Below are 46,149 nucleotides of genomic sequence, written 5' to 3'. Positions count from 1 at the left end.
TCACTGAAAGCGCAGTTCGAACTCCTGGCTGCGTGAGCCGCGGCGCCAACACCTCTCTTCACGAACCCCGTTTGAGTTTGCGACAAAACCGTGAGAAGTTGTATCCTACGGCGGCGAGAATAGCGTTGTTGGCATCTCTGGAGGCATGGGTGAGGTAGTTTCGGCCCATGCGGTGCTCGTTCTTGGTGTGGTCAAATGACAGGCTCGACGGCTGCCCTTCGTCTGAAGAAGCGCTTGATGGTCTTGGTCAGGCCGCGCTTCATGCCGGCGACATAGACCTTGAAGTGGCTGTCCTTTGGGGCGTTGTGCCCGAGATAGCCGGCATCGGTGACGATCTTGTCGAGGGGAGCCCCCAGCTCTGCTCGATCTGGGGGATCACGGTGGCCAGGGTATGGCCGTCATAGGGATTACCGGGCATGGCCTTGGCATGCAGGACGAACTGCCCGCCCTTGCAGCGGTTGAGCGGGGTGGCGATGGAGACCTTGACGCCGAATTCATAGGGCTTGTGGGGTTTGCCCTTGCTAATGCATTCGACCTCGGGGGCGTGCAGAGAATAAACCTTCGGGGCCCGATCACCCCGGCGCTGCTCCATCACCCGCCGGGCCAGGGAGAGCGGATGGGCGAAGGCAGCGCGCAGGGCCTGCCGGACATCGCCCTCGCCGGCGATCTTGCGGAGGATGTCGCGCCGAACCCGGCCCAGCATGGTGCGCGCCGCATCCTTTCGTCTCCGAGTTCGAGCGAATTTTCGTGGTATTTCAGCAGGAACTTAAGACCCCATTTCTGATCGCCCATCCAGGCCCAGAACGGGTAGCCCGGGATGAACACCTCCGGGAATGCAATGAGCTGGGCGCCATTGCTCGCCGCTTCGTCCATAATCTTGATAGCTTTTTCGATCGTGGCATCCGCGTCCAGCCAAACTGGTTCTGCCTGCACGGCCGCTGCTTTGAAAGTCGAAGTATAAGAGACCATCTCCGTGTTCCCAATTTTGTTTCCGATAACGATGTCACCTGCGACCCTCGCGACTGCTTTCGCGCCTGGCGCTTGGCCATGCCTCCGGCGGCCGGCGGAAGCGCCGGCTTGAAAATTCTTCGGTGTTTCCTGCTAGCGTTCGTGCGCTGACGAATCTCGTTGCCGACGATGTCACTGTTTGCCCGCCTCGCGGGAACTGTGGCTCATCAATCAGATTGGTTTAAGCGAAACCTGGCTTAAAGTGCAGGTCCAGTTGACGCCAAACCGAGTGGGCCAGCTTCCCCAGCAAGCCAGTCGTTCATCGGGCTGCGCAGATTGAGGCGGTCAAGCATGAATCGGTGCATGCGCCTACAGACCGCGCTTTGCCAAGCTGTCAGCCGCCACCGGCCGGCCGATACCATTGATAGATATTTGGCCACGCATTCTTCGTCGCGAAGACGGTGGGCGGATCCGAGCGGAGCCTCCTGTCGCCCTGGCATATGTAGTCCGATCACGGTCTATCGGTAGATAGACGTTGACATTCCCGACTACCGAACTTAGTTTAACTCAAACGATCTATCGATAGATAGATTTAGTAATGAGGAATCCAGTTTCAAAGCGCGCAACACGCGTTTGGCTGCTAGTTCCGACAGGTTGAGATAGGAGACGACCAATGAGCCAAGCCGACAAAGCCAAGGCGTTCGCAGCCCTTCACGTCAAGGGCGCCCCGCTGATTCTGTTCAATGCATGGGACGCCGGTAGCGCGAAGGCGATTGCCGAAGCGGGAGCGAAGGCGATCGCGACGAGCAGCTGGTCTGTCGCGGCGGCGCAAGGATACCAGGATGGCGAGGATCTGCCGATCGCGATCGCTGAGCAGGTCGCGGGCAGGATCGCCGCCACCGTCGACGTCCCGGTCACCGTTGATTTCGAAGGCGGTTACAGCGACGACGATGACCAGCTCGCGTCCAATATCTCCAAGCTCCTCGAGCTCGGCGTGATCGGCATCAACTTCGAGGACCGCGTGGTCAAGGGGAAAGGGCTTTATGATCCCGAGCGGCAGGCAAAGCGTATCGCGACGATCCGCCGCGTCGCTGACCACAAGGGTGTCCCGTTCTTCATCAATGCCCGCAGCGATGTGTTTTTCGGAAACGGCTCCGACCCCGAAGATGCCCTGCGGCGCGAAAAGGCATATTCGGCGGCCGGCGCATCCGGCTTCTTCATTCCCGGCTTGACGGATGCAGGCCTGATCAAGCGGATCGCCAGCGAAGCGACGCTGCCTATCAATGTTATGGTAATGGGCGGGCTGCCTTCCAACGACGAGCTCGTAAAACTCGGCGTTGCCCGCATTAGCTATGGGCCGATCCCGTATATCGAAGCCATGGACGCGCTGAAGAAGAAGGCGGCGAAGCTTTTTTCGTAGGAGCGCCCCATTTGAGCGGCAGTCCTCGGCGGGCACGTCAAGCTCGCCAGGGCTCAATTAAGTGGTCGGAAAATGATTTCATTGCTCGACGCGAAGACGATTCGAGCAATTTATCAGTACGTCTGCCAAACGAACATGTCCGAAAACCGCCAGACGTGAGAGAGGTCTGCCGCCATAGTCGCGCTCATGGATATCGATCAAAATGCTTGTTATGAGGCCATCAGTTCCCGCGACCGCCGCTTTGACGGCCGTTTCTTTACTGCCGTCAAGACGACCGACATCTATTGCCGGCCGATCTGCCCGGCGACGACGCCCAGGCGGCAGAATGTAGTGTTCTATCCAACCGCCGCGGCGGCGGGCGAAGCTGGCTATCGCCCATGCCTGCGTTGTCGGCCGGAAGCGACGCCCGACATCGGCGCCTGGCGGGGATCGTTCAATATGGTCAACCGGGCGCTTGCCCTCATCGAGGATGGCGCCCTCGACGATAAGGGCGACGTGGGCATGCTCGCTGCTCGCCTCGGGGTCGGCGAGCGACACCTGCGCCGGCTGTTCCGCGAGCATCTTGGTGCCTTGCCGATTGCCGTCGCGCAGACCACGCGCGTTCATCTTGCGAAGCAGCTGCTACACGAAACACGCTTGCCGATGAGCGAAGTCGCGCTTGCATCAGGTTTCGGCAGCGTCTGTTTGGTCGCAGCCCAAGCTCGCTGCGCCGGGCAGGGCGAACCGACGTACCGGCGGCGGCAGGCGATGTGACGGTGCGACTACGCTACCGTGCGCCGTATGACTGGCCTGCAATGCTGAGCTTCCTTTCCGCGCGCGCTATCCCCGGAATGGAGCTGGTTGAGGAGGACGCCTACAGTCGCGTCATCGAACTGGGCGGAGCGATCGGCTCGGTCCAAGTCACGCAAGCGCGCAATGAGGACGCGCTGATCGCCCATATCAGGTTTCCGGTGCTTTCGCGGTTGCCTGTGATCATCTCGCGGCTCCGGCGTGTGTTCGACCTCACGGCAGATCCTGTGGCGATCAACGAGCACCTGATGCGAGACGCCAGGCTTGCGCCGATGGTTGCCGCCCGCCCGGGTCTGCGTGCACCTGGCGGATGGGACGGGTTTGAGCTCGCGGTCCGGGCGATTCTCGGCCAGCAGATCACGATCAAGGCCGCCATCGGACTTGCGGGAAAGCTGGTCGAATGCTACGGCGAACCGGCACTACCGTCGGCGACGGGCGACGCGCGTTTAACACACGCATTTCCGCGACCCGAGCGAATGGCGAGTGACGACCTCCAACTCGAAATGCCGCCTTCACGCGTGCGTTCGTTACGCAGTCTCGCATCCGCGGTGGCAGACGACCCCAATCTGCTCGGAATGGGGCGAAGCCTGGAAGAGGCAATTGAACGATTGAGGACTCTGCCCGGCGTCGGCGAGTGGACTGCGCAATACATCGCGCTGCGAGGAATGCGCGAGCCCGATGCCTTTCCTGCTGCGGACGTCGGGCTTATGCGCGCGCTCGCCGACGAGACAGGGCTGCGGCCGACCGCGGCTCAGCTACTGGAGCGCGCCGAGGCGTGGCGACCCTGGCGGGCTTACGCGGCCCAGCATCTCTGGGCTGCTTCTTCGACCGCGACTGGGAAGGCGGCCTGAGGCAGCGAGCCAGGTCGCGACGGCAATAATCACGTCGCGACGACACCGGCAAACTACGCGGCCTCGATTCCAAGGAGGCACTCCTTGGCAGCAAGACAACCGGCAAATCCCGTAAGCGAACCGTCCTTGCCGATTACGCGATGGCACGGCGCCACGATCGAGATCGGATTTTTCCCGTTTGCCGCTCCGACCGCCCGGAAAGCACGAGGCTTGCCGATCGCGTACGCGATGTCACTATAGGTTCGAGTCTGTCCGAACGGAATGTTCAGGAGTTCGGGCCAGACTCGCTTTTGAAACGCGGTCCCGACGAAGTCGAGAGGCAGATCGAATGTCTTGCGCGCGCCGGCGAAATATTCTCCCAGCTGGCGCTCGACGAGCAACAAAATGGGGTGGTCGACATTTTCGACGAGCGGTGCAAGGCGCACGCGCTTGGGGTCATCGTTCTCCCAGAGTATCGCTGCGAGTGCGACATCGGTTGCCACGATCTTGAGCAACCCGACCGGAGTTGCGACCGTCTTGAACGCAAAAGCCATGTACGTCCTCCAAATCGTTGTTCATCTGATAGCCGAGACGCGAAACCCTTTCGCGTCTCGGGGTGCAAAGGTCTCAGCGCCGGGCCTACTGCCGCCCAGCCATAATGCCGCCGTCAACGGACAGAACGACGCCTGTGATCCACTTCGCCTGATCCGAGGCCAGAAACAGCATGGCTTCCGCGGCGTCCTCGGGCTGGCCGTTGCGGCCGAGAGGGTGCATCGCGTTGAAGGTCGGAAGCACCTGCGCGACTTGCTCGTCGCTCAGGAAGGTGTTGAAAACCGGCGTCTCGATAATGCCCGGAGCGATCGCGTTGACCCGGATTTTGTCGGCTGCAAGCTCGATCGCAAGGTTCTTCGTCAATGCATGCACCCCGGCCTTCGCCGCCGAATACGCAGATGACGGCGTCGCACCGATCGCCTGGAGAGCCCACATCGAGCCAGTCTGAACGATTGCGCCGCCCCGGCCGGCAGCCTTCATTGCTTTCGCTGCGGCCTGCGCGGCGAAGAAGCTTCCCTTGAGGATGGCATTGGCGAAACGATCATATTCGGCTTCGTCTACCTCGAGGAACGGCTTAGGGGTGAAAATACCCGCGTTGTTGAAAAGCACGTCCAGCCGTCCAAAGTGGTCGAGAGCAGCCTTGACCGCAGCTTCACCGGTTGCGGGCGACGCGACATCCCCGACCTGGGCGATCGCAAGCTTCCCTGTCGGATCGATGTCCTTGGCCGCGGTCTCGGTCTTCGCCGCGTTTCGGCCATTGACGACAACGCGGCCGCCCTCCGCCACGAAGCGCCGCGCCACTTCCTTCCCCATTCCCGAATTGCCACCGGTGATGATCGCTACCTTATCCTGAAATCGCATAGCCCTTTTCCTTGCGTTAGTACCTATCGATAGATAGACAGTCTCTTGGATAACCGGCGGCGAACGCAGGTCAATACCTATCTATCGATAGACAGTCACCAAGATGGATTGTATGAAGGGGCATCCCCGAAAACTCCGTCATGACCACCAGGGATACGTTCGAACAGAGGGTCCGATGATGTATTATGAAGTTGTCTCGCAATGCACGCAGTCGCTGAAGTTGGTCGATGGCTGGCTCGACAAGGCTGAAGCATTCGCAAGAGCGAAGAATCTCGACATTGATTCATTGTTGAAGGGAAGCCTTGCACCGGACATGAAGCCATTGATCTATCAGGTGCAGAGCGCTTGCGACTATGTGAAGGCCGGAGCGGCTTGGCTGTCGGGGCAAAAGCCGCCGAGACACGAGGATAATGAGAGGACGGTCGAGGAGTTGCGCGTTCGCATACGCAAGACGGTCGATTTTGCGAACAGCGTCACTCAAGAGCAGTACCGAGACGCCGAAGGCCAGCATATCAGCCTGTCGTGGGCGCCCGGGAAAGTCCTCGGCGGCAAGGACTACCTTCTCCAGATGACCATCCCGAATGTCTATTTCCACATTGCGATGGTCTACGCGATCCTTCGCAACCACGGCGTCGACGTCGGTAAGATGGACTTCCTCGGGCCTGTCAATTTCGTCGACGCGTGAGCGTGTAAGCCGCTCGGCCCCAAACCGGCGGCCGGACCGTCATTCACGAGCCCCAGCTGAGGGCCTAGCGGGAATGGTGCGGCGCGCGTCAGCCTTCAATGGCCAGGCGACAGGTCGTATATGCGCGGACAAGCGCGTCGAGGCTGAAACCTCGATTGAGCCCGCTTGGATTGGGCAATACCCATGCGGGGACACTTCCAAAGTCGAGGGGCTGGCGACCCCAGGTCGTGTCGTTCACCTGCAGCATTTCCGCGAGCGCGCGTTTGCCGAGAAATGCAATCGCCCGTGGCGCAAGGTTGCAGATCCGCCCTTCCAGGCCTGCTCGGGCGTCTCGAAATTCTGCCGCCGTAATCTCGCTTGCTCGGCGCGTTGGGCGGCGGACGGCGGTTGTGAGGCCGCATCCGTAAACAAGCAGTCGGCGTTCATCGCTGGGCTCCAGGCGCACATCGGTAAAGCCGGCAAGGTGGAGCACGTTCCAGAACCGATTGCTCGGCGTCGAGAAGCTGTGACCGGACGATTCTGTGCTAAGGCCGGGATTGAGCCCGCAAAAGATGACCTTCAGCCCATTCTCGAGAATGTCGGGCTCATAACCGGCCATGCCGATCTGTCCTCAGTGTCGTCGCCCATTGAATAGCGGAAGGCAGCGAAGCGTACGGGCCGCGCCGCCAGGTGAGGCTGGCGGTCGGGACGGTCTACGCTGCTGCAAGCGCGGGAGTCATCAGGCTCGCGGTCGCATGATCGAAGGCGCTGATGTCGCCATATGCGCGTGCGAGAATCAGTCCACCTTCGAGCGTTGCCATGATCTGGAAAGCGCGCTCCGCGGCGTTCGGTCCGCCGATCCGGCTCGAAAGATCATCGATGCATCGGCGGAAATACGTCTCGATCTCTTCGAGAACCTCGGCGGGCAAGCCGCCGGCTTCGGCGCCGAGCATGCCGTTCAGACACATGCGGCCATCGCGTTCTATTTCGTTGCGGAAGATCGATCGATAGACCGCGATGACCTCATCAGCGGTTTCTCCAGGCCGTCGGCCGACGAGTTCGAAGAAGCGCTCGCCGTAGCGCCTGACGACGGCTGCGGCCATTCCGGCCTTGGTGGGAAAATGATGGTGGACGCTTGCGCTTTTGATCCCGATTTCCGCCGCAAGCTCGCGAAAGCTGAACCCCCGGTAGCCAGCGTCGCACATGCGAGCCTCGGCCAGGTCCAATAAACGGTTAGCAGTTTCAGTCATGTCAAAGTCTCCTGTCTATCGATAGATAGATGGAAACCGAGAAAATTACTAGGGGGTACCCGTATCTATCTATCGATAGAATGGAACGTGATCCATAGATGACAGGGGTTCAACCCTCTCGCGCGCGACGACGAGCTTGCATGGAAGTCTACGCGTGCGCGGCGGATCATGATCGCGATCGGCCTCCACGTCTTCAATCAACTCAAACGAGTCGGAATCGCCGGCACACTTCGGCGCTGAGCGAACCATTTGCGATGTCCCATGTGATACGGACAAGATCGGAGATCATCGCGGACGATCGTCTTACTACCAACGTGTGCTGATTTTGGACCAATTCTGTGAGGTGTAGCCGTGCCAGATACGACGACGTCGACCGCTGCAGTCGCGGGAACAGACACTATTCAGCGCCTTCAGTCGAGCGTTCCTGAGGCCCTTGCCCTGCTGGCGGCGATGGAGCTTGATCTCTTCTCGCATCTGACCACCGGCATACACGAGAGTGCTGCGCTTGCACAGCTTTGTCGGTAAGGGAGGATCGGCTGCTTCGATTGCTCTACGCATTGACGGCGATCGGGCTCGTCGAGCGGCGCGGTCGAGGTTTCGCAAACTCGGCGGAGGCTGCGACCTATCTGGACCGGAAGTCGCCTTCCTTTGTGGGCGATTTACATCGCTTTTGGCGCGAGATCTGGTCGGCCGACATGCACACGGCGGAGAGCATCCGGTCAGGCAAACCAGCTGCCAAACTGGACTTCGAAGCCGCATCAGGGGGGCGTCGCCTTAAGCTGGGACAGGGTGCGCGTCTGGCATCGTGTCAGCCTTCACGCGTTGATTAACATAGTGATCTGCCGTCATGCTGCGTTGGCGTTGGAGCGAAGCTGGCGGTGATCTGCTGCGGTCAGGTGTTTGCGGTGAAGAAGAAAGAGATTGGCGACTTGGCCGTGGGTTGAAATGAAACGCTGGCATTGCCGCGCCGACTTAAAGCGCATCATGCGCCGTTCCCGTCGTCGCACGGGAAGATGTGAATTCTCGGCGCGGTTGTTGATGCCCTTATGTGACCGATGCTCGACGCCCGGCATCAATTTGGACTTGGCGGCAGAATAGGACCGCAGCTTGTCGGTGATCATAACCCGTGGGGTGGTACCCTGACCCTTGAGCAGTTTGCGCATCAGCCGGAGGGCGGCTCGCTTGTTTCTCCGGCTTTGCAGCAGGGCGTCGAGGACGTAACCGTTTGCATCGACTGCCCGCCACAGCCAGAATTTCTTCCCCTTGATCGTCACCACCATTTCGTCGAGCTGCCATTTATCAGCAAATTGACCGCGGGACCGTCGAGGAAGCTGATGAGCGAATTTGAGGCCGAACTTCGCAGCCCATTCCGAGACGGTCTGAAACGAGACCTCAATGCCGCGCTCGGCCAGCAGATCTTCGACGTCTCGAAAGCTGAGTGGAAACCGGTAATAGAGCCAGACCGCATAGGCGATGATCTCGGCGGGAAAACGGTGGCGTCTGAAAGGAGCAGGAGAGATTTCGGTCATTGCCACCAATACTAACCCGTTCACCACAGAGACGTTAATCCGACGGTACCCCCGCAGGTTCTGGACTTGATGATTTCGAACCTCGACAGGCTGTCGATCGAAACGCAGATCAATTCGCTCGAAGTCAAAGCCATATGGGGACCGATACTCAACACCCAAATATCGCAGAGCGACATGATTGGCATCAACACATTGAATGGCGTTCTGAGGATGGTCCACGTTTCGTCCGGCGGAAACCCATCTCTCCTGACTGACATTCAGGCCGCCATCGAAGAAGCCGTAAGTGCCGATGAAGATATAAACCTACGGACTTAGAACGGCGCCGCTTTCGGTCGCCCGGCCGCGCGCCTGCATGTAATAACCCCACAGCAAGAGCGCGGCGATGCCACGATAAGGTTTCCAGGTCTCGGCGCGAGCGTAGAGCACCTTCTCGCTCGGGCGCGTGTCCCATCCAACGAGGAGCCGATAACCCTCCTGCAGCGCGATGTCGCCCGCAGGGAAGAAGTCGAGGCGTCCCTCCGAAAACATCAGGTAGGTTTCGGCGGTCCATCGGCCGACACCTTTGATGGCGACGAGCGCCGCGATCGCCTCCTCGTCCGACATCGAATCGAGCCGCTCGAAGAGTTCGGCGGCCTCGGCGATCGCGCGCACGTAGCGGATTTTCTGACCCGACAGTCCGTAGCCCCGCAGCTGAACGTCGTCTGCGGCAAGGATCGTTTCGGGCGTCAGCATGCCGAGACCATCAATCATTTTCCGCCGGATCGAATCGGCGGCCGCGACCGAAACCTGCTGGCCGATGATCTGGCGCACGAGGCCTTTGAATCCGCGCTCGCGAACGACCCAGGTGCTTGGCCGAACCTCGGCGTGAGCTTTCGCCATCAAGGGATCGAGGCTGGCGAGGGCGAGGCGACCTGCTTCAAGTTCAGCGTCGGTTGGGATCATGGTGTTGTAGACCTTCAGGTGTTGATTTCATTGAATTCCATCCTCGTCGAAAGGGATGTGTCGGATCGCGATAGTCTGGTCGCGCGTCAGCCCGCGAAACCGCCGCTATCGAGGAAGGCTTGCTCCTCCGGGGTCGTGTCGCGGCCCAACACGGGATTTCGGTGCGGGAACCGCCCGAAGCGCGCGATGATATCGTGGTGCATGCGCGCGTATAAGATGGCCCCCGCACCCAATGAGGCCTCGCAGAACCGAAGCGCGCGGACCTGATCTCCTAGATCCTCGGAATGGATGAGCGGGAGATAGAAGAATACGCGCAGGTCTTGTTCGACTTGCGCGTCGTGGCCGCGGTCGATCGCCATTCGCGCAAAGTGCCGCGCAAGCGGATCGGTGGCGCACATATGCGCGGTGCGATAGCTGTTGCGCGGGAATTGGTTGAGCAGCACCATGAGCGCCAGCGCACCTTCGGTAGTGTCGGCGCAATGGTCGAGTTGGCGAGCAGCGGCCGTGAAATGCAACGCTTCGAAGCGGGCATGAAAATCGGCGTCAAAGTACGGCTCTTTCGTCAACCATCTGTCTAGGCCGGAGCGTCGCCAGAAGTCGTTGACGGCTGCGATGCGCGGATCGACGTCGGGAGCGTGCCGTACGGTGTCGCTTTTGAGGGAATCCAGGATCATTTCGGTCATAACGGTTCGGCGCCTTTACGCCTTCAGGACGGGCTGTTTTCGGCGGTCCGGATCAGTCGCCAGCTCGCCAGGCTTGAAAGGACGGCGACGAACGCCGCGGCGAAAAGAGCCGCGCCGAACCCGGCGCCGACGCTCGCATGCAAGGGGCCCGCGAGGGCGCTCTGGATTGGCCCCGGCAGTGTGGCCAATGCGCCCTCGATGTCACCGCCGACGATGCGAAGACTGAGATCGTGCCAGTCGACCGCGCGGCCCGGCACGAGCGGTGTCCCGAGCTTGCGCAGGCTGGATTCGGTGACGGCAGCGAGGACCGCGCCGAGACCTGCGACGCCGGCGATGATGCCGATGAAACGCGTCGTGCTGGCGAGGCCCGAGGCCATCCCGGCGCGCTCGGGTGGGACCGAGCTGACCTGTGCCTTGGCGGTCTCGCTGTTGAGAAGACCGGCGCCCGAACCGGTGACGAACATGCCGATGGCGGCCGTCCAATAGGCAAAGCCGGCGAGAACCGCGCCCGCGGCCATCGCGTTACCGATAGCGACAAGGCTGAGGCCGAAGCAGAGAATGGCGCGGCTCGACAGCCGCGCCGCAAGCTTGCCGCCAATGCTCGGGCCGATCAGCAGCGGCAATGCGAACGGCGTCATCGCGATGCCAGCCATCGCCGGCGACAGAGTAAACGCATCCTGCAGATAGAGCGGCAGGATCGTCATCATCACCTGGGCTGAGGCAGCATAGCCGAGCATGGCGATCGCGGCGCCGACGACGGTCGGATCGCTGAAGATCGACAGGTCGATCACCGGACGCGGGTGGCGGCGTTCGGCGAAAACGAACGCGACGAGCAGGACCGCGCCGACAACGAGGCGCAGGATCGTGCGCGAGCTTTCCCAGCCGACCGCATTGGCGTCGATGAGCGCCCAGACGACGCTGAACAGCCCGGCGCCGAAGAGCACGATGCCCCGATAGTCGAGACCGGCGGCTTTGGGGTCGCGCGATTCATTGACCGAGGAGAGGGCGAGCGCGATCAGCCCGGCACCGAGCGGCAGGTTGATGTAGAACGCCCATCGCCACCCGAAATAGGATGTGACGAGACCTCCGACGATTGGCCCCAGTGACGGAGCAATCCCCATCACGGTGCCCCAGATGGCGTAAACGCGGGCGCGTTCGTGGGCCTCGAAACCGTCGGCGATCACCGCGAGTGACGATGTCAACTGCAGGGCGGCGCCCACCGCCTGCAAGGCGCGCGCGGCGTTGAGCGTCAGAAGATCGGGCGCCGCACCGCATAGGACCGATACCAAAGTGAAGATCGTGAGGCCGAGCAGCAGCATGCGCCGACGCCCGAGCCGATCGGCGAGGGCGCCGGCGGGCATCAGGAGTGCCGCAAAGGGGAGGATGTAGGCGCTGACGACCCACTCGACGTCGGTAAAACTCCCCTTGAGATCGCGCGCGATCGACGGCAGCGAGACGGCGACGATGTTGGTGTCGAGCATGATGAGGAATGGCGCGCCAGCGCAGCACAACAGCATGCGCAGCTTGCGTCCCGAAAGCGCCACGTCCGCCCGTGTCGGTTCAATGTCGTCGCGTCGCGCGGGCGTCACCGCGTCGACGCCATTGCCTGCTCCTGAAGACACTTTGCGCCCAATCTTAATCTATCTATCGATAGGTTCATATGAAGTAAGCGCGCCGGCTGGTTCAGTCAAGGAAAAGCCGATGTCAATATTCGGATTAAACGTGCACGCTCACGCGAAGGCAACGAACCCGGGACGGGAAACTCTGGTCATCAGAACCTTCAGATCTTCGTTCCAATCGTCGCTGCGGGGCCGCGGCCGAACGTAGCCGGCTCCGCTCTCGGCGGCGATCGCCTGGATGCGCTCGGCATAGATGTCGCCTTGGCGGTTGTTGTCGGTGGCGGCGACGAGACTGACGTTGCCTGCCATGGCGACGTGGCGAAGCGCCTCGTCGGTCGCAGGCGACCGGCCGCCGCCGGTGCTGACATAGAGCGTGTCGGACCGGAGGACTTCGATTGCCGCAAGGCTCATGGCGACGATCGCGGCCTCGGTCACGCAGATCCGAACGGCATCTCGAGCGCCAAAGCGGAAAAGCACCTTGTCCCCGTCGGTGGCAAAGCCGCGCCAGGCCGGCCCGCGCTCCTCCCATCCGGCGGGCTCGCCCGACACCGAGCGATGGACTGCCCACATGCTGCCGTGCGGTCCTTCCCGCAGGCAATCCTGCGATCGCGGTTTGAACGAGGTCATCGGGCAGGGCGCGCGCTGACGTCAGGTAGCGCCATGTCGCCGAACCCGGCCGCGGCTTGGATCGCCGCCGCCACCGCTCGGCGATCGCGACGGCCGGCGACGGGCGGGCCGATCGCGTCCAGACCGGCTCGCTCGAAACGACGCCGACCAGCGAGGCGAGGTGTTCGCACGCGGCGACGAAGCCGTCGGCGCCGAGATGCTCGGCGAGATCGAAGATGTCGCCTTTCTTCGTCGACAAGGGATCGAACTAGCCGCGTCCTTCATGAATCACAATGATGATTTCGCCATCACCGCGCCTGAACTTCACGGCGCGGCGGGTGCTCTCCTTCAGATCGACCTTCCAGCCGGCGGCTTCGAGGACGATCGCGCAGGTCACCTTCTCGCGCAGATTCTCGATTTCATGCTTCTCCATCCGTTCACTCGAGCCGCGCCTTCAGCGCGCTCGTCCTTTCCTCGGTTGATTATCCTCATCCCGCACCTTGCGGAACACAACCGGCACGTCGCGTAGCCTGCCGGATGCAAGGGCGCGCAGACACGAAATCGAGCATGGACGATGATCGGCGCGGCGAAGCCTCCCTTGCGTCCGGTAAGGCGCCAGCGGCACCATGCTTTGCTTTTGCGCTTCGCGCGTCAGGGATGGCTGCCCGGAAGAGGGAAGACCTTCGCGAGGGCTTCAGCGCAGCCGCCAGCGCGGCCCCGCCAGGGGGACGCCCGGCCTTTGCCCACAAAAACATCGGGAAGGGGGTTTGGCATCGTTCGAGTTTTATAAAGCATGTAGAACACAAACGATCGAGCGGTTATGAGTCGTGCGGGGCAGTACGCGCTGCCCTGGGGCTTGGAAAACCCCTGTTAGCGGTTGGCGCCGGCCGATACGGCGCCGCACTCCTTGACCTTATGGTCGGGGAGCCTGTGGCGTATGCAACAGGTTCTCCGAACTAAAGGCCACAGGGCCGTCTAACAGCGGTTTTCCAACTCCCCGATCACCAAGAGTCAGAGAGGGGTCGTTTGCTGGGGCGTACCGCAGGCTTGTACCCGGTGAGGGGGATCGAGTGGTCAGGGCCAGGGAACGAGGTCCAAAACGCTTGAACGGGAGACGGTGGCGGCTCACCGCGCCTATGTCGACGCTCTGGCCGCCTGGGACCATATCTTTCACCTCGCCTCCTGTCCGGTTTGCCGCCCTGAAGGGCTGAGCGACGAGGAGCACGGCATCCGTTGCGCGTCGGCCGAGATGGAGAAAGAGCGCCGCCGGGTCGTTTTCCGCGACCTTTGTGACGAGCTCGGATGCGTTCCGTCGGGACACGGCGTGAAACTGTCACCCACGCAAAAGTGCTGTCCGCGTCGAAGCGCTGATTCATGATAACCGCACCATTGACGGTTCGCCCGGCATTCGTAACGTTGAGGCGCCCCGCCGGCCAGTCGACCGGCAGGGCGAGCATGGTCAAGCCGCAGGAAGCGCGTCGGATCGGGACGCGTCATAAAACGGATAGTCGGTATAGCCGCGTTCGTCGAAGGCGTAGAACGTGCTGCGATCGTAGGGGTTGAGCGGCCATCCGTTCTCGATCCGCTTCGGCAGGTCGGGATTGGCGACGAAATGCCGACCGAAGGCGACCAGGTCGGCGACGCCGTTCGACACAGCAGCCTTGGCCGTCTCCGGGTTGAAGCCGCCCGCTGCAATGACAGGGCCCCGGAAAAGCTTGCCGAGCTCCTGTGCCGCGATCGGCGGCTGGCTTTCCGCGATCGTGTCGGCACCTTTGACCCGCGGCTCGATGAGATGAACGTAGGCGATGCCCAGAGCGTCCAGCTGCTGGATGACATAGCCGAACAGAGCGTGCGGGTCGCTATCGCCCATGCCATTGAAGCTGTTGCTGGGCGAGAGCCGCACGCCGACACGATCGGCGCGCCAGACCTCAACAAGTACGCCGACGACCTCCAGGAGGAGACGCGCCCTGTTTTCGATCGAGCCGCCATAACGGTCGGTACGCTTGTTCACGTTGTCCTGGAGGAACTGGTCGATCAGGTGGCCGTTGGCGGCCATGAGCTCGACGCCATCGAAACCGGCACGCTTGGCGTTCTGGGCGGCTTGGCGATACTGTTCAACAATGGTCGATATCTCGTCGGTATCGAGCGCACGGTGCGGAGATACCGGCTTGAAGCCGTCGGGGGCATCAATCACATTGTTCGCATCGGCCCAATAGGCAGGATCGACCGACGCGGTCACCGGCTGCGATCCGGTGATCTCAGCGTGCGATGTCCGACCCGCGTGCCAGAGCTGCGTGAAGAAGGTGCCGCCCCTGTCGTGGACGGCGTCGGTGATGCGCTTCCATCCAGCGACCTGTTCTTCCGAATAAAGGCCGGGCGCGTGGTAGTAGCCGCGCGCCGAGGATGCGATCGCCGTTGCCTCGGTGATGATCAGTCCGCCTTCTGATGCGCGTTGCGTGTAATATTCAAGCTGCAGATCGCTGGGGATACCCGTCCCCGGCTGCGCGCGCAGACGGCTCAACGGCGGCAGGACGATTCGGTGTTGCAATATATAGGGACCGATATGAACGGGCGTGAAGAGCGTTCTGGCGGTGGACTCGGCGGACTGTTGCAGGCTCATGTTGTGTCCTTAATCTATCTATCGATAGGTCGTTAGGTGATGGACAATATTCGCTGGCATTCCTCCTCGTCAAAGGCTATCTATCGATAGAGAGACGCGAGCCAGTAATTTGTTCGAATGGACGCGTCGGCGGACGATCGAGCGCCGGATAGACTCGAGAGGGCAAATGACGATGCAAATGTCCGAGAAACCCCAGTTGACCGTCGAGGCGGCGACCGAACTGCACAACCGCGTTGCAAAGCGCGTCGTTGCGGAAATCATCGAGGACACCCGCGCGGCGGGCGGTTCCTATTCGGACTTGCTTGTCATCACCGAGAGCGTGCTCGTCGGTGTCGTCGTGGAATGTTTCAGGCTCGGCCATGACAGCAAGGTGATCGACCTTGTTTTCACCGCGGCGAAGACACGCCTCGCCAACGTCCGGCTCAAGGACGTGCGGGCGGAGGGAACCGGTTGACCGTCTCGTCTCTGCGTCTCGCCCAGTTCAGTTTTCAGGACCTCAGCCCAGGGCACTGCGTGGGATGGCGGCATCGAGCTCGTCGCGAGATGGTCCTCCCGGGAGCTTGCGATGGCCCTTAAGAGCATGCCAACAGCGCCGGATGAGGCCCATAGTGGGCATCGATCGGTCCGAGGACGATCATCACGGTCGAATGAGACGGGCAGGTTTGAACCTTATCATCGCGAGAGTGTCGATGACGGGTGGTCGGTCGCGGATGTCGACGAGACGGAGCGCGTCGATTCCACCCTGACCTCCGAAAAAGCGAAGTCGATCATCTCCCGGAACGCGAGCCCGGATATCGGTTTTGATCGCTCGGTCAATCCCTATCGAGGCTGCGAGCATGGATGCATCTACTGCTTCGCCCGGCCTTCGCACGCTTATCTCGGATTGTCGCCGGGGCTCGATTTCGAGACGAAGCTATTTTTCAAGCCGCAGGCGGCGACATTGCTGAGGAGCGAGCTCTCCAAGGCGGGTTATGTCCCAGATCGCGTGCAACTCGGGGCGAACACAGACTGCTACCAGCCGGTTGAGAAGCGCCTACGCATCACGCGCAGCATCATCGAAGTGCTCGCCGAATTCCAGCATCCCCTCGGCATCACCACAAAAAATTACCTCGTCACGCGCGACATCGACTTGCTCGCTCCGATGGCCGAGCGGAATTTGAGCGTCGTCGTGATTTCGATCACGACGCTCGACCGTCAGCTCGGCCGGGCGATGGAGCCAAGGGCATCGACGCCGTCGCGGCGGCTCGATGCCATTCGCGCGCTCAGCGATGCCGGCATACCGGTCATCGTCAGCGTGGCGCCGATCATTCCGGGCCTCACCGACCATGAGATCGAGGCGATCCTCGAGGCTTCGGCCAACGCCGGTGCGCGGTACGCACACTATTCGATGCTGCGACTGCCCCATGAACTGAAGGATCTTTTCAAGGAGTGGCTCGCAGCGGAACGTCCCGAACGCGCTGAGCGCGTCATGTCGCTGGTTCGCCAGATGCGCGGTGGCAAGGAAAACGACGCACGCTTCGGCCACCGCATCGCGGGCGAGCGGCCCGTCGCGCAGATCCTTGTTGACCGTTTTCGGCTGGCGCGCCGGCGCTTCGCGCTCGATCGGAAAATCGCGCCGCTTCGAACCGATCTCTTCCGAATCCCGCCGAGGCCTGGCGACCAGCTCACGCTGCTATGAGCGACGCTAAGTCGTCGCAGGCCGAAATTCTCGAACCGAATGTCCACTATCGCCACAGGAGAATATGAATGCCAGAAATCATCGTCCGTCCGCTCGCACCAACTGACCATGCCGAATGGCAAAGGCTGTGGACTGCTTATCTGACGTTCTATGAGGCCAGCCTGCCCGACGAAGTGTTCGAAACGACGTGGCGTCGCCTTTTCACCGAAGGCGAGTTCGAACCCAAGGGTTTCCTCGCCACGATCGAGAACAAGCCCGTCGGCCTCGTCCACTACCTCTATCACCGCAGCTGCTGGTCGCTGAAGAACAACTGCTACCTTCAAGATCTCTTCGCCGATCCCGACGTCCGCGGCAAAGGCGTGGGCGCGGCGCTGATCAAGGCCGTCCAGACGGAAGCGCTCAAGATCGGCGTCACCAACGTTTATTGGATGACGCGCGAGACCAACGCAACGGCTCGCCGCCTCTATGATCGTGTCGCTCGGCGCACGGGTTTCATCGAGTACGATCTTCAATAACCGGCGCCAATAGCACGTGTATGATCGCGAGCGTTCTCGGAGCCGAATGACAAAATTGCATTCGGCGCCGAGGCGAAACATTGAAGGCGTCTCGCCCATTGCTGTAAGCGAAGGCGAAGTGGTCAGTCTAGTTTCGCGCCGCGGTCGAGAGGGCCTCCGCCAAACCGGCGACGTCTTGATGCTCGGTGCGCCACGATGACAGACTGATCCGAAGCGCAGGCCGGCCCTGCCAGACTGTCATTCCAAACCAGCCGGCGCCGGTGTCGATGACACTTTGGCGTATTTGCGCGGTCTGCTCATCGGTGCCATATCGCACCACCAGCTGATTGAGAACGACGCGATTGAGAACGTCGAACCCGCTTTCACGGAGCCGATCCGCGAGCCACGCGGCTTCGTTGCAATGACGGTCGACGAGCTGCGCGACACCCGCGCGGCCGAGCGTCCGGAGCGCAGCCCAAATAGGAATGCCGCGAGCGCGCCGCGAGAACTCGAGCGTCAGGTTCTTTTGCGCGTCGGCGGACGCTGTTGCGTAAACGGCGTCGGAATTCATGGCCTGGGCCAGTGCCTGCGCGTCGCGGCAGATGGCGACCGCTCCGTCGTAGGGCGTGTTCAGCCATTTGTGTCCGTCTGTGGTCCAGCTATCGGCACCCTCGATCCCCTCGGTAAGTGCTCGCCTCGACGAGGTACGCGCCCACAAACCGAATGCACCGTCGACATGGACCCAGGCCTTCGCCTTTGTCGCCGCGTCGATCAGGACAGCCAAAGGGTCGAACTCACCCGTGTTCACCTCTCCGGCTTGCAGGCAAAGGATCGTCTTCTCATCGAGCGGGGGTAAGCGATCTGGATCGATCCGCCCATATGCGTCCACGGGCGCCGTGACCAGGTGTACGGATCCGAAGCCGAGTAACCGCAGAGCCTTCCGCACGGTGATATGGACGGTCTCGGACACGACAACCCGGATCTCAGGGGCGCCGAACAGCCCGTCCCTATCGATATTCCACCCTTGACGCGACAGCAGTGATCGCCGAGCTGCTGAAAGGCAACTGAGCGCACAGGCGGTCGCGCTCGTACCAAATCCGACAGCAGATTCTCGTGGCAGGTCGAGTGCGTCGAGAAGCCACCGACCGGCGATTTTCTCGATCGTCGCTGCGATCGGGGACGTGTCGTACGTGGCGGCGCACTGGTCCCAGGCCAGCATCAAGCGCTCGGCGGCGGCCGCTGCGGGCAAAGACGCGCCGATCACGAAGCCAAAATAACGCGGGCCGTTCGATGCCGTCGTCGCCGGCGAGCCATAGCTGTCGAGCATTCGAAGCGTTTCGACCGCGTCGCGCCCTTCATCGGGAAGTGGTTCCGAAAAGACACTTAGGCCGGCACGCGCCGCCTGGTCGGGAAACGGTAAGCGTTGCTCGATCCCTTCCAGGTAACTTCTTGCGCGACGATCCGCCTCCGCCATCAATTCCAGTTCCGACATGTCGCTCCCTCTTTCCGGTCGGCCGATGACTGGGTGACCGCTTTCCCGCGTCGCGCCGCCGCATCCGCGACGCGGACCGCACACTCGACGAATCAATTATCTATCTTTCGATAGATAGTCATAGCAGGCGTTAAGGCTCGGCGTTACGGTCTGTCAACGACTATCGGACAGCGCGCGACCTTTCCGGCTAGGCACGACCTAACCCACTCGAGCCAAACAGCGCTTGAGAAAGATTTGCGCTGATCAAAAACGCGAGTGGGGGAACCGAGCTCATCGTCTCGGCTCCGTGAACCATGCGACCACCGCGGCCAAGAAGCAAAGCGCCGCGCAGATGCAGGCGACCCATTGGAAGGCACTCGTCGTGGCAGCGACACGAGCGGTTTCGGCGATCGCGTCGAGCGGCGGGGCCGGACGTACACCGAACTCGCCGTTCGAGCCGGCGTCACTAAGCGAATGGACATAGACGGCGGATACGACAGCGCCGAACGCGGCGATCGCGATGAGGCCGCCGGCGCGTGCGACTGCGTTGTTGATGCCGGAGGCCTGCCCGGAATCTTCATCCGGCGCAGCCGCCATCACAGCCGTGGAAAGCGGCGAGACGAGCGCCGCCATCCCAAGCCCCATCACCGTTAGGAGCGGAAGGGTCAGAGCCCAGAATTGTCGGAAGGGTAGCGTGGCGGCGATGCCAACGAAGGCGATACCGACGATGGCGGCACCCGCAGTCATCGGCCAACGCGCACCGATCCGGTCCGCGAGGCGCCCCGCCAGGCTGGATAGGACACCAATCGCAAGCGCTAATGGGAGAAACAAGAGGCTCGCCTGCCATTCCGGTATGCCCCACGCGGAGATGACGGTCATCGGCAGGAAGAAGAGCAGCGCGTTGAGAGCGACGAAGACGAGCAACGTGTAGAGGTTCGCCCCGGCGAACGCGCGCGAGGCAAACAACCGGAGCTTTACCAGGGGCGTTTTTGCCCGCCGTTCCCACAGAAGGAAGAGGCCAAACACCACCGCCGCGCCGACAAGCGCGATCGATGCGAGGCGCCCAGCGCCACCGGAAGACCCGATTGCGGTCAGTCCCCAGGCGAGCAAACCGAGTGAAGCCGTCGCCAGAACCGCGCCGACCAGGTCGAGCCGCCCTCGATCGTGCCGCACATCGTCAGGCACGCGCTTGAGCAAGATGATCAGTGCCAGCGCGCCGATCGGGAGATTCAACGCGAAGATCGATCGCCACGCCCAGCTCGTATCAAGCGACAGAACAAGGCCACCGAGAAGCGGTCCGGCAGCCGTGGTCAGCGACGAGACCGAGGCCCAAAGGCCAATCGCGGCGCCGCGTTCCTCCGCCGGATAAGCCTTGGCGATAACAGCCAGGCTGCCAGGGACCATGAAGGCAGCGCCGAAGCCCTGCGCGCCGCGCGTCAGGATGAGCCAGGGTGCGTCGGGGGACAGAGCGCATGCGATCGAGGCGACCACGAAAACCGCGATGCCGAAGGCGAATGCGTTGCGTGTGCCGAAGATGTCGCCGGCCGCGCCGCCAAGCAGCACCAGCGAGGAGAGGAGCAGCATGTAGCTGTTCGAGATCCACTGCGCATCGACGAGCGATGCGCCAAGGTCGACACGGATCGCCGGCGTCGCGAGCGACACGACGGTCATATCGATGAAGCCCATCGTCGATGCCAGGATCGCGGCGACGAGAACGAGCCACCGGCTCTCAGGCGCGCAGAATTGGTTCTGCTCGGGAATGGCGACGGCGGGGCCGACCACGGCGCGCCCGCCAGTCACGTGCGGCCGAAACGATTTGCCGGCCTTTTCAGCCCGAGGCGGTCTCGCAACGTCGCTCCGTTATAATCGGTCTGCGCGAGACCGCGCCGCTGCAGCTCGGGAACCACCTCGGTGCAAAATTGCGTAAGATCTTCTGGAAGCAGCGGGAACATCAGATTGAAACCGTCTGCGGCGCCCGCGGTGAACCATTCCTCGAGCTGGTCTGCGACATCGGCCGGCGTGCCGATCACCGATGGAACCGCTCCAGCATTGATGAGGCGATGAGCGACCTCGCGGATGCTCAAGCCTTGCTCGGCAAAGGCCTTCATCCTTTCGAGATTAGAGCGTTGACCGTCATAGCTCTCAAGATCGGGGAGTGAGGGCAGGGGGCCATCGATCGGAAACGCTGATACGTCGACCCCGCACCAACTCGAGACGAGATCGACCCCGATCCGCTCGGGAACGAGCGTCTGAAGGAACTCTTCCTTCTCGCGGGCTTCGCTGCGCGATGCGGCGACGACCGGGTGGATCCCCGGCAGGATCTTGAGATCGCCGGAAGCGCGACCTGCTGCCGCCAGCCTGACGTCGAAGTCGGCGCGGTATTTCAGGCCCTCCTCGATCGACCGTATGACGGCGAAATGTATATCGGCGTGGCGTGCGGCCAAGGTCTTGCCGTCGTCCGAGGATCCGGCCTGGACGATCACGGGGTGGCCTTGGGGCGGGCGCGGAACATTCAGCGGACCGCGAACCTTCAGATATTTACCCACGTGATTGATCCGGCGAATTCGCGTCACGTCGGCGAACAGGCCCGAGTCGCGATCGAGAAGGATCGCGTCATCGTCGATGCTGTCCCACAGGGCCTTGACGACATCGAGATATTCGCCGGCGCGCTCGTAGCGGTTGGCATGGTCGATGTTGCCGTCGTGGCCGAAATTCATCGCCTCTTCGGGCATCGACGACGTAACGACGTTCCAGCCGGCGCGCCCATGACTGAGGTGGTCGAGCGACGCGAACATGCGGGCAAGATTGTACGGCTCGGTATAGGAAGCCGATGCCGTGGCGAGAAGCCCGACCTGCGAGGTCACCGCCGCAAGCGCCGAGAGCAGCGTGATCGGTTCGAGGCGCGGATTGGCGTAGTGCGCGATGTTGCTTTCGAAGGTGTCCCACATGCCGACGTGATCGGCGACGAAAATCGCGTCGAGCTTGGCTGCCTCGCTGGCCGCCGCAAGGGATTGAAAATAGGGAAGATCGTAGACCTCACGCGAAGGGGCGCGGGGATGCCGCCAGGAAATTCGGTGATCGCCCTGAGGATTGAAAAAGAAGGCACTCAAAATCATGCGTTTCATGCGGCCGCCGATCCTTTCCAAGCGGCCGGCCGGCCGCCTCCTTCGAACTCTTTGTCTACCTCTCGATAGATAGCCCTTGCATTTTGTTAAAGCTCGGCGGTATCGTCTGTCAATATCTATCGGAAGATAGGCATGTCTGAATGACACTGCTCGAACCAGAGGGAGTTAGACGATGCTTGCGATGAAACCTGGATGCGAATGTTGCGATCGTGACCTCTCGCTGGAAAACGGCGAGGCATTGATTTGCACGTTCGAGTGCACGTTCTGCCGCGATTGCGCGGACAACAAGCTGAACGGCATATGCCCGAATTGCGGCGGGAATCTCGTTGAACGGCCGGTGCGCCCCGCGAAGATGTTGGATAAATACCCGGCGGCCACGGAGAGGACGTTCAAACCCGGTGGCTGTGTGGCGGCCTGATCTCGTCGCTGAGATCCGCGAAGACGTTCCGCTCGGCACGGCGGCCGGGCGGAACAGGCGTGTTGGTGCCGAGGTCTATTCGGCCTGCCGAAAAGATGACCGCAAGCCGGGAATCTGCACCGCAGCGGTTTGACGAAACGGGTTTCATATCTTAGTCCTATATCTATCGATAGATAAGCTGACGTGTCGCTTCCGAAACGGTTCGGGCGGTCGCGCGCGGTCGTCCAACCGGCAAATGGGGAAGGGTAGAGGCAATGAAGGCAATCGCGCGACTGATGATCCTTGCGCTCGCGCTCTCGATGGCGGCGCCATCGATGGCGGCCGAGCCGATCCGGATCGGATCGAAGACCGACACTGAGGGTTCGTTGCTCGGCTACGTCATTCTGTTGATGTTGGAGAAGGGCGGCTTGCCCACCGAAAGCCGCATCCCGCTCGGATCGAGCAAGCTCGTGCGTTCGGCGCTTCTGACCGGCGCGATCGACATCTACCCCGAATATACCGGCAACACGGCGTTCTTTTTCAACCAGGACAGCGATCCGGTCTGGAAGTCCGCCGACGCGGCCTACTTGCGCGCGCGGGATCTCGACGCGACGAACAAGCTCGTGTGGCTTCAGCCGGCGCCCGCCAACAACACCTGGGCGATCGCGGTACGGGCCGATGTCGCCAAGGAACAGAACCTCGCAACGCTTGACGATTTCGGTCGGTGGATCGCCGGCGGCGGAAAAATGAAGATCGCAGCTTCGTCGGAATTCACCGAAAGCGCCGGGGCGTTGCCCGCGTTCGAGAAGGCTTACGGATTCAAGATAAATAGCGACCAGGTGCTGGTTCTGTCAGGCGGTGATACCGCTGCAACCGAACAGGCGGCCGCCTCGGGTACGTCCGGCGTCAATGCCGCCATGGCGTATGGCACCGATGGGCAGCTTGCCGCGCTCGGGCTCGTCGTCATGCGTGACACCAAGAACGTGCAGCTTGTCTTCGAGCCCGCACCGCTGATCCGTAAGGAGGTGCTCGACGCCCACCCCGAGATCACCGGCCTGCTCGCCCCTGTTTTCAAGTCGCTCACGCTCGAAACGCTACAGCAGCTCAACGCGCGGATCGCGGTTGACGGCGAGGATGCGCGATCGGTCGCAAAGAGCTACCTGACCGAAAAGGGCTTCCTCCAATAGCCAGCCTCGTAAAAGCATCAAAGGACCTCCACGTCAGCATCCGAAACGGCGTTCTGTTCACAATCGTCGCCGCGGCAGTTGCGTGTGCGAGCACCGTCGGCTTTCTCGTTCACGCACCGAACCGGATCTTACCCGGCAGCGCAATGCGGCTCGCGGATGTCGCGAGCCCCGGCGCCTTGACGCTGCTTATTGCAACGAGCGTGGCGTTGCTCTCCTGCAGCCTGCTCGTGCAATCCCGGCCTGTGGCCACGATGACCGCGATCCTGCTCCTCATCGCCTTCGCCGAAATCCTCTGGGCTGCTGGGAGCGGAGCGGCGAGCCTGGCAGCGGGCAAATCGCCGGGCGCCCGCACGTCACTCAGCCTGGGCTTCTGGCTGCTTGCGAGCGCGCCGGTGCTCTGCCTGGTCGATCTCGTGCAGCAAGTCGCATTCCGCCCAGCCGCCCGCACCGTGGTGGCCCTTGCCGGCGTCGCGATCGTCGTCGGCCTCATCGCTGGAGGAGCCTTCGATAATGTCTCGGTAATGCGCGAATATCGGGCGCATGCCGACACGTTCCGCGCCGAGCTAACACGGCATGCTGTCCTGGTCGTGACTGCAGTCGCGATCGTCCTGCTTCTCGGCCTGCCGCTTGGAATCTTGGGCTTTCGTCGACGTCGATTTGGTGAACGGCTTCTCTCAGCCCTCGGCATTGTTCAAACCGTGCCGTCGATCGCGCTGTTCGGATTTCTGATTGGCCCGCTGACATCGCTGGGCCAAGCACTCCCCTGGGCAGGCGCAATCGGAATTGCAGGGATTGGCGCCACCCCCGCGGTCATCGCGCTCGTGCTTTACGGGCTGCTGCCGCTCGTGCGAAACACCATTGCGGGACTCGAGGCGGTCTCACCGGCGGTCATCGACGCGGCGCGCGGGAACGGGATGCGCGATCGGCAAATCCTGGTCATGGTGACACTTCCGCTGGCGCTGCCGGTCATCCTCTCCGGTTTGCGGATCGTATCCGTTCAGACCGTTGGCCTTGCCGTCGTCGCGGCTCTGATTGGCGCCGGCGGTCTCGGCACCTTCGTCTTTCAGGGGCTCGGTCAGAACGCGATCGACCTGGTGATGCTCGGCGTCCTGCCCACCGTCACCTTCGCGCTCGCCGTCGACGCCGTCTTCGCCCTGTTTACGTCCAAGGGGGCGCTTTTGTGATCGAGCTCGACCATATCAGTAAACTCTATGACGGCCGGCGCGTGGTCGACGACCTGAGCCTTCAGGTGGCGCAAGGGTCGGTCTGCGTGCTGATCGGCCCCTCGGGATGCGGCAAGTCGACGACGCTGCGCATGATCAACGCGCTCGTGACCGCCGACGAGGGTCGAATCCTCGTCGATGGCCAGGACGTCCGCGCCGTTGATCCGGCCGAGCTGCGCCGCAGGATCGGTTACGTCATCCAATCGGGCGGGCTCTTCCCCCATTGGAGCGTCGCAGACAACATCGCGACCGTTCCAAGGCTGCTGCGCTGGCCTGAAGCGAAGGTCAGCGCCCGCGTCGCCGAGCTCGTCCGTCTCGTCGGCCTCGATGGCATCGACACCGACCGGCGGTTTCCACACCAGCTGTCGGGTGGACAGCAGCAGCGGGTGGGCGTCGCCCGCGCGCTTGCTGCCGACCCGCCGGTGCTCTTGATGGATGAGCCTTTCGGCGCTCTGGATCCGGTGACGCGACGATCGCTGCAAGATGAATTGCACGCGATCCACGCAAGCACCGGCAAGACCATCGTCTTCGTCACGCATGACATGGACGAGGCCCTCAAGCTGGCAGATCGCGTGGTCGTCATGGACGGCGGACGGATCGTGCAGGACGGACCGCCGCATGCCATCGTCACCGATCCCGCATCCGATCTGATCCGCGGATTTGTCGGCGGCGAGGAGGCATTGTTGCGCCTGCTGGCGCGGCTGACGGTCGCCGACGCCATGCGCGCCGTGGAGACAGCCACCGACGCCGCGACAATCGGAAAAGATGAAAGCCTGTCGGTCGCGCTCTCGCGTATGCTCGTCCATGGCCGCCTGCCGCTTTCGGTGCTGGCCTCCGACGGTCAGCCGGTCGGGAGGCTGACGTTCGAGGATCTGTCTGCGGTGCTTGCGCGATGATGGATCTCACGCTCCGCCGTCTGCTGCTTCCGGCGGGCCTGCTCGCCGGCGCGCTCGCATTCCTACCGAACAGCCAATGGCTGTTCCACGCGCTATTTCCGGAGCTGGAGCGGCCGGTCTACCGCCGAGTCGCCTTTCTTGAGCTCACCGTCTCTCATATCGTCGTGGTCCTCGTCGCTACCGCACTCGCCGCGCTCATCGGAATCGGACTTGCTATCGCCGTGAGCCGACCGGCGAGCCGAAGGGTGAAGCCGCTGGTCATGGCGGTGGCCGCCATCGGCCAATCGTTCCCCCCGGTAGCAGTGCTTGCCGTCACCGTACCGCTGCTCGGATATGGCAGCGCGCCGACGGTCGTTGCCCTTTTTGCCTATGCATTGCTGCCGATTATCGTCAACACGGTCGCGGGGCTGGAAGGTGTTGATGCGGGCATCATCGAGGCCGCTGACGGGATGGGCCTGTCACCGCGGCAGCGTTTGTTCAAGGTTGAGATTCCGCTGGCGGGGCCGATCATCATCGCCGGGATCCGCACGGCGGCGATTATCAATGTCGGTACCGCCACGGTCGGCTCAACCGTCGGCGCCGCGACGCTCGGCAACCTGATCATCGAAGGGCTGAGCGCCTACAACACCGCCTATGTCCTGCAGGGCGCGATCCTTGTCGGCCTTCTCGCCATCGTCGTGGACCGCTCAATCGCCGCGGTCGGACACATCGTCGTTGCGAACGTCCTTCATCGCCGGCCGGCTTGAGCCCCATGCCGTCAGCGGCCAGGCCACGCGGCTATCAATAGGTTCGCGATCGCGGTCAGCTCATCGGCGTTGGCACCGTCTCTCGCCTGCACCGCGATGCCGTTAAATCCGGCGAAGAATAACAGGCTCAGGTCGACGATATCGGCTGAGGGTCGTAATTCTCCTTGTTCCTTCGCCGCCCGCAGCCATGTTCGAAGCAGACCCAAGCGATACGCACGATGACCACGTGCGATTTGCGATATACGATCTGTCGTCTCCTCCGCCAAGGCAGCGAGAGTAATCAGACACCCACCGGGTGTGACATCTGTTCTGATTAAATATCTGGCCGCTCTTTCCAGAACTGCGCAAACACGCTCCCGATGCGTTTGGCCGGGGGGCATGTAGCCCCAGATCCGGGCGTCGTAGGTTGCCGCATAACGATCCAAAGCCGACAGATAGAGCTCCTCCTTACTGCCGAACGCGGCGTAGAGGCTCTTCGGATCGATATCCATGGCGCTTGATAAAGCCTGAATAGACGTGGACCGGTAGCCTTTTGCCCAGAACAAGACGAGCGCCTGTTCCGAAGCTATATCCTTGGCGAATTCCCTTGGGCGGCCAGCAGTGCCCATCGATATTCCTTCAGGTTGGCGCAGCCCGGGCCGGCGCCGACGGCATCGATCGTCCACGCCGAGGCCCTTGGCAGAGCGCTATCGAAATGTGTGTCCGGTCAGGTCTTCGCTGAGCTTCCAAAGGCGTGTTGCTAGGGCGGGATCCATCGCCCAAGGTCTGACCCCGCGCGGCTCCTTGGAATCTGCCGGCAGCGGTTCCGCGATATTGCAATCCTCGCAGTAAACCCCGCCCATGCCGTCGAGCTGGTGGCTTGTGGCGCACCACACGCTCGTTGCTGCGCCCTGTTCTGGCGTTTTCAGATTGTTCGCCGGAGGACGGATCGGCTCACCATCGTCGTCGATGGCGCCCGCAGCGCGAAGCTCCGCGACGGACATATATCGCAGAAGATCGGTCAGAACTGCGCCCGGGTGAACCGAAAACGCGCGGACACCGTGCGGCTTGCCGACCTCATCCAATTTGAGGGCAAAGAGCGCATTGGCGGTCTTCGACTGGCCGTAAGCGAGCCAGCGGTCATATTCGCGCCGCTCGAAGTTCCAGTCGTCGAAATCGACGCCGCCGCGCATATGCCCCCGCGAAGAAAGCGCCACGACGCGCGCGCCGTCCGCATCGCGCAAGGCGTGCCACAGCCGTGCAGCCAGCTGGAAATGACCGAGATGATTGATGGCGAACTGGGACTCTTCACCGTGCGCGTTCCGAATGAGCGGCGGCGCCATGACGCCCGCGTTGTTGATGAGGATATGGAGGGGCTGGCCCGTTTGCAGAAAGCGATCGGCAAAGGCGTCCACCGAGGCGGGATCTGCCAGGTCGAGCGACTCTTGCATCAGGTTTGGGAAAGGCCGTAGCGCCTCACGAGCCTTTGCCTGATCGCGCGCAGGCACGATGACCCGCGCCCCGGCGAGCGCGAGCGTGCGGGCCGTCACGAGCCCGATGCCGGAGTACCCACCGGTCACGATCGCGACCTTTCCGGTTAGGTCGATGCCTTGAATGACGTCTTCGGCTGTCGTCGATGCGTTAAAGCCAGACGCGATGGGAGATTGGGGTGTATTCATGCGGGGGTCTCCACTTGCAATATTTCGCTGTGTGCCCCGCAAGCCGCTGCTTGGAGGGACGATTGAATTTGGCGGCCTATCTGTCGTCGATGCTCGCGCCGCCGTGGCTATGGTGGCGGGAACTCAAATGAGTTCTGCCAGGTGCTCCCGCCCGTCTGTAGGGCGGAAGTAGGACGGCTTCCGATCAGAGAAACGGGATCGAAGATTCGCGCTGTTCCTTCGGTGTGTGATCGTCGACAAACCATTTGAGGCAGAGCCACGGCCTTTCATCGAGGTATTGCGCGGCCTCCTTCGCAGCCTCGTCGCCATGTTCGCCCCGGACGTACTCTATCCAATCGGCCTTCCAGGCCTCGACGTCTGCGCGCAACGTGTCGTAATTCGGTCGCTGCGGGATCTCGCTCTGGGGTTCGGCGGATTCTGCTTCAATCGAAGGGTCCTGCACCATCCCTCCTCAACCGGAGCAGCAGCAGCCCGTGTCTGATGCTGGACATCACCGCCAATCCTGCTCCTGCGCGTCCACGGAAAATTCCAAGATGCGCTCCGCCAGCACCTCCGGCTGGTCTTCCGGCGAGAAATGTCCCGCGTTCATGATCCGCAGGAGCCGTCCGTTTTCGAGCGCGGCGGCCAGCCTTTCTCCGTACGAGATCGGCTGAAAGACGTCCTGCTCGCCCCAAAGGACAAGCGCTGGAAGCTTCAGTGCTTCAACCTCCGCCATTCGGGTGGCGAGCTCATCGGTGCGCAGCGCGCGCGCCGCCCTCAGATAGGCGCGCCGCCCTTCAACGCCGGCGAACGGCGTCTCGTACATCGCGATCAATTCCGGCGTGACGCGATCAGCATGGACCGTTCCGGCTTCGAAGCTTTTCCGAAGGCCTTTTTTCAGATCGAAATCTGGCGCTGCGAGAATGGTATCCCAGACGGGGTCTTTGAGCCGCGCGAGTGGTCCGACGGGAAAGGAATCGTAGGCGATCGTGTCGACGAGCACCAGACGATCCAACAGAGGAGGGCGGTCGACGGCGACGAGCTGCGCGATCCCGCCGCCGATATCGTGGCCGACAAGCGCGCCGCGGTTCCAGCCGATGGTCTCGAGCAGTTCTCCGATCAGACTTGCTTGCGCGGCGATGCCGAGATCGGTGTCGTCAGGCTGATCCGATTGTCCATAACCGAGGAGGTCGATTGCAGTGACCTCACATCCACGCGCTGCAAGGAGGGGCACGACGTGGCGCCACAGAAGCCGCGAGGTCGGTATCCCATGGAGAAGCGCGACAGGATAACCCTTGCCCACCTGCGTGAAGGCGATCCGCTTTCCCCTGATCTGTAAGGAATTGGTGACTTCCAGCTCGGCAACCATGACCTCGCCCCTTCATCCGGCTCGGGAAAAACAGCGCCGGAGCGGAGACTGGCAGTACACCAATCTTCACTCCGACCGACGTTATGCGGTGTGCGAGACCGGGGCCTCATCGTTCACTGTTGCCGCCTTCTTTGATCCGAAGCGCTGCACCAGCACGTAAAATGCCGGCGTGAAGAGAAGGCCGAAGATCGTCACCCCGAGCATCCCGAAGAAGACCGCGGTTCCGAGCGATTGGCGCATCTCGGCACCAGCGCCAGTCGCGGTCGCAAGCGGCAGAACACCGAGGATGAAGGCGAAGGACGTCATCAGGATCGGCCGAAGGCGTGTCTTTGCTGCGCCGACCGCTGCCTGTTCGGGCGTCTCGCCCCGGTGCTCTTCCTGCCGAGCGAACTCGACGATCAGGATTGCGTTCTTCGCTGCGAGACCGACCAGCACGACAAACCCGATCTGCGCAAGGATGTCGATCGGCATGCCACGCAGTTGCAGGCCGGCGGCTGCCGTAAGAAGGCACATCGGCAGGATGAGCACGATCGACAGCGGCGTTTTCCAGCTTTCGTACTGCGCGGCAAGCACGAGGAAGACGAACAAGGCGGCTGCTGCGAAGACGAGGATCGTCGGCGTGCCCTGCTGCTTCTCCTGATGGGAGAGCTCGGTCCATTCGAACCCGACACCCTCCGGAAGCACTTGCTTTGCCAGTTCTTCCATTCGTGTCATTGCCGTGCCGGAGGAAATGCCCGCTCCAGCCGCGCCCATGATCTCTGCCGCCGGGTAGAGGTTGTGGCGCGGAACGCGGTAAGGCGAGGTCTCGTTGCGGAAAGTGGCGACCGAACCGATCGGCACCATTTCACCGGCGGCATTGCGGGCCTTCAGGCGCGCGACGTCGTCCGGCGTGCCGCGGAATTGCCCATCGGCCTGCGCGATTACCTGGAAGGTGCGGCCGAGGTAGTTGAAGTCGTTCACGTACTGCGAACCGATATAGAGCTGCAGCGTCGAGAACACGTCGGTCGGCGTGAGGCCAACTTTCTCGGCCTTCAATCGGTCGATGTCGGCAAACAAGGACGGCGAGCCCGCATTATAGAGGGTAAAGACGCCACCGAAAGCCGGGTCCTTGTTGGCCGCCGCGACGAGATCGTTAGCTGCCTTGGCAAGCGCTTGTGCTCCAAGTCCACCGCGATCTTCGAGCATCAGCTTGAAGCCGCCAGCCGAGCCGAGGCCTTGTACGGGCGGCGGCATGACCGCAATGACGTAGGCATCCTTCACAACCGCGAGCTTCTCGCGCAAAATCTTGAGCATGGCGGCAGCATTCACGCCAGGAATGTTCTTTCCGTAGAGCGAAGGCAACGCGACGAAGATCGTGCCGGCATTGGGTGCGACAGTGTTGGTGGTGACGTCGAAACCGGTCACTGGCGACGTATGCTCAATACCCTTGATGCTGAGAGCGATATCGTTCACCTGCCGAACAACTTCATCCGTACGAGCAAGGCTCGACCCTGGTGGAAGCTGAATAACAGTTACCAGATACCCGATATCCTGCTCGGGGATGAAGCCCGTCGGCATGCGCGACATCTGAAAGCCGGTGAAGCCAATCAGAGCGACATAGACGAGGCCGATGATCGCGGTGACGCGGACAAACCGCGCCGTCATCTTGCCGTAGGAGGACGACAGCCACTCAAAACCATGGTTGAAGCGTCCGAAAACGGCATGCAGGATTCGTCCGAGACCACGCGGCTTGGCGTGCTCGCCAGTCGGATGCGGCTTGAGCAGGACGGCGCACAAAGCGGGGCTCAGGGTCAGCGAGACAAAGCACGAGATCACGGTCGAGGCCGAGATCGTGATTGCGAACTGCTTGAAGAAGAGACCGCCGATTCCCGAAATGAAGGCTGCCGGAACGAAGACCGCGCAGAGCGTCAGGGCGATCGCGATCAGCGCGGTCGAGACGTCCGTCATGGTCTGGTGCGCGGCTTCGCGCGGCGACATGCCTGCTTGCATGTTTCGCTCGACATTCTCGACCACGACGATCGCGTCGTCGACTACGATGCCGACCGCAAGGACAAGGCCGAACAGTGACAGGTTGTTGATCGAAACTCCGAACATCGCGAGGATCGTGAAGGTGCCGATGAGCGAAATCGGGATCGCCAAGACGGGGATGATCGTCGCGCGCCAGTTTTGCAGGAAGACGAACACCACGATTACGACGAGGACGATTGCTTCGAAAATCGTATGCACGACTTCATCGATCGACTGGCTGACGAACGTCGTTGGGTCATAAATGTTGATATAATCGAGGCCGGGCGGGAAGCTTTTCTTCAGCTCTTCCATCTTGTCCCAGACAGCTTTCTCGACCTGGACAACGTTGGCGCCGGGCTGTGCAATCACCCAAAACGGAGACGAGTCGTAGCGGTCGGCATAGGCTTTCGAGCCGTAATCCGCCGCGCCAAGCTCGACGCGAGCGATGTCGCGGATCCGTGTCACCCGGCCTTGTGCGTCCGACTTGACGATAACATCGCCGAACTGTTCGGGCGTCGTCAGACGGCCGAGCGCCTCGACGCTGATCTGATAGGCTCCCGGGTTCGGCACAGGCGGCGCGTTCAGGGTTCCGGCCGAAACCTGGGCGTTCTGGGCACGAAGCGCGCTCAAGATCTCGTTGGCGGTGATGTTCGACGCAGCAGCCTTGTCGGGATCGACCCAGATCCGCATGGCGTACTGGCGCTCTCCAAGGTTCCAGAGGTCGGCGACGCCCGGCAGACGCGAGATCTCGTCTTTGACGTGAAGGATGAAGTAGTTCGAGATGTATTCGGCACTGCGCGAGCCGTCGGGCGAATAGGGATGCACGCCGAGCAGAAGTGCCGGGATGGTCTTTTTCACCTGAACACCCTGCAACTGCACTTCCTGGGGAAGGCGCGACAGCGTGTCCTGGACCCGGTTTCGGGTCAGCATCAAGGCAGTGTTCGGATCGGTGCCGACCTTGAAGATTACGGTAATGGTCAACAGCCCATTCCCTGTCGATTGGCTGGTGATGTAGTCCATGCTCTCGACGCCGTTGACCGCCTGTTCAAGCGGCGTGGCGACGGTGCGTGCAACGGTTTCGCCAGAGGCGCCGGGATATGCCGTCGTGATCTGGACCGTCGGCGGAACGATGTTGGGATATTGCGCGACCGGAAGCGATGTCAGCATCGCCAGACCGATCAGCACGAAGAAGATGTTGATCACCGTTGCGAAGCGGGGATGATCGATGAAGAAATGCGCGAGCTTCATGGTTCGACTCAGCCTAGGTTTTGAATAGACGCGGCTTGAGCGGGTTCAACCACGGGCGACACCGCGTGAATTTCAAACCGTAACTATCTATCGATAGATTGCTGGATAATTAGAGGGACGGGCGGAGGCGTGTCAATCATCTATCTATCGATAGGGCCGTGATTCCCCGTGCTTTTCCTCTCGTTCAACCTTCGAGACGGAGGAGCGTGGCAGCGTTCATCCGTCTTGGAGGGGCTCGGAACGAGGCCGAGACTATCTTTGCCGATGCAGCCCCATATCGGCTGCATAGCGGCCTCATTCGGTGGCAGTCTTGTTCATCGCGACCTTGGCAGATTCGACCTGAGGGTCGACAACCGAGCCCGGACGCGCCATTGGAATGCCACCCACGATGACCTTGTCGGTGGCCGTCAGGCCAGAGCGGACAACACGCAGGCCGTTGCGCAGGTCACCGAGCTCGACCGGCTTCGGAACGACCACATTCTTGTCGCCGACGGTCAGGACAATATGCGACGACTGGTCGGCAAGGACGGAGGCATCAGGCACGAGGAGCGCCGGAGCCGGAGCGGTCAGGCCGATGCGAACGCGGGCAAACTGTCCGGGTGCCAGGAAGAGATCGGGGTTCTTGAACGTCGCGCGGGCGTGGATCGTACCGCTCGAGCGGTTGACCGCGTTGTCGAGGAAGTTCAGTGAGCCCTGAAGGCCATAGTCGGTTTCATCGCTCAGCGATGCTTCGACCTTGTTGTCGAGCGAGCCGCTCTGCTTCTGGCGCTGCCGCTGGAACGTCAGGTAATCCTGCTCGCTCATATCGAAGTCGAGATAGATCGGGTCGAGCGAGACGAGCGTTGCAAGCAAGGTCGTCGGGCTGGCCGCAGCGCGACTGCCGGCGATCAGGCCGCCATTTGAGACCTGCCGAGCACCGATGCGGCCGGTGAAGGGCGCCGTCACCTTCGTATATTCGAGATCAAGCTGAGCGTTGCGGATCTGTGACTGTGCGTCGTCGATCGCGGCCTGCGCGGCCTGCTGCTCGGAAACGCGCTGATCGAGGATTTCGCGGGTCGAATTGCCGGTCTTGAGGAGCGCCTGCACCCGATCCAGCTGGTTCGTTGCGAGGTTATACCGTGCCTTGGCGGTTTCGAGCGCCGCATTGGCCTGGGCGAGCTTAATCTCGTACGGGCGGGGATCGATGACGAAGAGAAGATCGCCCTTATGGACGATCTGACCGTCCTCGAAATGGATTTCGGAGAGCGTGCCGCCAACCTGGGCGCGCAGCTCAACCTTGTTGACGGCCGAGAACTGGCCAATCGCTCCAAGGCGCGTATCGACATCGCGCTGCACCGGGTTGCTGATGGTGACCGCCGGAAGCGGCGCGGCAGGCGCAACCGAAGCCTGCGAGGTCTCCTGGCTGAAGTAGGCAAAGCCGCCCACGCCGCCAGCGACGATCGCGGTGAAGAGGGGGAGCTGCCAGCGCAACCCCTTGTGGCTACGTGCTTTATTGGAAACGGCGGTGTCGACCGGGGATCTCATAACAAAGTCGCTCATGACGGGTTTTCCTTCTGGTTTGAGAGATATTTCGAAAGGGTCTTTATTTTTGGAGTAACTGCTCCTATAATCACCAATATGGCGAAAGCCAAAACACGTCAAGCGAATTTTGGAGTGAAAGTACCAAAAATGTTAGAGACACAAAAACGCGGCCGCGGTCGGCCGTCCACATTCGACCGCCCATCGGTGTTGCGCGAGGCCATGAAGCTGTTTTGGGAGAACGGCTACGAGGGTACGACCTTCGAGGAGCTCATCTCCAAGATGAGCATCAGCCCGTCGACGTTCTATAATTCGTTCGGCAGCAAGGAGCGCCTTTACCGGGAGGCGACCGAGAACTTCATGGATTCCGCCCAGACGTGGATCCAGGGGGCGCTGTCGGAAGACGGAGCGACGACGCGGCAAGCCTTTACCCACCTCCTTGAATCGGCCGCCGAGCAGTTCACGCGCGAGGACCTGCCACGCGGATGTATGGTTTCGCTGTCGGGCACGCACCAGGCGCCCGATCTCACGCCAATCCGTGACATGATGGTCGGGTATCGGGCGGCTTCTGAGGTCTACCTCGCCGATCGAATCCGAAAGGGGATCAAGGAGGGCGATATGCCCGAAACCGTCGACGCCGACGGACTTGCCGCCTTGATCCACGCCATCATTCGCGGAATGGCCGTTCAGGCTCGCGATGGCGCAAGCCGCGAAAAACTTGAGACCATCGCCCGGATCGCGATGGAGTCCTGGCCTGAAACAAGCAAGTTGGCGGCCTGACATGATCTCCGAGCTGGATCGCGCGCGGCGGACGTCGCGTGCGGCGTTCGCCCAGCCTGTGCGCCGAGAATCGAAGGCGTTTCAGGATTGATCGTCCGAGAGACGAAGAATGACGGTCGTGCCTATCAAGATGGACGGGAGCGGCCGTGCGACATGGCGAGGGCCGTCCTTTCCAAGCCGGGATCGGCGCTGGCAGCAGCCCTGAAACCCAGCCTGACTGGTGTTGCCGCTAGGCGTTTGGCACGCACGGCGGTTCGGTGCGTCCTGAGCCAAACAGGTAGGCGCCGATCGCAGCGAGCTGAATAACAACCGACGCGACGAAAATGACCTCGTCCGACCAAAGCTCGCGGAAGAGACCGAACACGGCCGGCGCAATGGCGTAAGCGCCTTGGGAAATAGCGACGATCAAGGCCACGGCCCGCGCAGCATCTTCCTTTGAAAATTCGAGATTGGCGATCACCGGCGGAACGGAGATGGCGTTGCCGACCCCGAGGCCGAAGAATATGACGCCGAGGACGAGAAGGGCAGGGCTGCTTCCATCTGCGAGGAGCAGCACGCCGCATCCTAGCGCCTGTGCGACGAGGCTGTACGAAGCGATGGCGCGCCAGTTCGAGGTATCCGATGCACGCCAGCCGACGGCAAGACGGCCAACGACTGCAGCAACACCGGACGCGCCGGCTGCGAGCCCCGCGCCTTGCCTTCCGAGCGCCGGCGCCAGCACCGAGACGAGGTGTGCGACGAGCCCGGTTTGCGCGAACAGGGCCAAGGTCATTCCGATGCAAAGTGTGAGAAAAGCGCGATCGTAGAAGAGGCGACGGGGTACGGACGCGGTGACCTGCTCCCCAGACGCGCCGACGGTAGAAACAGAAGCGATCGGCGGAGCGCCGTCAGGCTCCTGGTGGAGGCTTTCCGGTGTTCGCGTCAGCACGAAGATTGCCAGCATGCCAAGCGTGACGAGCATTACCACGCAGACCACGAGTGCGGCCGCCGGGAAGCCGATCGTATCGATCAGGGCGACCCAGAACGGTGAGAAGATCACGCCTCCGACGCTGCCGCCATTGAACGCGACACCCAGCGCCAGGGGGCGTTTGGCGGCAAACCACGGCGAGACGATGGCATTAACGGCAACTGCGCCGAGAGCGGACCATCCGATGCCCGATAGGAACGCGGCTGCGTAGAGCTGCCATGGCGTGTTGGCGACGGCCCAGCCGAGGACTCCCGCCGCCATGACCACGCCGCCGGTGAAGGTGACGATCGGCAGTCCGAAGCGCCGACACAGGCGAGGCATGTTCGGGATGAGAACGAGGCCGACAAGGAAATGCAGAGTGACGGCGCCTGAGATGAGCGCGATCGGCCAGCCTCGCGATTGGTGCACGACCTCAAGATAGACGGGTGGGCCATAAAAGCCGGTGCCCCAGCCAAATACAGCAACAGTAAAAGCTGCGACGACAACCTTCCAGCCGAAGAAGCGGGGTTCGGCGCTGGTCGTGTCGATCACGTCCTCCATCAAGGCTTTGGTCACGTTGGGGTTGCGATTGGCCACGACGATATCTCCTACGCGCCTTTACCCACGCTTCGGGGGCCGCCCAAGCGGCCCCCGACCAGCGCGGTCAATAAACGGTGTTGCCGTTCTTGGAGGTGGCCGGGACGGGAGCGAAGACGTCCCAATGCTCGACAAGCTTGCCGTTCTCGACGCGGAACATGTCGATGCCGACATCGCCGTTCTCGCTGACCAGGCCGGTCCAGTACGCGTGGACGGCTACCAGGTCACCGTCGGCCAGAACGTGCCTGATATCGCCTTTGGCATTGGGGAATGCGGTCAGGAAGCCGTTGATGAAGGCCCGCAGTCCTTGGACGCCATCCTCGGCGGCGGCGGTGTGCTGGATGTAGGTGTCGCCGACATAGCGAGCGATCGCACCGTCGACGTCACCGTCGAAATGCGCTTCCTTATAGAAGGCCAGGACCGTCTTCTTGTTCTGTTCGGTAAGGCTCTCAGTTGTCATGGTGTTATTCCAATCGTGCGTTGCCGCCGGCGTTGGCCGTTGCGGATGAATTCTTGTTGCAGGGAGGCGAAGGCAGCACCCGACTGCCGGCACAAGGGCTCGACTCGTGGCTGACGTTGCGTTCTATTCAGCACGCGGCGCAGTGCGAGGGGGAATTGCAATGCGCCGCGTGAAGAACGCCCCCCGGTGTTGCGACGGGAGACGTTTGGCGCAGTCCGCGGCCACTATTCGGTGACGGGCGGGATCTGCGCGTCGAACTTGTTCTGCTGGACGATGTAGATTTCGCACGCCTGCTTGGAGACGCACGACGTCGTATGAGCCTGCTTGCCACGCTGATACCAGTACGACCCCGGTCCAAGCTTCTGCGGCTTCTGCCCCGGCTGATAGTTTTCCAGCTGCCCTTTAATGACGACTGCATAATAGTCGTAGGTGTGGCTGTGAAGCTTGCTTACAAAACCCGGATCGAACCGGAAAAAGGCGCCGTGAGCACCCTTGGTCGCATCTCCCCAGACGTTGGAGAACTTGATGCCGGTCTTGGGATTAACACCCCTCGCACCTGTGTCATTAAACGAGAACTCGCTGGCCGGCTTGGTGACGGATTCGCCGCCGTAGGCCGGAGGATACGATGAGTCCTGCGCCTGTGCGGCGGTCGCGAATGCGAGCGCTGCCAAAGCGGCGACCGTGACGAACTTTTTCATGGTATTTCTCCTGGGGGTTTGTGCTGGCAATGACAGTCCGGTGTCAGGCCGCCTTCGCGAGGGCGTTGATGAACTTCGCGGCAAGTTCGTGGTCCGACATCGGGTTCTGGGCGGTGATCAGCTCACGATCGACAACGACGAACGAGGTGAAGTTGTCGGCGTTGACGACCTCGGCGCCGGCCGCCTCGAGGGCGTCGGGCATGTTGAAGATCAGCTTCTTGTGGAAGACGTTATCTTCGGCATATTCCTCTTCGCTGCGCGAGAAGACGGTCATCCGATAGCCGGCATACTGCCAGCCCTTGCCCAGTTCACGCGCCTTCACCTCGTTGCCCTCGATCAAAGCCGCGCGGAATTCGCGCGCCTTGTCGAGCGCCGCCAGGACGCTGATCGGGCCGTGGCAGATCGCGGCGGTTGGCTTCTTGGCGCCGTGGAAGTAGCGCAGCACTTCACCGGCGTCGGGATCTTGCATGACATCGACGATCGGCGCGTGACCGCCAGGGAAGAACACACCTGCGAACCGTTCGAGCCCAGCATCAATCACAGAGCGGATCGTGCGGACGTCGTTCATCGACGGATTGTTGTTGAAGAAGTCGCGAGCCTTCGTCCGGGCGGCGTCGTCCTGGGCGAAGTAGATCAGTGCATCGGAATCTTTGTCCATATGCGGCTTCTCGCCAGTCGGGGTGGCGAGGACGAAATCATAGCCGGCGACGACGAGCGCCATCAGCGGAACAGCGGTTTCATTGAGGAATTGGCCGATCGTGATCGTGCCGCCGCCTTTTGCTTCAAGCTCGGTCGCGTTCGAACCGATGACGAGGATGGTACCCTTGCTCATTTGAATCTCCAGTGGTCGATAAATTGGTGGTGCTTGCTTGCGGATGGTGCTGGAAGGGCGCGCAACTCAAGTCTCAGGAGCGCGCCAAATCGGATGTCGCTTGGTCCGCGGCAGCCCGCGGACGCTTGACCGGATCTCAGGCTTTCGCCTTGGCGGCTTCGGCCATGCGGCGGACGGTCTCTTCGGTGGTCCAAACCGCGCCGGCCATGAACCGCCAATTGATCATGGCGGCGTCGAGACCCGAGCCTTCCTCGTTCGCAGCGGCGGCGACGGCATCGCGCACCATCACGGTTTCGAAGCCGTCGCGGATGAGGTTGCGCATGTGGTCTTCGAGGCAGAGGTTGGCGACCGGGCCGGCCATGATGACCGTCTCGATCTTTCGGCGGCGCAGAAGGTAGGCGAGGTCGTTGGTCGGCGCATAGGTGACGTGGCGCGACACGATGGTGGTGTTCTCGTCCTCCATATATGCGCGGAAGCGGTCGGGAACGTCGGCGCCGCCGCCAGGTACGTCGTCCGTATGAAGCGGGCTCTTACGGGCTACAACCCCGCCAAGAAGCGCGAGGTCTTCCATGGGGCTGAGCTGCGTCTTGCCCTTGTGGTCGTGCGGGAAGAAGTAATGCGGTGACATGAATACCGGATAGCCGTGTTCTTTGGCGGCCTTCAGCAAGGTCTCAAGGTTGGCATTCACATTGTTCTTCTTCATCAACTCCTCGATCATGACGAAGTATTTGCCGCCGTCCGTGAGGAAGTCGTTCTGGATATCGACCAGCACGAGCGCGGTCCGGTCACCGCTGATCTCCATGTTGACCTTGTGTTCGAACAGCATTTGAAAGCTCCTTGAAATTTCGGGCGCGTTTGCGCGGTGTCGGTCCTCTGAATAGGCTTTCACTACCTATCGATAGATAGCTAGATGAGGAAAATTTCGGAGTCAAGCTCTATCTATCGATAGACCAGCTAGGATAAAGCTCAAGCTTCCAGCACTGTCGGCTCCTGGCCCGCGCCCTGCGATGGCAGTTTCCCTTTGGCTATCGATAGATAGAGGGGTTTTCGAGGCGGCTGCCAGTGGATTTTAGTGAGTGATTGTGCGGCACTCGGCCCCAAATGAATTTTTTGAGACAGGGGCCGCGGGCTCGGACCTGTAGTGCTCGAACCGCCGAAGGGCGCGTCGCCCTGTGCGTTGGTGGAGCTTTCGCTCCATACGCGGCCAGCGGCCAATCAGATCTACGCCGTGCGCTTTCGGTTTCCCGAGGACGAGACCAACGCAAAGCTCCTCGCTGAGGCCAAACAGCGCGCCGCCAATCCCAATCTGGCGAGCCTGAACATTGCCAGTGCAAACAGCAATTACGGCTACAAGGGATCGTCCGCGAACAAACCGGTCACTGTCTTCGACGACGGCACGAAGACCTGGTTCCGCTTCGAGGGCGAGACCCTGCCATCTACATCGTCGACGCCGATCGCAACGAAAGTCTCGTAAATTTCCGCACCGAGGGACCCTACGTCATCGTCGACAAGGTCTCACCGCAGTGGACGCTGCGCAATGGCCAGGAATCGACCTGCATTTTCAATCGCCGGCTCACCAACGTTCACGAGCCAAACGGGCTCGAGCCCTACGCACCGCAGCGCGTCGGCCTGGCCGCCAACGGGGGAGGGTGACGGGCGATGCCAACGCCTGATGACTATCGCTCATTCGAACTCGAGGCCTCGGCCGTCACCTCCGTGGCGCGCGGGAACACCACCGTTGGCCGGTTCCTGAAATTCGGCATCCCGCTCGGCGCGGTTCTGGTCGCTGGATGGATGATCTACAATTCGACCAAGCCCCGGCCGACGAGTATGACCACGCCGGACAAGGAGGAATTCACGACCACCCAGTTCCCGGCGCCGTCGTTGTCCACGCCGCGGCCGCAGACCGACCAGGGGACGATCGTCATTCCAGAAGCGCCCGAGGTCCCGCCTGCTCCACCCGTGCCCAGGGACGATCCAGCCGCCGGCGCCTCCCGAACCACCGTTGGCGGTCGCCCCGCCCAATGATGACGAGGCGCGGCGGCTCGCTGAGCTTGAGCGCCAACGGCAGGAAGAAGAGGAGCGGCGCAAATGGGAGCGGTTACGTGCACCGCGGGTGATTACCGATAATGCTGCGGCGAGCTCTGGATCGGTAAACCCGGATGCCAACGCATCGTCGAATTCCGGGTAGCCGGACGACGATCCGAGCCGGCGCTTCCTCGCCTCGGTATCGGCCGCGGGCGTCGACATCGCGCGTGCCACCAAAAATCCTCGCATCGACGCGCTCGTCGCCCAGGGAACGATGAGGCGCGCGTGACAGTCGAGATGCTGCTGCAAGCTTCGCTACGGCTCCGGCCCGACCGGATCTTCCTCGGCGAAATTCGGGGCTCGGAAGCATATTCCTTCCTCCGGGCGATCAACACCGGCCATCCCGGAAGCATCACCACGATCCACGCCGATAGCCCGACTGGCGCCTTCGAGCAGCTCGCGTTGATGGTGATGCAGGCCGGCCTTGGACTGAAACGCGAGGAGATCGTCGCCTACATCAAGTCCGTCCTGCCGATCGTCGTCCAGCAAACCAAGATCGGCGGCTGGCGAGGAACCTCGGTGATCCACTTTTCGCGGATGGCCGAATGGCGGGCAGAGCGGCACGGGAGGAGGGGCGACGATGACGCGGGTCGTCGCGTTTAGGCTCGCGATCGCGCTGATTGGCGTCGTCGCATTCTAGCTTCTGTGGAGCCTCGCGTACGAGGTCGTCGTCGGTTTGCGCTGGGCGCCGGCCCGCTTCCCGAGCGAAGGCGCCAGCCGTTAGGCCTTGCTTCGCGTACAGAACGCCGATCGTTCGGCAGGCTTCCTCCTGGTCGCGTGGCATCATTTCTACGAACGAGTTCTCTATGCGCCGACACGGGTCGAGGCGCTTGTCCGTGCCGGCTATGCTGCGGGGGGGCGTGCTGTCGCTCGGGATCGAGGGCGCGATCTTCCAAATCGTGAATCGGCAGCAGATGCCTTACGGCGCCGCCCGGTTCGGAACCCTGCTGGAAGCCTCCAAACAGGGTTTGACGAAGAAGAAGGGAATCACTCTCGGCACGTTGAATGGAGCGACGATCCGGTCGGATGAACCGGCGCACATCCTCGTCGTCGGCCCTTCACGTTCGGGTAAAGGCACCGGCTTCGTTCTTCCCAACGGATATCTTTGGCAGGGGTCGGCGGTCTGCTTCGATCCGAAGCGGGAGAACCTTGATGCGTTAGCCAACCATCGGCGGGCCATGGGCAACAAAGTCTTCATGTTCTCGCCCGGTTCGCCCGACACCGCTACAATCCGCTCGACTTCGTGCGGCGCGACGAGCGCATGGCGACCGACTGTCTGGTAGTCGCATCATTCGTTATTCCGGAAAATGCCGACGACACCTGGGCCGGCACGGGTCGGCTGCTGCTCTCATCCCTGATCGGTTACGTGCTGGCATCGCCGCTGACGAAGGGCGCCGAGCACATGCGCACGGTCGCGCGCATGACGACGACGGCAAGGATATCTCGACGGTTCTAAGGGCGATCGTGAAGACAGAACGCCAACATCTGCCGACTTGGGTCGTCGACAGCTTCAATCAATACATCGCACTCGAGCCCGAGACGAGAAACAGCGCGGTGTTCAACGTTAGCATGGCCATGAGCCTGTGGAACAACGGGCTCATTTCAGCGGCGACGGAGACATCCGATTTCGACATTCGCAAGCTTCGCCGCACTCCCATGACCATCTTCATCGGCTGTACGATCGCCGAGCTCTCGATCTTCCGGCCGCTGATCCGCATCCTCTCCATCAGCAGATCCACGATCTGCTGATGGAGAGGATCCCTGGCGCCGACGAGCCGCACTCATGCTCGACGAGTTCTACCATGTCGGCCGGATGGATTCGCTGATCTCGAAGATCACTATTTCGGCTGGCTACGGGTTCCGGATGGCGATCGTGATGCAGGACATCGCACAGCTCGACGAGCTTTACGGCCGGAGCACGCGCATCACGACAGTCTCGGGATCGCAGATCAAGCTCTTCATCCAGATCAACGACCTCGACACGTCCGAGTTCGTCTCTGAGATGCTTGGCGAGACCACCCAGGTCTATAGGACACCGGTTATGCGGCCGGGGCAGGGGATCTTCGCGCCACGCGTCTGGACGCCGCCCTACACGCCCCGGCCACTGCGCAGTCCGCTCGAGTTGCGCGAGATGTCGGCGCGGCTGTCGATCCTGATGGTGAAAAACTCACCATCGTTCGAATTGACCAAGATCCGTCATTACCTCGATAAGCCCTACCGGGCGCTGTACGAGGCCGCGAAGGGGTCACCGCCTGCTTTGCCAAGGCGGAAGGAATGGCAGGACGAGGCTTTATCGGGCGCGATCGCGCCAAGGGCCGAACCCGAGCTGGCCGAGGCCGAGGAAGCCGTTTCGGCCAAGCCCGAGCCCGACAAGGACAGTCCGGCGCCGCGGCGACCGCGCAAGTCGTCCGTCCGGCTAAAGCAAGAGGCGCCAACGCCGCCCGAGCAGCGGGTTTCGACACCGGCCCCTCTCGAGCTTCCTGCGCGTCCGACGGCAACACGTCCGCGTACAAAGACGCTATCGCTCGGTGCGGCGCCGACCGCGCCTCCCGGCGAGAATTGCGACGTTCGCGAAATTCTAGCGGCCGCCGCCGACGGTCAGGATGAGGATTTTGCATCGATGTTGACGGTGCTTCGAGCGGACGCCGGCCCAAGGTGCGGGCGGCCGCAGACACGCTGCAATCGCTCAATCGTTCCTTCGGTGAACACTCAGAACCGGAGTGAGCGTCTTCGCTTTGCAGTCTTCACTTCGCACGCGCTACCGTATATCGATCGATCGGTAGAGAGCCGGCTACGGCCAGATGAATTGCGCGTGACAGCGGAGCTTTTGTGATCGGCTGACTGGTAGAAGGGAAAGTTTCGGCTTCGATGCGTTCGCGTATAGAAAAGGTTTTTCATCTTGCGGAGGCGTCGAACCTCCCGTCCATTCTTGTGCACGGCCTGATGAGCACGAAGCGCCTGCTTGGGTTGGCGTGTATTCCGGAAGCAGATCATGCCGATCGCCTTCGCTCACACCGTTCGGAGAGCGAGCATCTTTCGAGCTCGGTGCTGATCCGAGATCAGAAGCCGATGCCTCCATCCGCGCTCGAGCGAGCGCTCGAAGACGGTCTGACGCCGGGTGACTGGTATGCACTTCTCAACGACTTCGTTTTCTTCTGGCTCGATGAGAGTCGGATGGAGCGCCAGCGCCACGCATGCGGTGACCGCCCACAGGTTCTGTTGACGTTCGACGCGCCTGCGCTGCTCGAAAGGTTTGGCACCGACGCTTTTGTGTCGCCGATCAATAGCGGCAATGCCCGCCGAAAACCGGCACGGCGTGGATTGAGCACGTTGATGCCATACGACACATGGCTTGCGAACGGATGGTCTTCCGGAACACGTTATCGCCCGCCGGCCGAACTCCTGTTTCGGGGCACGATCCCCGTCCAGCCGCCTTACCTCGTTGAGATGCGCGAGATGTAAAGGCGGGTGAAGGCTCACGTCGATCGAGGATCGCCGGCTGCGGAGCACCTGTGCGATCAGGCGCGGCTGACTTCGGCATAATATTGCGGGCTTTCACGTCGATCGAACATGCCGTAGTCGCGCACGATGCGCACGACGCGATGCCTGACCGAGCCAACGCTCACGAGAGGGCTAACGTCGAACGCCTCTGCCGACCCACGGTCACGCCAGGAGGTGAGGAGCGCCAGTTTACCTTCATTGTAGATGCTGGCGAAGGTATCCTGGTCGAGCAGAGCAGAGCGGTATCGATCGAGCGCCAGGACGTCCGTCAGGTTCTGAGGGACAGGGCCACCATGGGGCGAGATCTCGGTAAGCGCGGCGAACTTGGCATCGCCGATCTCCGTCTCATCCAATCGCTGCTCGACGAGCTGCAATCCCTGCGGAGGTGTCGAATCGGAGACGATCTCGCCCACACGCAGATGATACTCCTGGAAAACTTCATCACGGCCGCGCTGCTGCGTTTCATGATGCTTTGCGATCGTGCGCCAGCGCACGACGGACTTCTCGTCGCGCCAGGTCGAATGCGAGAGGATCCAGCCCGGCCTCGACTTGCTCTCAAACCGCTCGTTGTCGATGAAACCCTCGATCCCCTCGAGAATCGGCTTCAGCTCTTTGGCAAGCGCAAGGTAGTGCTCGAATTCACTCGGCTTAGGATGGACCTCGAAGATGACAGAGAACATTTTGCTCCACCCATTTGCTTTGAGCTTCGGCTGAGAACAGACCTCGCGGTGCTGATGGATGGCGCTCGGCCATTCCTCTGTCAGACGGAAGCGCTCGGTATTCGAATGCCGATCGATTCAGTTAGCATAACGTTCTATCGATAGATAGATTAAAGTTATTGTTTTTCGCCGATCAAAGCCCTACCTATCGAGAGATAGTCAACGGAGCAGACCCTCATGAGTGATCTCGCTGCCGCCATCATGGACGCCGCTGAGCGGCGGATGCGAAGAGGCGGCTTCAATGGTTTCAGTTTTCGCGAGATCGCCGCCGACGTCGGCGTGAAGAGCTCCAGCGTGCACTACCACTTCCCGACTAAGGGAGACCTCGCTGCAGCGGTCATCAAGCGCTATACCGCAGAGAATGCGGAGATGTTCGAACGCGAATTTGCTAAGGAAGCCAATCCCGTCAAGGTCTTTGTGAAGGCATTTCGTGTCACCATTCACTCCCAGGATCGGATGTGCCCATGTGCCGTGCTTGGAGGGTCGTCACAGGATCTGCCTCCCGAGGTCGCCGCAGAAGTGAAGCACTTCTTCAAGATGTGTCACGACAAGCTTGTGGAGCGCGGGCTGCCATCGGATGAGGCGTCACAGCTGCTTTCTACGATCACAGGCGCACAGGTGGTCGCCAACGCGATGAACGACTTGAGCATCTACGACAGCGCCACGCGAGAGTTCATCAAAACCATGAAGCCCGCTCCGGTGAGCACCGCAGCGCGGCGCGCCAAGTAAGCTCGCCGACTTTTCGAACGCTAGACCTCTAGGAACCCTGACGCGAATGATTCGCGTCGATGAGAGGGTTGCGGGATATTCTTCTGGCTAATCGCGCGAAAGCGGTCTATCTATCGATAGACAGGAGAGTTTCGTGAGCGGAACAGCCGAACGTTTGATGGACCTCGCCGAGGCCCATATCCGAGATCGCGGGTATGGTGGCTTCAGTTTCCGTGATCTCGCAGCTGAGGTCGGCATCAAGAGCGCGAGCGTCCATCATCATTTTCCGACGAAGGCGAAGATGGCGGCGGCCGTGGCCAACCGCTATGCAAAGCGATTCCTTGCAGTTGTCGAAGCCAAGCCTGGCGAGAGCCCGGAGGATGCGATCAGCACCTATCGTGCGGCGGTCAGAATGACGATTGAGCGCGACGGGCGCATGTGCCTCTGCGGCATCCTCGGTGCAGAGGCGGGCGCTCTGGCCCCGGAAGTGACCTCTGAGGTGCAATCATTC

The 46,149-nt window shown here is 61.7% G+C and carries 47 protein-coding genes and 3 pseudogenes (1 of these 50 only partly in view); 22 read left to right on the top strand and 28 right to left on the bottom strand.

The features are described 5' to 3' along the window. Nucleotides 1–259 precede the first annotated feature (259 nt). Both ACTJKX_RS24055 and ACTJKX_RS24050 read right to left on the bottom strand, forming a co-directional pair. The gene (locus tag ACTJKX_RS24055; protein ID WP_440726768.1) at nt 260–703 is read right to left on the bottom strand and encodes a hypothetical protein; all 444 of its coding nucleotides are present in this window, start codon (nt 701–703) and stop codon (nt 260–262) included. Then, nucleotides 592–969, bottom strand: coding sequence for a nitrilase-related carbon-nitrogen hydrolase (locus tag ACTJKX_RS24050; protein ID WP_440726767.1), 378 nt, complete (start codon nt 967–969; stop codon nt 592–594). The genes ACTJKX_RS24055 and ACTJKX_RS24050 overlap by 112 nt, the downstream gene beginning before the upstream one ends. Before the next feature lie 652 nt (nt 970–1,621). Between ACTJKX_RS24050 and ACTJKX_RS24045 the strand changes: the two genes are divergently transcribed. The 3 genes from ACTJKX_RS24045 (at nt 1,622) to ACTJKX_RS24035 (ending at nt 4,008) form a co-directional block, all read left to right on the top strand. Next, nucleotides 1,622–2,368: an isocitrate lyase/PEP mutase family protein gene (locus ACTJKX_RS24045; protein WP_440726766.1), complete on the top strand. Its 747-nt coding sequence runs from the start codon at nt 1,622–1,624 to the stop codon at nt 2,366–2,368. Nucleotides 2,369–2,554: 186 nt separating this feature from the next. Beyond that, nucleotides 2,555–3,121 (top strand): bifunctional transcriptional activator/DNA repair enzyme AdaA, encoded by a 567-nt coding sequence (locus tag ACTJKX_RS24040; protein ID WP_440726765.1) that lies wholly within the window; start codon nt 2,555–2,557, stop codon nt 3,119–3,121. Further along, nucleotides 3,118–4,008: a DNA-3-methyladenine glycosylase family protein gene (locus ACTJKX_RS24035; protein ID WP_440726764.1), complete on the top strand. Its 891-nt coding sequence runs from the start codon at nt 3,118–3,120 to the stop codon at nt 4,006–4,008. Before ACTJKX_RS24040 ends, ACTJKX_RS24035 begins: the two co-directional genes overlap by 4 nt. A gap of 53 nt (nt 4,009–4,061) precedes the next feature. On the opposite strand, the gene ACTJKX_RS24030 is transcribed toward ACTJKX_RS24035, so the two are convergent. Both ACTJKX_RS24030 and ACTJKX_RS24025 read right to left on the bottom strand, forming a co-directional pair. Continuing rightward, nucleotides 4,062–4,541, bottom strand: coding sequence for a methylated-DNA--[protein]-cysteine S-methyltransferase (locus ACTJKX_RS24030; protein ID WP_440726763.1), 480 nt, complete (start codon nt 4,539–4,541; stop codon nt 4,062–4,064). An 85-nt stretch (nt 4,542–4,626) separates the two neighbouring features. Beyond that, nucleotides 4,627–5,400, bottom strand: coding sequence for an SDR family NAD(P)-dependent oxidoreductase (locus ACTJKX_RS24025; RefSeq protein WP_440726762.1), 774 nt, complete (start codon nt 5,398–5,400; stop codon nt 4,627–4,629). 175 nt (nt 5,401–5,575) lie between these two features. Between ACTJKX_RS24025 and ACTJKX_RS24020 the strand changes: the two genes are divergently transcribed. Then, on the top strand, nt 5,576–6,085 hold the full coding sequence (locus ACTJKX_RS24020) for a DUF1993 domain-containing protein (RefSeq protein WP_440726761.1): 510 nt from the start codon (nt 5,576–5,578) through the stop codon (nt 6,083–6,085). A gap of 88 nt (nt 6,086–6,173) precedes the next feature. Here ACTJKX_RS24020 and mug read toward each other — a convergent pair whose 3' ends face one another. The 9 genes and pseudogenes from mug to ACTJKX_RS23975 form a co-directional block, all read right to left on the bottom strand. Continuing rightward, nucleotides 6,174–6,683: a G/U mismatch-specific DNA glycosylase gene (gene mug, locus ACTJKX_RS24015; RefSeq protein ID WP_440726760.1), complete on the bottom strand. Its 510-nt coding sequence runs from the start codon at nt 6,681–6,683 to the stop codon at nt 6,174–6,176. Between the two features lie 94 nt (nt 6,684–6,777). Continuing rightward, nucleotides 6,778–7,314 (bottom strand): TetR/AcrR family transcriptional regulator, encoded by a 537-nt coding sequence (locus ACTJKX_RS24010; RefSeq protein WP_440726759.1) that lies wholly within the window; start codon nt 7,312–7,314, stop codon nt 6,778–6,780. Between the two features lie 845 nt (nt 7,315–8,159). Then, on the bottom strand, nt 8,160–8,843 hold the full coding sequence (locus ACTJKX_RS24005) for an IS6 family transposase (RefSeq protein ID WP_440726801.1): 684 nt from the start codon (nt 8,841–8,843) through the stop codon (nt 8,160–8,162). 303 nt (nt 8,844–9,146) lie between these two features. Continuing rightward, entirely contained in the window at nt 9,147–9,785 is a 639-nt protein-coding gene (locus ACTJKX_RS24000) for a DNA-3-methyladenine glycosylase family protein (RefSeq protein WP_440726758.1), read from the bottom strand. An 86-nt stretch (nt 9,786–9,871) separates the two neighbouring features. Further along, nucleotides 9,872–10,459 (bottom strand): DUF924 family protein, encoded by a 588-nt coding sequence (locus ACTJKX_RS23995; RefSeq protein ID WP_440726800.1) that lies wholly within the window; start codon nt 10,457–10,459, stop codon nt 9,872–9,874. Nucleotides 10,460–10,491: 32 nt separating this feature from the next. Next, nucleotides 10,492–12,057: an MFS transporter gene (locus tag ACTJKX_RS23990; RefSeq protein ID WP_440726757.1), complete on the bottom strand. Its 1,566-nt coding sequence runs from the start codon at nt 12,055–12,057 to the stop codon at nt 10,492–10,494. 141 nt (nt 12,058–12,198) lie between these two features. Beyond that, nucleotides 12,199–13,126, bottom strand: a pseudogene (locus tag ACTJKX_RS23985) (DUF3991 and toprim domain-containing protein). A gap of 437 nt (nt 13,127–13,563) precedes the next feature. Further along, a complete protein-coding gene (locus ACTJKX_RS23980; protein ID WP_430641986.1) occupies nt 13,564–13,632 on the bottom strand; it encodes a hypothetical protein in 69 nt (22 codons plus the stop codon). 520 nt (nt 13,633–14,152) lie between these two features. Further along, entirely contained in the window at nt 14,153–15,313 is a 1,161-nt protein-coding gene (locus ACTJKX_RS23975; protein ID WP_440726756.1) for an alkene reductase, read from the bottom strand. A gap of 178 nt (nt 15,314–15,491) precedes the next feature. Between ACTJKX_RS23975 and ACTJKX_RS23970 the strand changes: the two genes are divergently transcribed. The 3 genes from ACTJKX_RS23970 (at nt 15,492) to ACTJKX_RS23960 (ending at nt 17,506) form a co-directional block, all read left to right on the top strand. Beyond that, the gene (locus tag ACTJKX_RS23970; RefSeq protein ID WP_440726755.1) at nt 15,492–15,767 is read left to right on the top strand and encodes a hypothetical protein; all 276 of its coding nucleotides are present in this window, start codon (nt 15,492–15,494) and stop codon (nt 15,765–15,767) included. 111 nt (nt 15,768–15,878) lie between these two features. Beyond that, nucleotides 15,879–16,991, top strand: coding sequence for a PA0069 family radical SAM protein (locus tag ACTJKX_RS23965; protein WP_440726754.1), 1,113 nt, complete (start codon nt 15,879–15,881; stop codon nt 16,989–16,991). Between the two features lie 68 nt (nt 16,992–17,059). Then, the gene (locus ACTJKX_RS23960; protein WP_440726753.1) at nt 17,060–17,506 is read left to right on the top strand and encodes an N-acetyltransferase family protein; all 447 of its coding nucleotides are present in this window, start codon (nt 17,060–17,062) and stop codon (nt 17,504–17,506) included. 127 nt (nt 17,507–17,633) lie between these two features. On the opposite strand, the gene ACTJKX_RS23955 is transcribed toward ACTJKX_RS23960, so the two are convergent. The 3 genes from ACTJKX_RS23955 to ACTJKX_RS23945 all read right to left on the bottom strand — a co-directional run bounded on the left by ACTJKX_RS23955 (nt 17,634) and on the right by ACTJKX_RS23945 (nt 22,081). Next, nucleotides 17,634–18,977 carry a pyridoxal phosphate-dependent decarboxylase family protein gene (locus ACTJKX_RS23955; protein ID WP_440726752.1) on the bottom strand — a complete coding sequence of 448 codons (1,344 nt, stop codon included), beginning with the start codon at nt 18,975–18,977 and terminating at the stop codon, nt 17,634–17,636. 270 nt (nt 18,978–19,247) lie between these two features. Then, on the bottom strand, nt 19,248–20,738 hold the full coding sequence (locus ACTJKX_RS23950; protein ID WP_440726751.1) for a DHA2 family efflux MFS transporter permease subunit: 1,491 nt from the start codon (nt 20,736–20,738) through the stop codon (nt 19,248–19,250). Between the two features lie 14 nt (nt 20,739–20,752). After that, on the bottom strand, nt 20,753–22,081 hold the full coding sequence (locus tag ACTJKX_RS23945) for an LLM class flavin-dependent oxidoreductase (RefSeq protein WP_092720026.1): 1,329 nt from the start codon (nt 22,079–22,081) through the stop codon (nt 20,753–20,755). 172 nt (nt 22,082–22,253) lie between these two features. On the opposite strand from ACTJKX_RS23945, the gene ACTJKX_RS23940 reads away from it, so the two are divergent. From ACTJKX_RS23940 to ACTJKX_RS23920, 5 genes are all read left to right on the top strand, one after another. After that, entirely contained in the window at nt 22,254–22,499 is a 246-nt protein-coding gene (locus ACTJKX_RS23940) for a DUF1272 domain-containing protein (protein WP_440726750.1), read from the top strand. Nucleotides 22,500–22,753: 254 nt separating this feature from the next. Beyond that, nucleotides 22,754–23,665, top strand: coding sequence for a glycine betaine ABC transporter substrate-binding protein OsmF (gene osmF, locus ACTJKX_RS23935; RefSeq protein WP_440726749.1), 912 nt, complete (start codon nt 22,754–22,756; stop codon nt 23,663–23,665). A gap of 176 nt (nt 23,666–23,841) precedes the next feature. After that, entirely contained in the window at nt 23,842–24,849 is a 1,008-nt protein-coding gene (locus tag ACTJKX_RS23930) for an ABC transporter permease (RefSeq protein ID WP_440726748.1), read from the top strand. Next, nucleotides 24,846–25,784, top strand: a complete 939-nt coding sequence (locus ACTJKX_RS23925; protein ID WP_440726747.1) for an ABC transporter ATP-binding protein — start codon at nt 24,846–24,848, stop codon at nt 25,782–25,784. Before ACTJKX_RS23930 ends, ACTJKX_RS23925 begins: the two co-directional genes overlap by 4 nt. Further along, nucleotides 25,781–26,530, top strand: a complete 750-nt coding sequence (locus ACTJKX_RS23920) for an ABC transporter permease (RefSeq protein ID WP_440726746.1) — start codon at nt 25,781–25,783, stop codon at nt 26,528–26,530. The genes ACTJKX_RS23925 and ACTJKX_RS23920 overlap by 4 nt, the downstream gene beginning before the upstream one ends. 11 nt (nt 26,531–26,541) lie before the next feature. Here the strand turns inward: ACTJKX_RS23920 and ACTJKX_RS23915 are convergent, their stop codons facing one another. The 6 genes from ACTJKX_RS23915 to ACTJKX_RS23890 form a co-directional block, all read right to left on the bottom strand. Next, nucleotides 26,542–27,138 (bottom strand): TetR/AcrR family transcriptional regulator, encoded by a 597-nt coding sequence (locus ACTJKX_RS23915; RefSeq protein WP_440726745.1) that lies wholly within the window; start codon nt 27,136–27,138, stop codon nt 26,542–26,544. Between the two features lie 78 nt (nt 27,139–27,216). After that, nucleotides 27,217–28,188, bottom strand: coding sequence for an oxidoreductase (locus ACTJKX_RS23910; protein ID WP_440726744.1), 972 nt, complete (start codon nt 28,186–28,188; stop codon nt 27,217–27,219). A 184-nt stretch (nt 28,189–28,372) separates the two neighbouring features. Continuing rightward, nucleotides 28,373–28,633, bottom strand: a complete 261-nt coding sequence (locus tag ACTJKX_RS23905; RefSeq protein ID WP_440726743.1) for a hypothetical protein — start codon at nt 28,631–28,633, stop codon at nt 28,373–28,375. A 45-nt stretch (nt 28,634–28,678) separates the two neighbouring features. Then, the gene (locus ACTJKX_RS23900; RefSeq protein WP_440726742.1) at nt 28,679–29,536 is read right to left on the bottom strand and encodes an alpha/beta fold hydrolase; all 858 of its coding nucleotides are present in this window, start codon (nt 29,534–29,536) and stop codon (nt 28,679–28,681) included. 81 nt (nt 29,537–29,617) lie between these two features. Next, complete coding sequence (locus tag ACTJKX_RS23895) at nt 29,618–32,791, bottom strand: efflux RND transporter permease subunit (protein ID WP_440726741.1); 3,174 nt, start codon at nt 32,789–32,791, stop codon at nt 29,618–29,620. 294 nt (nt 32,792–33,085) lie between these two features. Then, nucleotides 33,086–34,330 carry an efflux RND transporter periplasmic adaptor subunit gene (locus tag ACTJKX_RS23890; RefSeq protein WP_440726740.1) on the bottom strand — a complete coding sequence of 415 codons (1,245 nt, stop codon included), beginning with the start codon at nt 34,328–34,330 and terminating at the stop codon, nt 33,086–33,088. A 78-nt stretch (nt 34,331–34,408) separates the two neighbouring features. Between ACTJKX_RS23890 and ACTJKX_RS23885 the strand changes: the two genes are divergently transcribed. Then, a complete protein-coding gene (locus ACTJKX_RS23885) occupies nt 34,409–35,089 on the top strand; it encodes a TetR/AcrR family transcriptional regulator (protein WP_440726739.1) in 681 nt (226 codons plus the stop codon). A 229-nt stretch (nt 35,090–35,318) separates the two neighbouring features. Here the strand turns inward: ACTJKX_RS23885 and ACTJKX_RS23880 are convergent, their stop codons facing one another. The 5 genes from ACTJKX_RS23880 to ACTJKX_RS23860 all read right to left on the bottom strand — a co-directional run bounded on the left by ACTJKX_RS23880 (nt 35,319) and on the right by ACTJKX_RS23860 (nt 39,424). Beyond that, a complete protein-coding gene (locus ACTJKX_RS23880; protein WP_440726738.1) occupies nt 35,319–36,632 on the bottom strand; it encodes an MFS transporter in 1,314 nt (437 codons plus the stop codon). A gap of 67 nt (nt 36,633–36,699) precedes the next feature. After that, nucleotides 36,700–37,092, bottom strand: coding sequence for a nuclear transport factor 2 family protein (locus tag ACTJKX_RS23875; RefSeq protein WP_440726737.1), 393 nt, complete (start codon nt 37,090–37,092; stop codon nt 36,700–36,702). A gap of 224 nt (nt 37,093–37,316) precedes the next feature. Then, complete coding sequence (locus tag ACTJKX_RS23870) at nt 37,317–37,790, bottom strand: cupin domain-containing protein (protein ID WP_168598291.1); 474 nt, start codon at nt 37,788–37,790, stop codon at nt 37,317–37,319. A gap of 43 nt (nt 37,791–37,833) precedes the next feature. Next, complete coding sequence (locus ACTJKX_RS23865; RefSeq protein ID WP_440726736.1) at nt 37,834–38,622, bottom strand: type 1 glutamine amidotransferase domain-containing protein; 789 nt, start codon at nt 38,620–38,622, stop codon at nt 37,834–37,836. A gap of 136 nt (nt 38,623–38,758) precedes the next feature. Beyond that, nucleotides 38,759–39,424: a cysteine hydrolase family protein gene (locus ACTJKX_RS23860; RefSeq protein WP_440726735.1), complete on the bottom strand. Its 666-nt coding sequence runs from the start codon at nt 39,422–39,424 to the stop codon at nt 38,759–38,761. Nucleotides 39,425–39,763: 339 nt separating this feature from the next. Here ACTJKX_RS23860 and ACTJKX_RS23855 point away from each other — a divergent pair. The 7 genes and pseudogenes from ACTJKX_RS23855 to ACTJKX_RS23825 all read left to right on the top strand — a co-directional run bounded on the left by ACTJKX_RS23855 (nt 39,764) and on the right by ACTJKX_RS23825 (nt 44,172). Next, nucleotides 39,764–40,275, top strand: a pseudogene (locus ACTJKX_RS23855) (TrbG/VirB9 family P-type conjugative transfer protein). A gap of 6 nt (nt 40,276–40,281) precedes the next feature. Beyond that, nucleotides 40,282–40,650, top strand: a complete 369-nt coding sequence (locus ACTJKX_RS23850) for a hypothetical protein (protein ID WP_440726734.1) — start codon at nt 40,282–40,284, stop codon at nt 40,648–40,650. 297 nt (nt 40,651–40,947) lie between these two features. Further along, complete coding sequence (locus ACTJKX_RS23845) at nt 40,948–41,313, top strand: ATPase, T2SS/T4P/T4SS family (RefSeq protein ID WP_440726733.1); 366 nt, start codon at nt 40,948–40,950, stop codon at nt 41,311–41,313. A 203-nt stretch (nt 41,314–41,516) separates the two neighbouring features. Continuing rightward, nucleotides 41,517–42,166, top strand: a pseudogene (locus tag ACTJKX_RS23840) (type IV secretory system conjugative DNA transfer family protein). A gap of 8 nt (nt 42,167–42,174) precedes the next feature. Then, entirely contained in the window at nt 42,175–42,459 is a 285-nt protein-coding gene (locus ACTJKX_RS23835) for a type IV secretory system conjugative DNA transfer family protein (RefSeq protein ID WP_440726732.1), read from the top strand. Nucleotides 42,460–42,493: 34 nt separating this feature from the next. After that, nucleotides 42,494–43,543: a TraM recognition domain-containing protein gene (locus ACTJKX_RS23830; RefSeq protein WP_440726731.1), complete on the top strand. Its 1,050-nt coding sequence runs from the start codon at nt 42,494–42,496 to the stop codon at nt 43,541–43,543. A gap of 35 nt (nt 43,544–43,578) precedes the next feature. Further along, complete coding sequence (locus ACTJKX_RS23825; protein ID WP_440726730.1) at nt 43,579–44,172, top strand: DUF7002 family protein; 594 nt, start codon at nt 43,579–43,581, stop codon at nt 44,170–44,172. 56 nt (nt 44,173–44,228) lie between these two features. Here ACTJKX_RS23825 and ACTJKX_RS23820 read toward each other — a convergent pair whose 3' ends face one another. Continuing rightward, nucleotides 44,229–44,891: an antibiotic biosynthesis monooxygenase family protein gene (locus ACTJKX_RS23820; protein WP_440726729.1), complete on the bottom strand. Its 663-nt coding sequence runs from the start codon at nt 44,889–44,891 to the stop codon at nt 44,229–44,231. A gap of 216 nt (nt 44,892–45,107) precedes the next feature. On the opposite strand from ACTJKX_RS23820, the gene ACTJKX_RS23815 reads away from it, so the two are divergent. Together ACTJKX_RS23815 and ACTJKX_RS23810 are read left to right on the top strand one after the other, a co-directional pair. After that, nucleotides 45,108–45,659, top strand: coding sequence for a TetR/AcrR family transcriptional regulator (locus ACTJKX_RS23815; protein ID WP_440726728.1), 552 nt, complete (start codon nt 45,108–45,110; stop codon nt 45,657–45,659). A 133-nt stretch (nt 45,660–45,792) separates the two neighbouring features. Then, nucleotides 45,793–46,149 carry the 5' portion of a TetR/AcrR family transcriptional regulator gene (locus ACTJKX_RS23810; RefSeq protein WP_440726727.1) on the top strand. The gene runs 183 nt beyond the window's last position, so 357 of the gene's 540 nt are visible here — the first part of the coding sequence; it begins with the start codon at nt 45,793–45,795; its stop codon lies off the right edge, out of view.

Origin of the sequence: Labrys sp. 22185, assembly GCF_052045555.1 — a bacterium.
Taxonomy (GTDB): domain Bacteria; phylum Pseudomonadota; class Alphaproteobacteria; order Rhizobiales; family Labraceae; genus Labrys; species Labrys neptuniae.
Note: the sequence above shows the minus strand (reverse complement) of the source record. Positions and strands in the feature narration are given on the sequence as shown.

Excerpts from the sequence above, each read along its gene's own strand:
- ACTJKX_RS24055 (WP_440726768.1), bottom strand. The coding sequence starts at position 703 with ATGCTGGGCCGGGTTCGGCGCGACATCCTCCGCAAGATCGCCGGCGAG.
- ACTJKX_RS24050 (WP_440726767.1), bottom strand. The coding sequence starts at position 969 with ATGGTCTCTTATACTTCGACTTTCAAAGCAGCGGCCGTGCAGGCAGAA.
- ACTJKX_RS24045 (WP_440726766.1), top strand. The coding sequence starts at position 1,622 with ATGAGCCAAGCCGACAAAGCCAAGGCGTTCGCAGCCCTTCACGTCAAG.
- ACTJKX_RS24040 (WP_440726765.1), top strand. The coding sequence starts at position 2,555 with ATGGATATCGATCAAAATGCTTGTTATGAGGCCATCAGTTCCCGCGAC.
- ACTJKX_RS24030 (WP_440726763.1), bottom strand. The coding sequence starts at position 4,541 with ATGGCTTTTGCGTTCAAGACGGTCGCAACTCCGGTCGGGTTGCTCAAG.
- ACTJKX_RS24025 (WP_440726762.1), bottom strand. The coding sequence starts at position 5,400 with ATGCGATTTCAGGATAAGGTAGCGATCATCACCGGTGGCAATTCGGGA.
- ACTJKX_RS24020 (WP_440726761.1), top strand. The coding sequence starts at position 5,576 with ATGATGTATTATGAAGTTGTCTCGCAATGCACGCAGTCGCTGAAGTTG.
- mug (WP_440726760.1), bottom strand. The coding sequence starts at position 6,683 with ATGGCCGGTTATGAGCCCGACATTCTCGAGAATGGGCTGAAGGTCATC.
- ACTJKX_RS24010 (WP_440726759.1), bottom strand. The coding sequence starts at position 7,314 with ATGACTGAAACTGCTAACCGTTTATTGGACCTGGCCGAGGCTCGCATG.
- ACTJKX_RS24005 (WP_440726801.1), bottom strand. The coding sequence starts at position 8,843 with ATGACCGAAATCTCTCCTGCTCCTTTCAGACGCCACCGTTTTCCCGCC.
- ACTJKX_RS24000 (WP_440726758.1), bottom strand. The coding sequence starts at position 9,785 with ATGATCCCAACCGACGCTGAACTTGAAGCAGGTCGCCTCGCCCTCGCC.
- ACTJKX_RS23995 (WP_440726800.1), bottom strand. The coding sequence starts at position 10,459 with ATGATCCTGGATTCCCTCAAAAGCGACACCGTACGGCACGCTCCCGAC.
- ACTJKX_RS23975 (WP_440726756.1), bottom strand. The coding sequence starts at position 15,313 with ATGAGCCTGCAACAGTCCGCCGAGTCCACCGCCAGAACGCTCTTCACG.
- ACTJKX_RS23970 (WP_440726755.1), top strand. The coding sequence starts at position 15,492 with ATGTCCGAGAAACCCCAGTTGACCGTCGAGGCGGCGACCGAACTGCAC.
- ACTJKX_RS23965 (WP_440726754.1), top strand. The coding sequence starts at position 15,879 with ATGGCCCTTAAGAGCATGCCAACAGCGCCGGATGAGGCCCATAGTGGG.
- ACTJKX_RS23960 (WP_440726753.1), top strand. The coding sequence starts at position 17,060 with ATGCCAGAAATCATCGTCCGTCCGCTCGCACCAACTGACCATGCCGAA.
- ACTJKX_RS23955 (WP_440726752.1), bottom strand. The coding sequence starts at position 18,977 with ATGTCGGAACTGGAATTGATGGCGGAGGCGGATCGTCGCGCAAGAAGT.
- ACTJKX_RS23945 (WP_092720026.1), bottom strand. The coding sequence starts at position 22,081 with ATGAAACGCATGATTTTGAGTGCCTTCTTTTTCAATCCTCAGGGCGAT.
- ACTJKX_RS23940 (WP_440726750.1), top strand. The coding sequence starts at position 22,254 with ATGCTTGCGATGAAACCTGGATGCGAATGTTGCGATCGTGACCTCTCG.
- osmF (WP_440726749.1), top strand. The coding sequence starts at position 22,754 with ATGAAGGCAATCGCGCGACTGATGATCCTTGCGCTCGCGCTCTCGATG.
- ACTJKX_RS23920 (WP_440726746.1), top strand. The coding sequence starts at position 25,781 with ATGATGGATCTCACGCTCCGCCGTCTGCTGCTTCCGGCGGGCCTGCTC.
- ACTJKX_RS23915 (WP_440726745.1), bottom strand. The coding sequence starts at position 27,138 with ATGGGCACTGCTGGCCGCCCAAGGGAATTCGCCAAGGATATAGCTTCG.
- ACTJKX_RS23910 (WP_440726744.1), bottom strand. The coding sequence starts at position 28,188 with ATGAATACACCCCAATCTCCCATCGCGTCTGGCTTTAACGCATCGACG.
- ACTJKX_RS23905 (WP_440726743.1), bottom strand. The coding sequence starts at position 28,633 with ATGGTGCAGGACCCTTCGATTGAAGCAGAATCCGCCGAACCCCAGAGC.
- ACTJKX_RS23900 (WP_440726742.1), bottom strand. The coding sequence starts at position 29,536 with ATGGTTGCCGAGCTGGAAGTCACCAATTCCTTACAGATCAGGGGAAAG.
- ACTJKX_RS23895 (WP_440726741.1), bottom strand. The coding sequence starts at position 32,791 with ATGAAGCTCGCGCATTTCTTCATCGATCATCCCCGCTTCGCAACGGTG.
- ACTJKX_RS23890 (WP_440726740.1), bottom strand. The coding sequence starts at position 34,330 with ATGAGCGACTTTGTTATGAGATCCCCGGTCGACACCGCCGTTTCCAAT.
- ACTJKX_RS23885 (WP_440726739.1), top strand. The coding sequence starts at position 34,409 with ATGGCGAAAGCCAAAACACGTCAAGCGAATTTTGGAGTGAAAGTACCA.
- ACTJKX_RS23875 (WP_440726737.1), bottom strand. The coding sequence starts at position 37,092 with ATGACAACTGAGAGCCTTACCGAACAGAACAAGAAGACGGTCCTGGCC.
- ACTJKX_RS23870 (WP_168598291.1), bottom strand. The coding sequence starts at position 37,790 with ATGAAAAAGTTCGTCACGGTCGCCGCTTTGGCAGCGCTCGCATTCGCG.
- ACTJKX_RS23865 (WP_440726736.1), bottom strand. The coding sequence starts at position 38,622 with ATGAGCAAGGGTACCATCCTCGTCATCGGTTCGAACGCGACCGAGCTT.
- ACTJKX_RS23860 (WP_440726735.1), bottom strand. The coding sequence starts at position 39,424 with ATGGAGATCAGCGGTGACCGGACCGCGCTCGTGCTGGTCGATATCCAG.
- ACTJKX_RS23850 (WP_440726734.1), top strand. The coding sequence starts at position 40,282 with ATGCCAACGCCTGATGACTATCGCTCATTCGAACTCGAGGCCTCGGCC.
- ACTJKX_RS23845 (WP_440726733.1), top strand. The coding sequence starts at position 40,948 with ATGCTGCTGCAAGCTTCGCTACGGCTCCGGCCCGACCGGATCTTCCTC.
- ACTJKX_RS23830 (WP_440726731.1), top strand. The coding sequence starts at position 42,494 with ATGCTCGACGAGTTCTACCATGTCGGCCGGATGGATTCGCTGATCTCG.
- ACTJKX_RS23825 (WP_440726730.1), top strand. The coding sequence starts at position 43,579 with ATGCGTTCGCGTATAGAAAAGGTTTTTCATCTTGCGGAGGCGTCGAAC.
- ACTJKX_RS23820 (WP_440726729.1), bottom strand. The coding sequence starts at position 44,891 with ATGTTCTCTGTCATCTTCGAGGTCCATCCTAAGCCGAGTGAATTCGAG.
- ACTJKX_RS23815 (WP_440726728.1), top strand. The coding sequence starts at position 45,108 with ATGAGTGATCTCGCTGCCGCCATCATGGACGCCGCTGAGCGGCGGATG.